Raw genomic sequence first — 55,747 nt, forward strand, 5'->3', positions numbered from 1 at the left:
CGTGGAGGCCGATCGCTGTTCCTGCCACGCAGTGCCCGCCTGAGATTCCCGCCCTGTGCCGTGCGGCCACGCACTCAGCGTCCGCACCTGCCGTTGCGCTGCCCGCACCTGCATTGTCCGCACCCTTCGGGGCAGTGACCGCACGGTCTCGCGTAGGTCAGCGGCGCGCGGCGAAGAGCACCCGGTAGTCCGACCCGGGACGGAACCAGGCCAACCCGGCCGCTCCGGCGGCGTACAGCGCGGTGGCGTAGGCGTCGGCAACCGCCAGGTCGGGCCCCACCACGGTCGCGGCGACCAGCTGTGCGGCCGGCTCGCCGGTGTGCGGGTCCACCACGTGTCCCTGCCGTCCGGTGACCCCGGAGGTGCCGACCGCGCCGGCCGTCATCTCCAGCAGCAACGGTGCCCGGCCCCGGTGGGTGGGGTGATGCACCGCGACCCGCCAGGGGCCACCATGCCCGGCGTGACCGCGTACCACGAGGTCGGCGCCGCTGAGCACGGCGTAGTCGTGGATACCGGCGTCGCGCAACCGGGCCGCTGCCCGCTCGACCGCCCACCCGCCGAGCAGACCGCCCGGGTCGAAGCCGCCGGGCACCGCCCAGGCGTCGAACCAACCGTCGGTGACCGCGCGCATCGCCGCGCACCGGTCCACCAGGTCGGCCAGCGGTGGGTACGACTCCGGGCTGATCTCACCCCGGCGCAGCCGGGACACCAGGCTCCCCGGGCGGTTGGGGCCGTACGTCAGGTCGATCGCCCGCAGCTCGGCCACCGCGTCCCGCAGCGCCTCGCCGGTGCCGCGCCGGCCCAGCCATTCGGGGGCGTTCAGTAGCAGGGTGTACTCCGCCGTCGAGGTGCGGACGGTGTGCCGGACGGCGATCCGGTCTCCGGCGACCAGGTCGGCCCGGTCCGGCCGTTGCTCACGGGCGCCCAGGCGCAGGTCGGGCCGGCGGAAGCGAAAGACCGCCGGGTCCACCCAGCGGGTTCGTGGTTGCTCGTCGGTCCACATCGCGTCCGCCCCCTCCTCGGCGCGTGCCGCCCCGTCGCGGCCGCGCGCCCGGGCCCACGGCCCGTCACGCTCAGGCTAGGCAGCGGAGATGACCGAGCCATGAATGTCGCCTGGGAAGCTGCTGTGCGTCCGTCATCCCGAAAAGTGGAACACTCGTACCGGGGGGCGGGACAGCGGCGTACCGTCGAGCCATTCGAGCGAAGGAGCTGACGTGGCACGGATCGCGGTGGTGGCCGGGGACGGGATCGGACCCGAGGTGGTCGCGGAGGCCCGCAAGGTCGTCGACGCGGTGCTGCCCGGTGTCGAGGCGACCGAGTACGACCTCGGTGCGGCACGTTACCACCGCACCGGCGAGGTCCTACCCGACTCCGTGCTCGCCGAGCTGGCCGGGCACGACGCGATCCTGCTCGGCGCGGTCGGTGACCCGACCGTGCCGCCGGGCGTGCTGGAGCGGGGCCTGCTGCTGAAGCTGCGGTTCGCCTTCGACCAGTACGTCAACCTGCGCCCGTCGCGGCTCTGGCCGGGAGTGGCCAGCCCGCTCGCGGCGGTCAAGCCGGGCGAGGTCGACCTGGTGGTCGTCCGGGAGGGCACCGAGGGCCTGTACGCCGGTGCCGGCGGCTCGCTGCACCGGGGCACCCCGGCCGAGATCGCCACCGAGGAGAGCCTGAACACCCGGCACGGGGTGGAGCGGGTGATCCGGGACGCCTTCGCCCGTGCTGCCCGGCGCGAGCGGCGCAAGGTGACTCTGGTGCACAAGACCAACGTCCTCACCCACGCCGGCTCGCTGTGGTCGCGCACGTTCGAGGCGGTCGCCGCCGAGCACCCCGACATCGCCACCGAGTACCAGCACGTCGACGCCGCGGCGATGTTCCTGGTCACCCAGCCGCAGCGGTACGACGTGGTGGTCACCGACAACCTCTTCGGTGACATCCTCACCGACATCGCCGCCGCCGTGACCGGCGGCATCGGGCTGGCCGCCAGCGGCTCCATCAACCCCGACGGGACCTATCCGTCGATGTTCGAGCCGGTGCACGGCTCCGCGCCGGACATCGCCGGTCGCGGGGTGGCCGACCCGGTAGCCGCCGTACTCTCGGCGGCTCTGCTGCTCGACCAGCTCGGGCACGCCGACGCCGCCGCCCGGATCACCGCCGCGGTAAGCGCGGAGCTGGCCGCGCGGAGCCCCGAGGTAGCCGTACGGACCGCCGAGGTGGGCGACCGGATCGCGGCCCAGGCCGCCGGCTGAACCGTACGCTCACTACCGGCCGGCCGCGTTCCACCGGCTCGGCCGGGCAGGAGCGGCGGCGGCCACTCACCGGTGGTGTGCCACCCGTGCACCGGTGGACCTATCCGCTGAACGACCGTTCGGGGTAGGTTTCTGGCACAAACATGTTTCCGGCGTGCGGTCGGCGCATGCCGTCGTCCCCAGGGAGGTCAGCGCGATGAGCGGTGGTGACAAGATCGACTTCGAGATCCGTCCGAACCCCGCACCGGTATCCGCCACCGACCGGGCTGCGCTGCTGGTAAACCCCGGGTTCGGCCGGGTGTTCACGGACCACATGGTCACCATCCGTTACGCCGACGGCAAGGGCTGGTACGACGCCCGGGTCGAGGCGCGCGCACCGATCCCGATGGATCCCGCGAGCGCGGTGCTGCACTACGCGCAGGAGATCTTCGAGGGCATGAAGGCGTACCGCGCGGCCGACGGTGGAGTGACGATGTTCCGCCCGTACGCCAACGCCGCCCGGTTCAACACCTCCGCCGCCCGGATGGCCATGCCGGCGCTACCGGAGCAGACCTTTGTGGACTCGCTGCACCGGCTGATCGAGATCGACCGGGAGTGGATTCCCGACGGCGACGACGGGGGCAGCCTCTACCTGCGGCCGTTCATGTTCGCCAGCGAGGTCTTCCTCGGCGTCCGCCCGGCCAACGAGTACCTCTACTCGGTGATCGCCTCGCCCGTCGGCGCGTACTTCTCCGGTGGGGTCAAGCCGGTGACGGTCTGGGTTTCACCCGACTACACCCGGGCGGCGCCGGGCGGTACCGGCGCGGCCAAGTGCGGCGGCAACTACGCCGCCTCGCTGGCCGCCCAGGCCGAGGCCCTTGAGCACGGCTGCGACCAGGTGGTCTTCCTCGACGCCGTGGAGCGCCGCTACGTCGACGAGCTGGGCGGCATGAACGTCTTCTTCGTCTACGACGACGGCTCGATCGTCACCCCGCCGCTGACCGGCACGATCCTGCCGGGCATCACCCGCGAGTCGGTGCTCACCCTGGCTTCGGCGGCCGGGCACCGGGTCGAGGAGCGGCCGGTGACCTTCGACGACTGGCGCACGGACGCCGCCAGCGGTCGGCTGCGCGAGGTCTTCGCCTGCGGGACCGCTGCGGTGATCACGCCGATCGGGCAGGTGCGTTTCCCGGACGGGGAGTTCGCCGTGGCCGGCGGGGAGCCGGGCGAGGTCACCATGGCGCTGCGCCAACAGCTTGTGGATCTCCAGCGGGGCAAGGCGGAGGACCCGCACAACTGGGTCCACCGCGTGTTCTGAGTCGTACGTCGGGGCCCCGTCGCCACGCCCGGCGTGGCGTCGGGGCCCCTGCACTGCCCACCGCGTGCCGATGGCTCGCTCAGGTGAGCAGGTGGTCACGCAGGGCGGCGAGCTGGTCGTCGGTGACTCCGGCGTGCCGCAGGTAGTCGTCGACCGACCCGTGCCCCTCCCGGATCTCTGCCAGGAAGAGCAGCATCGTCTCGGCCGGTGAGGACAGGTACGGCATGGGCAGCTCGGGCACCTCGGGATGGGCGGTGGCGACCCAGGCGGCGAAGCGCTGCGACGCCTCGGTGCTCAGCGCGTAGTCCGCCGCGATCTCGGTGTCCTCGACGCCGAGCACCGCGAGGGTCAGGCCGCAGACGATGCCGGTGCGGTCCTTGCCCGCGACGCAGTGCACCACCACCGGTGCGTTCGCGCTGTCGGCGATCAGGCCGATCGCCTCGGCGAGACCGGCGGTGCCGGTGCGGGCCAGGTCGGCGTACCGGTCGGCGAGGTAACGGGCCAGGTCGGTGCCGGGCTGGTACGGCTGCTCCTCCCAGTGCGCGTGCTCGGGGTGGATGTGCCGGTAGGTGAGGCCGTCGAAGTCGGGAACCCGGCCGTAGCGCTCGACCTCCTGCTGGCGGCGCAGGTCGACCACGGTCCGGACACCGAGCGCGGCGAACGCTTCCCGGTCGGCCTCATCCATCCCGTGCAGCGAGTCGGAGCGGTAGAGCCGTCCGGTGCGGACGGTACGTCCGTCCAGGCCGCGGTAGCCGCCCACGTCCCGGAAGTTGAACATCCTGGTGAAGGGGATCCGGCGAGTCTGCTCAGTGGCGTCCATCCGGACACGGTAACGGCCGGTGGAACAACGTCCCACCGGCCGTCACGGTTGTCAGGTGCCTTACCGCAGCCCGCCACCGGGCGGGGTGGCGGAGTACGTGTCGTTGTAGTAGCCGCCGAGCTTGTCCCGGTAGGCCGGGTCGGTGGCCGTCTCGTCGTACTCCGGTGCCGCCTTGATCTGGTCCTTGGTGCGGTCGACGAAGACCTTCTGCTCCTCGTGGTCGACGTGGTTCACCGTGCCGGCCGGAAGCATGACCTTCTTACCGAAGATCCACGGTCCGGTGTCCACCACCAGGTAGCTGGCGTTGACCTCGGTGCTGTCACTGTCGATCTTGCCGATCGAGCCGTCGCTGGCCTCCACCTTGTAGCCGACCAGGTTGGCGCCGGCCACTCCGGCGTCGTCCCGGTAGCTCCAGGGATCGAAGGCACCGGCGGGGGTGCCGCCGGCGACGACGCTCTGGTCGACGGCGCGCAGCTCCGGGTCCGGCGTGGTGTTCGTGGTGTTCGGGTCGAGCCTGTCCATGGGATGTCTCCTGCCCCGGCCGTGATCAGCCGTCTCGGAGGAACGTGTTTCGTTGTCCCGAAAACTCCTACCCCTGGACAGGCGCTCTACACCCGCCTCAGAAAAACCATCCGACACGCAGGCCCCGCACCGTCCCGGGATGTGGATTGTGCCTCCCACAAACGGTCCGGAGGTGGCAGAGTACCGATCGTGACCAGCACCGCCCGCATTATTGGCAACTAGCGCGCCGGCCTTCCCTCGCCGAGCGCGCAGACCTCCCGCAGCCGCGGGGGGTCTTTTTGTTGCGCTGGCCGGTGCCTGACGAAGGGATCCCCATGACGTTCCAGGTCTACGACACCACGCTGCGCGACGGCGCCCAGCGCGAGGGGCTCAGCTACTCGGTGGTCGACAAGCTCGCGGTGGCCCGGCTGCTCGACGAGTTCGGTGTCGGATTCATCGAGGGCGGCTGGCCGGGCGCGGTGCCCAAGGACACCGAGTTCTTCCGCCGGGCACGTACCGAACTCGATCTCAGGCACGCGGTGCTTGTCGCCTTCGGCGCCACCCGCCGGCCCGGCGCGGTGGCCGCCGACGATCAGCAGGTGCGTGGCCTGCTGGACGCGCAGACCCCGGCGATCGCCCTGGTGGCCAAGGCCGACCTGCGCCACGTCGAGCGGGCGCTGCGCACCACCGCCAAGGAGAACCTGGCGATGATCCACGACACGGTGACCCACCTGGTCGCCGAGGGACGTCGGGTCTTCGTCGACGGCGAGCACACCTTCGACGGGTACCGCCACGACGCGGCGTACACCGCCTCGGTGGTGGAGACCGCTCTCGCGGCGGGGGCCGAGCGGTTCGTGCTCTGCGACACCAACGGGGGAATGCTGCCGTCCCAGGTGACCGCCGCCATCGCCGACCTCACCGACCGGATCGGCGTCGCGCCGGAGCTGCTCGGCATGCACGCCCAGAACGACACCGCCTGCGCGGTGGCCAACACCATCGCCGCCGTCGAGGCCGGCGTACGCCACGTGCAGGGCACCGCCAACGGGTACGGCGAGCGGCCCGGCAACGCCGACATCTTCGCCGTCGTCGCGAACCTCCAACTCAAGCTCGGGCTGCCGGTCCTACCGGAGGGCTGCCTGGAGCAGATGGTGCGGGTCTCCCACGCCATCGCCGAGATCGCCAACATCGCCCCCGACACCCACCAGGCGTACGCCGGGGCGGCTGCCTTCGCCCACAAGGCGGGCATCCACGCGAGTGCGATCAAGGTGGATCCGCTGCTCTACAACCACGTGGAGCCCGAGGTGGTCGGCAACGACATGCGGATCCTGGTCACCGAGATGGCCGGCCGGGCCAGCATCGAGCTGAAGAGTCGCGAGCTGGGGCTGGATCTGGCCGGCCATCCGGAGACGCTGTCCCGGGTCACCAACCGGGTCAAGGAGCTGGAGGCCGGTGGCTGGTCGTTCGAGGCCGCCGACGCCTCGTTCGAGCTGCTGGTCCGCTCCGAGCTACCGGATGCCGCGCCGGTGCGGCCGTTCGCGCTGGAGTCGTACCGGGTGCTTGTCGAGCACCGGGAGGACGGCGCGGTCGTCTCCGAGGCGACCGTCAAGATCCGGGTACGCGGGGAACGGGTGATCGCAACGGCCGAGGGCAACGGACCGGTGAACGCTCTCGACGAGGCGCTGCGGGTCGGTCTCGGCCGGCACTACCCGGAGCTGCGGGACTTCGAGCTGGCCGACTACAAGGTGCGGATCCTGGAGGGCAGCCACGGCACCGGCGCGGTGACCCGGGTACTCGTCGAGACCGCTGACGGCCGGGGCGATGGCTGGACCACCGTCGGCGTGCACCCCAACGTGGTCGAGGCCAGCTGGCACGCGCTTGTCGACGCGCTCACCTACGGCCTCAACCGCGCTCGGGTCTGAGCGGGCGCTGTCGTAGGGTGCCAAGCTGCCCGGCGGTCACGATCGTGCCCGCCGGGCAGCTGTTCGGCTGCGGTCAGGTCCCAGCCGCGGAACAGCTCAGCTCTCCATGCCGGTAGGTCTCACCACCATCTGGTGCACCTGTACCCGGGGGACGTTGCACCCGGCGAGAAGCAGGCCCGGGCCTCCAGGTCGGCGTCGTTGACCATGGCGGTCCAGAGGCTGTCTGCGGAGTATTCGATCATCGTGGTGCGGTGGTTCCCGTTGAGGTGCCGGCTGTCCACCTTGATCGTGAGGGTGCGGCGGCTGGGGGTTCGCGCCCAGGCCGTGCGGCATCGTGGGCTGTAGCGTAGCTCGACCTCGCCCGTTGCGTCGGATTTGTAGTACGTGTAGCTGCCGGACTTCGGCGTGATGGCGTCCTCACTGCAGGTGTAGTAGTTGCCGTAGCTGGTGTAGATCTTGAAGGTTTGCGGGTTCTTGCCGTCACAGACGGAACCGCAGCCGGACGCGGCGAGCGTCACCTCGTCGATCATGGCGGCCTCGCTGGCAGCGATCTCCGCTTCGACCTCGACGGCCGTCTCGGCGGCGGCGCGGTCGGGTGAGGCCTGGGCTGAGGCGGGGGCCACGAGCAGGCTCAGAGCGAGGGCGGAGGCGAGCCCGGACATCCGTAACAGTCGCTTCATCGTTGCTCCTGTGAATAGGGGACGACCGCAGGATGGCGAGAGCTCTCATCACCCTCTCATCAGGTGACCATCGCTTTGAGTGAGCATTCGGCCTGCCGTTCGCCAGGCCGTGGGCGACCACCTGGCGAATCGGTCAGCGCTGCGCCGGCAGGCGTAGTTCGGCGAGGACCATGCGGTGGTCGCTGCCGGGTAGCGGGTGCACGGCGACGTCGCGTACCGCGATGCGGCGGTCGACCAGCACGTGATCGATCACCACCGGCGGGATCGGATCGCCGTCGTATGGCCCCCAGGTGCCGGTGAGCCCGGCACCGACCGAGGCGGCGGCGTCGACGTAGCCGGTGGCGAGCAGGGCGCGCAGCGGGCCGTGGTCGAGGGTGGCGTTGAAGTCCCCGGCGAGGATGCTCAACGGCCCGTCCGGGGTGGCTGTCGGCTGGGCGGCCAGGTCGGTGCGCCACGAGCCCACCTGGTCGATCGCGTACGGCGCCGCCGGGTGCGCCGACTCGACGCGTACCGGGGGTGCGCCGGGCACCGCGACTGTCGCGTACGCCTGCGTGAAGCCCCAGCCGCCGCGCAGCTGCCGGATGCCGCCGTCGCTGATCGGGTGGCGGGCGTAGAGCCCGGAGCCGGGAGTGCCGACGACCGGATTGAGCTGCCGGTGTGGCAGCAACCGGTCGAGGCCGAGCCGGTCCAGCTCGGCCTCGGCGGCCGGGGTGAGCTCCTGCACGAGCAGCAGGTCGACCTGCCGGGTGCGGACCAGCTCGACCACAGTCGTCGGATCGGCCGCACCGGCGAGCAGGTTGGCGGTGAGCACCCGTACCGTCGGCCCGCTGGCGCTCGGCTGCGGTGCCGGCAGTGCGCGGGGCACCACCAGCGCGACCAGGGCCAGGGTGGTCAGCGCCGCGACGAACGCCGGAACCCGGCGCCGCAGGGCGAGCGCGAGCACCAGTGGGGCCACGCTCCCGAGCGTCATGTACGGCGTGAAGGCCAACGCCTGCACCAGCGGTCCCCGGTCCAGACCGACCGACCGCACCAGCACCCACCCGGCACCCGGCACGACGGCCAGCCAGCAGAGCAGGGTGATGCCGGACGGATGCCAGGTCCGGCGACCGATGGTGATCTCCACGGCACGCAGGCTACTGAATCCGCGGGCGAGGTGAGCCGGGTGGCGTCGGGGAGCCCTGCCCGAGGGCGATCCGGCGAGCCGGCGGGTAGCTGGGAAATGGCCGTCATTCTGGTTCTCGAATCGATTTCGTGAATTGTTCACGGCTTCACTTTTCATGATTGTTGGCGTTGATCCGACAACTCGCCGACGACATATGCACTATTGACCCCTGGCATTTTTCGGTGCTACGTTTCAGCTGCTCGGGAGGCTGCGTCCTAGCAAGGATCCCCAGCTCAGGACGCATGAAGTCGACGAGCGGGATACGTCTGCGGGTGTGCTCCCGGACGGGTGTGCAGGCGGTGAGCGCTCATTGTCGCCCGACTCGAGAAAGGCAAAAACCGCCCCGTGTGCCACGGGTCGGCCGTATCTCCACGCCTGGACAAGGGAGACCCGTCATGACCAGATTATTCCGACGTAAGACGGCTGCGGTGGCGATCGCGGCGCTGGCGCTGGCACTTGCCGGCGGCGGAATCGCCGCGGCGAAGCCGACCGCCGAGTCCGCCCAGCCCACGGCCCGTAGCGCCCAGCAGCCGGCCGTCACCACGGCCTCGCTGAACAGCGCGAAGGCCGCCCTCGCCAAGGGCGACGGGATGAGCACCCAGGCCGTCGCCGGCTTCTACGCCACGGCCGTCAACGCCAACGGCACCAAGGCCCGCGGCGTCGGCATCGTCATCAAGTACGGCCCCGGCGAGTACGAGGTGCAGTTCGGCACCAACGTCACGAACGGCGTCTACGTGGCGACGATCGGCCGGCCGGACTCGTGCTGCATCCCGCCGGCCGGTGAGATCTCGGTCGCGCGACGACTGCTGACCCCGAACGCGGTGTTCATCCAGACCCGCGACTCCGCCGGCGTCCCCACCGATCTGCCGTTCTACCTCCTCGTGCACCGCTGAACCGTCCACTGTCACCGGCCTCCGTCGCACGACGGAGGCCGGTGTCGTGTCGGTGCGGGGGCCGGCGTTCGGCCCGCGTCCCGAACGGAGTGTGCGGGCGCTGTCCGGTAACGGCGCCGATCGCGTGGTCTGGGCAGGCTAGGGCCGGAAATTCCGACGTTTGTCCGCCGGTCGCCTCGGGAAGCAAGCACCGTGACGGACATCTCGGACACCATGGCCAGCCTGCCCAGCCCGGCCGATCCGGACGCGACCGCAGCTGAGTTGGACCAGACCCTCTTCGAGGTCAAACGCGTGATCGTCGGGCAGGATCGGCTCGTCGAACGCCTCCTGGTCGCGCTGCTCGCCGACGGGCACTGTCTGCTGGAGGGCGTACCCGGGGTGGCCAAGACCCTCGCCGCGCAGACCCTCGCGACGGTGGTCGGTGGCAGCTTCTCCCGCATCCAGTTCACCCCCGACCTCGTTCCCTCCGACATCGTCGGCACCCGGATCTACCGCGCCTCGAAGGAGAGCTTCGACGTCGAGCTGGGCCCGGTGATGGCGAACCTGGTGCTGGCGGACGAGATCAACCGGGCACCGGCGAAGGTGCAGTCAGCGTTGCTGGAGGCGATGGCCGAGCGCCAGGTGTCGATCGGTGGGCGCAGCCACCCGGTGCCGGAGCCGTTCCTGGTGCTGGCCACCCAGAACCCCATCGAGTCGGAAGGGGTCTACCAGCTACCGGAGGCGCAGCGGGACCGCTTCCTCATGAAGGTCGTCGTCGACTACCCGGACGGTGCCGATGAGTTGGCCATCCTCTACCGGATGAGCGCCGACCGTCCCCGGGCACACCGGGTGCTCGACCCGGAGCGGCTGCGCGAGTTCCAGCGTCAGGCCAGGCAGGTCTTCGTCCATCACGCCATCGCCGAGTACGTGGTCCGGCTCATCCTCGCCACCCGTGATCCGGGCCGGTTCGGGCTGCCGGAGATGGCCGGCCTGCTCGCCTACGGTGCCAGTCCGCGCGCCACGCTCGGCCTGGTCTCGGCCGCCCGCGCCCAGGCCCTGCTCCGGGGACGGGGTTACGTCCTGCCCGACGACGTCCGGGAACTAGCCGTGGACGTACTGGCCCACCGGCTGGTGCTCTCCTTTGACGCGGTCGCCGACGGGGTGAGCGCCGAGTGGGTCGTCCATCGGCTGGTCGAGGCGGTCCCGCCGCCCCGGGTGGCCGCCACCAGGCCGGAGTACGTGACCGACCTGGCAGCCGCCTGATGGGCCGCCGGAGCCCCACGCCGCCGGTGGCGGCGGACCCGGTACTCGCCGACCTCACCCCGGACCAGCGGCTGCGGCGGCTGGAACTCACAGTGACCCGGCGCCTCGACGGCCTGCTGCACGGTGAGCGGCACGGACTGCTGCCCGGGCCCGGCAGCGAACCGGCGGGCAGCCGCGAGTACCGGCCCGGGGAGGACGAGGTACGCCGGATGGACTGGTCGGTCACGGCGCGCACCGCGGTGCCGCACGTGCGGGAGGTGGACGCCGACCGGGAACTGACCACCTGGCTGCTTGTCGACGCCAGCCCCAGCATGGAGTACGGCACCGCGGAGTTGGACAAGCGGGAACTGGCGGTGGCAGCGGTCGCCACAATCGGTTTCCTCACCGCCGGGCCGGGCAACCGGCTCGGCGCTCAGGTGCTCACGCCGTACGGGCTGCGTCGGGTGCCGGCCCGGGGCGGGCGTACCCACCTGTTCGGGCTGCTCCGCGCCTTGCTGGCCGCGCCACGGGCCGGTGACCACCCGGATGTCGCGCCCGCGGCCGTGCCCGCCGCCGGGCTGGCCGACGCGTTGGCCGAGGTGCGCCGGGTCGCCCACCGGCGCGGTCTGGTGGTGGTGGTCTCCGACTTCCTCGACGGCCTGCCCGACGATCCACGGCTGCCGGCCCACTGGGAGCGTCCGCTGCGTCAGCTCTCGGTGCGCCACCAGGTGCTCGCGGTCGAGGTCACCGACCCCCGTGAGCTGGAGCTGCCGGACGTCGGCCTGATCACTCTGGTCGACCCGGAAAGCGGCGAGACCCGCGAGGTGTGGACCGGTGACCGGCGCCTGCGCGAGCGCTACGCGGCCGCGGCGGCCGCCCAGCGCGACCAGGTCCGGCACGCTCTGCGCCGGGCCGGCGCGACCCATCTGGCCCTGCGCACCGACCAGGACTGGACCGTCGACATCGTGCGGCACGTGCACGCCCAGCGTCGGTTGGCCGCCGCTGCGGCCCCGTCGCATCGGGGAGGTGCGGCGTGATCTGGCAGTCACCCGTCCGGCTCTGGCTGCTGCTCGGTGTGGTCGCGCTGGCCGTGGCGTACCTGGTGGCGCAGCGGCGCCGCAGCCGGTACGCGGTCCGCTTCACCAATCTGCGCCTGCTCGACCGGGTGGCACCCCGGCGCCCGACCTGGCGCCGGCACCTGCCCGCCGGTCTCTTTCTGGCGATGCTGGCCCTGCTGGTGGTCGGGTTCGCCCGTCCCACCGCCGAGGTCCGGGTGCCCCGGGAACGCGCCACCGTGATGGTGGCGGTGGACGTCTCCACCTCGATGCTCGCCGGTGACGTCGAACCGGACCGGCTCAGCGCGGCCAAGAGCGCCGCCCGGCGGTTCGCCGACGGCCTGCCCGACGAGTTCAACGTGGGACTTGTCGCGTTCGCCGGCAGCGCGGCGGTGCTGGTGCCACCGGGCACCGACCGGGAGGCGTTGCACGACGGGATCGAGCGGCTGGCCGAGGGGGCGACCGGGGTGCAGGGCACCGCGATCGGCGAGGCGATCAGCACCTCGTTGGGCGCCGTGAAGGCGCTCGACGACAAGGCCGCCACCGAGCCGCCGCCGGCCCGGATCATCCTGCTCTCCGACGGGGCGAACACCTCGGGCATGGATCCGATGGACGCCGCCGCCGAGGCGGTGGCCCTCGACGTGCCGGTGCACAGCATCTCGTTCGGTACGCCGACCGGCTTCGTCGACCGGGGTGGCCGGCCGATTCAGGTGCCGGTGGACGGCGAGACGCTGCGGGCCGTGGCCGAGGAGACCGGAGGCGGCTTCCATGAGGCCGGTACGAGCGCCGAGCTACGGGCCGTCTACGACGACATCGGCAGCTCGGTGGGTTGGCGCAAGGTGCGGCAGGACGTCTCGGCCCGGTTCATCGGGCTCGGGTTGGTGTTCGCGATGGGCGCGGCGGTCGGCTCGATGCGCTGGTTCTCCCGCCTGCCCTGATTCCCACGGCCCGATCCGCGACAGCGGCCGCAGCCGGCCGCGCACGTGAGGAGCGTACGTATGGCAGTGCAGACCGGACTGGGCGAGCCGCGCGGACCGTGGTTCGTCTCGCCCGATCTCGACCCGGACGGGCGGGGCGGATCGGACGCGGCGTCGCAGGCGCGGGAGAACTTGCTGGGCGGCTGGCGCCGCCGGCTGCTGGCCGGGCTGGCGATGGTGGCGATATCCGCCGGATCGGGGGCGCTGGCCGGTGGTTGGGCGGCCGGGCGGGACGGTGTCCCGGGCCCGGCCGCCGCGTCCGCGGCCCCGGTGCCGGCGGAGCTGGTGACAGCCGCCGAGAAGACCGTGCCGGGAGTGGTGTCGGTGCTGGTGGGCGGCGGCGCGGGTGGCTCGGCGAGCGGCTCCGGCTTCGCGGTCGACTCGGAGCAGCACATCATCACCAACGACCACATCATCGCCAAGGGCCGTGGTGGCCCGGTGACCGTCGAACTGCCGGACGGCCGGCGGTTCGCGGCGGAGGTGGTGGGCCGGGAGCCGGACAGCGATCTCGCGGTGCTCAAGGTGCCGTCGTCGGCCGGCCTGACCTCGCTGCCGCTGGCCAAGCCGGGTTCGACCCGGGTCGGCGAACCGGTGCTGGCGGTCGGATCGCCGCTGGGCCTGCCCGGCACGGTGACCGCCGGCATCGTCAGCGCGCTGGACCGCCAGGTGCGCCTCGGTGACAACCGGCACCGGGCGGTGCAGACCGATGCCTCGATCAACCCCGGCAACTCGGGCGGACCGCTCGTCAACGCCCGGGGTGAGGTGGTCGGGGTGAACACCGCTATCGCGACGATCGACGGCAACGGCTCGATCGGCATCGGCTTCGCGATCCCGATCGAGCAGGTGCAGCAGACCGCCGACACGATCATCGGCAAGGGCGGCTGATTACTCAGAGCCACTGTCCGATTACGGGGAGATCGGGGCAACTGTCGGATTCCGGCGCTCGATGATCGGAGAATGGAAATATGACGCTCGGTATGGATACTGGCGTGGGTGGAGCGTCCTCTCATCGCGGTCCTCCTGCTGGTGGGCCTCATCATCGGAAGTGGCGTCGGGTCGTCGTACGCGCGCGCCCGGCGGGGCTGGAACGACTACCAGGCGGCGAAGAAGACCGTTCCCGGAGCGCGTCGCGCCGCCTGGATGCTGATCAAAGTGGTCACCACGAAGGTCGGCGTCATCGCCCTGCTCCTGATCGGAGCGGTGGCGTACGCCGCCGCAGGTGGCAGTGACGAGCCGGCTCCGGCGGCGCCGACGCCGAGCAGCAGCGCGGACGAGCGACCCACCCGCTGACACGGGCACCGGGCTGGCTGCGCGCTCCCGGCGTTGGCGCGAACGGGTTCCGGACCCCGCGCTAGCCTCAGGGCGTGGACGACGGACTGCGGGTGACCGACCGGTGGGTGGTTCCCGCCGCTGAACTGCGGGAGCGGTTCTCCCGGTCGTCCGGACCGGGCGGGCAGGGGGTCAACACCGCCGACTCGCGGGTCGAGCTGAGCTTCGACCTGGCCGGCTCACCGAGCATCTCCGAATCGCTGCGCGCCCGGGCCCTGGACCGGCTCGCCGGGCGGCTGGTCGACGGCGTACTGACGATCGCCGCCAGTGAGCACCGGGCGCAACTGGCCAACCGTGAGGCGGCCCGGGAACGCCTGGTGTCATTGCTGCGCGAGGCGGTCGCACCGCCACCGCCTCCGCGCCGTCCGACCCGCCCGTCTCGGGCGGCCAAGGAGCGGCGACTGGCCGAGAAGAAGCGTCGCGGGCAGCGCAAGCGCGACCGTCGGGTGGACGGCGAGTAGTCGGTCGTAGCTGGCATGGCCGGGTCCACGCCACGGTCACACCACCGGTCAGGCCCGGTCCGGCGCTGCCGCTCCGGCCCGGTCCAGTATCGCGGAGCAGACCTCGATCAGTCGGGCCCGCAACCGGCCGGCCCGCTGGGCGAACTCGCGTTGCCGTGCCACGTACTCGGCCTTGCCCTCCGGCGTCTCGATGGCCACCGCCGCCTCGCCGTACGAGGAGAAGTCGTACGGCGACGCGCGCATGTCGAGCAGTCGGATGTCGCCGGCCAGTTCGAAGCAGTCGAGCGCCAGGTCACCGGGGACCGCGGGGCCGAGCTTGGTGGCCCACTTGTGGCAGTCCATGGAGGCGTGCAGACAGCCCGGCTGGTCGAGGTCCACCTGACTGGCCCGGGTCGGTCGGAGCTGGTTGCGGCCGACCGCGTCGGGGGTGAAGAACCGGTACGCGTCGAAGTGTGTGCACCGGATCTGGTGCGACTCGACCACCGCGTCGGTGCCCCGCTGGCCGAGCCGGAGGGGAAGCGGATGACGGTGCTCACGCTGGCGGTACACCATCGCCCACTCGTGCAGGCCGAAGCAGCCGGTGAAGGCTGGGCGGGAGGCGATCGCGGTCAGCAGTCGGTGGATGAACCGCACCGAGTCCTCCCGATCGGTGCGGAACGCTTCGACGTCGAGGCGTACCGCCCCGTCCGCGTCCGTCGTGTACCAACGCCACAGGTGGTGCGGCGCCGGACCGTCCGGGCCGGCCTCAAGGCGGACACCGACACCGGGGTGCCACCGTCGCAGCACCGAGGGTCGGGTGCCGTAGTAGTCGTACAGGAAGTCGTCGATGGCGTGGCGTTCCCCGGTGGCCCGGCGGGCCCGGTGCCCCGCGGTCAGCGAGTCGGCCCGCCGTTCGTGACCCGTCAGCAGGGGCCGCCAGGCGGCGGCGGGAAGGCTGGTCACCGCCGCCCGTCCGGGGCGCGGCTCACCCGCCCGCCGACGACGGCGGGCGTTGCGGGGGCGGGGACGGCGGTCACGGCCCCAAGGGTACGACCGTCGTCCCGGCCGCCCGGTCAGGGCACGTCGACCCGTACGCCAGCGGAGAAGACCCCGCTGCGCAGCTCCAGCCGCTGCGGTGCCTCCCGCCCGTTGATCGTGAAGACCAACGGCAGCACCACCCGGCTGCCGGCCAGCAACGGGTCGGCGAACACGTCGCGGCCCTGGTTCGCCTGTCGGGTGGCCGGCTCGTCGGTGGTTACCCAGTTGCCGTTGGCCAGGTACGCCCGTTGCAGCTTGCCGTGCCAGCTCTGGTGCTCAGGGGTGAGGTTGCGGACCCCGACGGTCGCCTGGCACTGCCGAGCGCCCCGGCCCGGTTCGCAGGTCATCCGGTAGACGGTGAACTCGAACGCGTCCTCGCGCAGCGGCATCCCCAGCACGCCGCTCGTCCCGGTGCCCTTCCAGGCGCCGCTTGTCGGCTGGCTGTCCGTGTCGATCGCGGTGACCTGCCGGGTGGCCGACCACGCTGCGGCGCCCACCGTGCCGGCCAGCACGGTCGCGGCCACCGGCACCACCACCCAGACCGGCGGCTTGCGGCACCGGGCCGGCGGGCGAGGAGCGGCCGGCCGCGGATAGATCGTGCCGGGCCCGTCCGAGGCCAGTGCTGCGGCCACCGGCCGTCGGCGCCGTCGCCAGGTGAGCAGTCCCACCACACCCAGCACCAGCAGCGCGGCCCCGCCGGCGATGAGCGCGGGTGCCTGGCGACGCCAGCCCGTGGGCTCCTGCGACTGCGTCGCCGCCATCCCCGGCGCCGTCCAGGTGGCGCTCGCGCAGTCGTACGGCTGCCGGCCGTCGCTGGCGAAGGCGCACGTCGGCGCGGTCACCGGCTGTCGGGAGGCGGCCGTGGTGAGCGTGGTGCCCAGCGTGGTGGTGCTGCCCGGCGGCAGCTTCAGCCGCCAGGTCACCTCGGTCGCCGCCGACCCGCCGGGGCGTACCACCTGGCCTCCGTCGCTGATCTTGGTCGGCGAGACGCCCTGGGGCAGCTCCTGACGGACGGTGGTGTCCACCGGCGCGCTGCCGGCGTTACGGACCTCGATCCGGTACCCGGGCGCGGCGCTCTGCTCCGGCGCGACCCGCACGCTCACCTTCGGCCTGGCGGCGGGCGAGGCCACCCGGGTCGGCGTCGGTACCGCCGGGGGTGCCGCCGGCATGCTGGGATCGGGTGTGGCCGCCGCCGGCTGGAGCCGTCCGGCCGGCGGAACGCCCGTGACGGTGGCCGTCGGAGCGCCCGTGACGGTGGCCGTCGGAGCGCCCGTGACGGTGGCCGTCGGAGCGTCCGGGACGGTTGCCGCCGGCAGCACCGGCAGGGCGGTCAGCAGGCCGACGCAGTGCACGATCGCCGCTAGGGCCTTGTGGTGTCGTGTCGATGCAGGCATACGAACGAACCTCCGCAGCCGACGCTAGGTGCGGGCGCGCGTCGGGCGGGTACGAAGCGGTGAATCCGGCCCCGGCGGTGGCCGGCGCGGGTAAGCTGCGGCGCTCGTCCGCTGGCCGCACTACATTGGCCTGGTGCGTATCGCTCGTTTCGCTCATGCCAAGGGAATGTCGTTCGGCGTCGTCGAGGGGGAGCCGGAGGCGGGCCCGCAGGGGCTCACCATCGCCGAGATCTCCGGCCACCCGTTCGGCCAGATCACGTTCAGCGGGGTCCGCTGGGCGTTGTCCGACGTCCGGCTGCTCTCGCCGATCCTGCCCAGCAAGGTGGTCTGCGTCGGCCGCAACTACGCCGAGCACGCCGCCGAACACGGTGCGGAGGTGCCGAAGGAGCCGCTGCTGTTCCTGAAGCCCTCGACCTCGGTCATCGGCCCCCGGGACGCGATCCGGTTGCCGGAATTCAGCAAGCAGGTCGAACACGAGGCCGAGCTGGCGGTGGTGATCGGTGCGCCCGGTGCCCGCCGGGCGGACCGGGCCGCCGCGGAGCGGGCCATCTTCGGCTACACCTGTGCCAACGACGTCACCGCCCGGGACCTTCAGCGTTCCGACAGCCAGTGGACCCGGGCCAAGGGCTTCGACTCGTTCTGCCCGATCGGGCCGTGGATCACCACCGGGCTGGACGTCACCGACCTGGAGATCCGCTGCGAGGTCGGTCGCGACCCGGAGGAGATGGAGGTACGGCAACTGGGCCGCACCGGGGACATGGTCTTCGACGCTCCGGCCCTGGTGTCGTACGTCTCACACGTGATGACGCTACTGCCCGGTGACGTCGTGTTGACCGGTACGCCGGCGGGGGTTAGCCCGCTCGCGGACGGGGATACGGTGAGCGTCCGGATCGAGGGGATCGGTGAGCTGACGAACCCGGTCGTGTCGGCGGCCTGACCGCCGGCCTGATCGCCGTTTTGGCAGCTCAGGTGCGGTTTGGGGAAGTCGATTTGGCCTGTCGGTGCCGGGAGGGTAGAGTTTGTTCCCGGCGCCGCAAGGGGCCAATGGGGTATGGGGTAATTGGCAGCCCGACTGATTCTGGTTCAGTTAGTCTAGGTTCGAGTCCTGGTACCCCAGCGCAGCCGAGATTCGTCACGAATCGAGGTCGCTGGATTCTGGTGGAGTTCAGCACCGATGCACCGCGAGGGGATCGGTCGCGAGGTCTGGTAGAGTTCGGCGGCACCGCCTCCAGAGGTGGTGCCGCAATGTGTTCTGGCCCCGTCGTCTAGCGGCCCAGGACGCCGCCCTCTCAAGGCGGTAGCGCCGGTTCGAATCCGGTCGGGGCTACAGGTGTTCACGGCTCGTTCCGCTGAAGCGGAGCGGGCCGTTTCGCTTTCTCGCGGCTGCCACCCCGGTCGGCCTGCCCCGCCACCCCTGTGCAACGCCGTGCGGGGGCGCCGCTAGACTACTGCCGCACCGCCCACAAGGGCTGGTGAATCTGGAAAGAGCCTGGCCCCGTCGTCTAGCGGCCCAGGACGCCGCCCTCTCAAGGCGGTAGCGCCGGTTCGAATCCGGTCGGGGCTACAGATCGAAAGGCGCGTCCCGCCCCGGGACGGGCCTTTCCGCACCCACCACCCCACCCCGCTCACCCTGTTGATCATGAGGTCAGCGGCAGTTAGAAGATCAACAACTGCAGCTGACCTCATGATCAACAGGGTGAAGGGGTTAGAGGCCGGAGAGGCGTTGGCCGGCTCGGACCACGGCCATGGCGTGGCGTTCGCCGGGACGGCGGCCCAGGCGCTCGATGGGGCCGGAGATGCTGATGGCGGCGATTACGCGGCCGGTGCGGTCGCGGATCGGAGCTGAGACGCTCGCCACGCCGGCCTCGCGTTCGGCGACGCTCTGTGCCCAGCCCCGGCGGCGGACCTCGGCGAGGGTGCGGCCGGTGAACTTCGACCGGGGCAGCAGCGGCATCACCGCCTCGGGCGGCTCCCAGGCGAGCAGGATCTGCGCCGCGGAGCCGGCGATCATCGGCAGCACCGAGCCGACCGGCACCGTGTCGCGCAGCCCGCTGGCCCGCTCGGCGGCGGCCACACAGATCCGCTCGTCCGCCCGGCGCAGGTAGAGCTGGGCGCTCTCGCCGGTGGCGTCGCGTAGTGCGGCCAGCAGCGGCTCGGCCGCCGTCAGCAGCACATCCGGCGCCGCGTTGGCCAGCTCACCCAGGCGCGGGCCGGGACGCCAGCGACCCTGGGTGTCCCGGACCAGCATCCGGTGGATCTCCAGCGCCTGCGCCAACCGGTGCGCGGTGGCCCGGGGCAGCTTGGTGCGTTCAACGAGTTCGGCCAGGCTGGCGCCGTCGACGCAGGCGGCCAGGATGACCACCGCCTTGTCGAGAACGCCGACACCGCTCATACTGTGTCCCACAAGCCGAAATTTACCTCCCAGAATTTAGGATGTCCAGATGGTGGGAGTCACTCCTGAGCCGAGGACCCTGGCCGAGAAGGTCTGGGACGCACACGTCGTCCGGTCCACCGATGGTGAGCCCGATCTGCTCTTCATCGACCTGCACCTGCTGCACGAGGTGACCAGCCCGCAGGCCTTCGACGGTCTGCGCGTGGCCGGCCGCCGGGTGCGGCGTACCGACCTCACGCTGGCGACCGAGGATCACAACACCCCGACCGGGTACGCCGATCCCTCGTTCCAGCAGCGCCGTGGCGACCTGCTCACCATCGCCGACCCCACCTCCCGCACCCAGATCGAGACGCTGCGGCGCAACTGCGCCGAGTTCGGTGTGAAGCTGCACCCGCTGGGCGACGAGAACCAGGGGATCGTGCACGTCATCGGCCCGCAGCTCGGCCTCACCCAGCCCGGCATGACGATCGTCTGCGGCGACTCGCACACGGCCACGCACGGCGCGTTCGGCGCGCTGGCCTTCGGTATCGGTACCAGTGAGGTCGAACACGTACTGGCCACCCAGACGCTGCCGCAGGCCCGACCGAAGACGATGGCGGTCACCGTCAACGGCCGGCTCGGCCCCGGCGTCACCGCCAAGGACCTGGTGCTTGCCCTGATCGCCAAGGTCGGCACCGGCGGCGGGCGCGGGCACATCGTCGAGTACCGGGGCGAGGCGATCCGGGCGCTGTCCATGGAAGGCCGGATGACGATCGCCAACATGTCCATCGAATGGGGTGCCAAGGCCGGCATGATCGCGCCGGACGAGACCACCTTCGCGTACCTGAAGGGGCGTCCCAACGCTCCCAGCGGCGCCGACTGGGACGCGGCGCTGGAGTACTGGCGGACGCTGCCCACCGACGAGGGTGCGACCTTCGACTCCGAGGTGACGCTGGACGCCGCCGAGATCACCCCGTTCGTCACCTGGGGCACCAACCCCGGGCAGGGCGCACCGCTGGCCGCGACCGTGCCGGATCCGGAGGAGTTCGTCACCGAGCCGGAGCGGGCCGCCGCCCGCCGGGCCCTGGCCTACATGGACCTGAGCCCCGGCACCGCGCTTCGTGACCTCTCCGTCGACGTGGTCTTCGTCGGTTCGTGCACCAACGGGCGCCTGGAGGATCTCCGCGCCGCCGCCGACGTGCTGCGCGGCCACCGGGTGGCCGACGGGGTGCGCATGCTCGTGGTTCCCGGGTCGGCCGCGGTACGGGAGGCTGCCGAGGCGGAGGGGCTGGACAAGGTCTTCACCGACGCCGGAGCCGAATGGCGCTTCGCCGGCTGCTCCATGTGCCTGGGCATGAACCCGGACACGCTCTCCCCGGGGCAGCGCGCCGCCTCGACCTCCAACCGGAACTTCGAGGGCCGCCAGGGCCGGGGCGGGCGTACCCACCTGGTCAGCCCGCCGGTGGCCGCCGCCACCGCCGTCGTCGGCCGGCTGGCCGCTCCCGCCGACCTGTAGAAGGGCTGCGACAGATGGACAAGTTCACCGTGCACACCGGCACCGCCCTGCCGCTGCGTCGGTCCGACGTGGACACCGACCAGATCATCCCCGCCGTGTACCTCAAGCGGGTGACCCGTACCGGATTCGCCGACGGACTGTTCAGCGCGTGGCGTGAGGATCCGGGATTCGTGCTCAACGATCAAGCTTATTCGGGAGCGTCGATTCTGGTGGCCGGCCCCGAGTTCGGCACCGGGTCATCGCGGGAGCACGCCGTGTGGGCGTTGCGCGACTACGGCTTCCGAGTGGTGATCTCGCCACGCTTCGGTGACATCTTCCGCGGGAACGCCCTCAAGGAAGGGCTGCTTCCGGTAGAGCTGGAATTGAAAGCCGTCGAAGAAATCTGGAGCATGGTCGAGGAGGACCCGACCACTCCGATCGTCGTCGACCTGACCGCGCGCGAGGTGCGGGCCGGCACCGCCACCTGGTCGTTCCCGCTCGACGACTTCAGCCGGTGGCGGCTGATGGAGGGCTTGGACGACATTGGACTCACCCTCCGGCACGAGGACCTGATCAGTGCCTTCGAGGCGGGTCGACCGGCCTTCCTGCCCCGGGTCGCGTAGCCCGATCGCCCCGATCCCCAGCCGATTTCGCCCCCACCGGTGCCACCGGTGGGGGCGAATCCGTTACGACACAAGGGCTTTTTTCCGCCGAATGTTTGTGTCCCGCCAGCACAGGGCATACCGTGCGCGCAGAATGGCTCGCGTCGAGTCAGTTGCACAATCAGGAGGAAGTCGTGAACAAGGCCGAGCTCATCGAGGCGCTCGCCGTTCGCCTGGGGGACCGGAAAACGGCGACGGCCGCGCTCGACGCGGTCCTCGCTGAGGTCCAGGCGGCGGTCACCAAGGGCGAGAAAGTGGCGATCACCGGTTTCGGAGCGTTCGAGAAGCGTGTACGGGGCGCGCGAACAGCCCGCAACCCGCGTACGGGGGAGGCGGTGAAGGTCAAGAAGACCTCGGTGCCGACGTTCCGCCCCGGCGCCGGGTTCAAGGAGATGGTGGCCAGCGGCAAGGTGCCGAAGGCCACGGCTGCGGCGAAGAAGACCGCCGGGGCCACCGCCAAGACCACAGGTGCCAAGGCGACCGCGGCGAAGAAGACGACCGCGGCGAAGAGCACCGCAGCCAAGAAGACCACGGCGAGCAAGACCGCGGCGGCCAAGAAGACCACCGCGACCAAGACGACCGCCAAGGCCGCTCCGGCGAAGAAGGCCGCCACGAAGAAGACCGCCCCGGCGAAGAAGACCGCCGCGGCGACCAAGGCGACGGCGGCCCGGAAGACCGCGACGGCCAAGAAGGCTCCGGCGAAGAAGGCGCCGGCCAGGAAGGCTGCGACCCGGCGCTGAGCCGGTCGTACGACGAGGGCGTCCGCCGACCCGGCGGGCGCCCTCGCCATGTCCACCCCCCGCCGCACCCCTCGACGGGCAACCGTTGACCGGCGCGGGACCCGGCCAGCAGAATCGCCGCACCACCCCTCGCCGGAAAGAGAACCGTGTTGAGTCAGCGTCGTCTCGGCACCGCCACCCTGGCCCTGGGACTCGTCGTCCTCACCGACGTGCTGCGGGTCTTCCTGCCGTCGGTCATCACCATCTTCGGGCAGGCCGCGTCGACCCCGGCCGAGCTGCTCGGCGCGTTCGCGCTCGGCTGGTTCGTGCTGGCGCTCGCCGCGCCGATCCTCGTCGCGCGGCTCGGCGCCGACCTGGTAGGTGTCGCGGCGGTGCTGGTGCTCGGCGCCGTCCGGCTCACCCTCACCGCCGCGCCGGGTGGCCGGGCCCAACTGTGGCTGGCCAGCGCGGGTCTGCTCGCGGGTCTGGTCTGGCTGACCGCCACCGCCGCCCGGGTCGCGCACCCGGTGCCCGGGCTGGTGCTGGGGCTGACCGCTAGCGCGCTGGGCCACGCCCTGCTCGGCACGTACGACCTGGTGTGGTGGCAGCGGTGGCCGGCGTGGGCGGCCAGCGTGGCGGTGGTGGCGGCGCTGCTGGCCGCCCAGCTGGCGTTCGGTCGCGGCCACGACACCGCCCAGCCGGCCGACGATGCGCCGCCGGCCCGCCGGGCCTGGCTGCTCGTCGGGCCGGCGCTGCTGCTCGGCGGCATGCTTGCGCTGTCACCCGCCGTCGCGAGTACCGCGATGTCCTACTGGTACGGCGAGGCGGGCACCGGCGTTTCGCCGCCGTTCGCGCTGGCCCCACTGGGTGTCGCGGCGCCCCTGTTCCTGCTCGGCGCGCTGATCCCGCTCCGCCAGCGGTGGCGGGTGCTGCCGCCGGTGCTGCTGCTGGCCGGAGCCCTGCTGTTCGGGTACGGCCCGCCGACGCTGCTCACCGTCGCCATTCTGTCCAGCGCGGCGGGACTGGGCGGCTGCCTCGGCCTGACCGGTGTCGAACCCGCGCGGCAGGCTTCCCGAACCGGCACCGGTCCGGCGTACGCGGCGGTGGGCGGCATGCTCGTCTTCGCCGTCGCCGCGATGGTCTACTACGCCGCCTATGACCTCGGCTACCCGAACCAGTGGCTTCCTGCCGTGGTGGCCGCACTCACCGGGCTGGTCGCGATACGCGGCGCGGCTCCGACCGACGGACACCGGGTACCGCAGGCGGAAGCCGCACCGGACCTGCCCCGGTGGCGGATCGCGGTGCTGGCCGCCGTCGTCGCCCTCGCGGCCGCCTGGCTGCACGGGCCGTGGCTGGTGTCGAGCAACCGGGAAGGGCCGCCGGAGCGGGTGCGGCTGGTGGCGTACAACATCCGGATGGGCTTCGGCCTCGACGGTCGCTTCGACCTCACCGCCCTGGACCGGGCGGTCGGCCGGGCCGACGTGGTGGTGCTCAGCGAGGTCGACCGGGGCTGGCTGCTCAACGGCGGCCACGACACGCTGGGCCTGCTCGCCGCCCGGCTGGGGATGCCCTACGTCTTCGCGCCGGCCGCCGACCCGCTGTGGGGGGACGCGGTGCTCAGCCGCTGGCCGATGCAGCGGGCGCGGACCCGCCCGCTGCCCGCGGTGGGCGCGCCCACCGGGGCGCAGGCGCTCGGCGTCACCGTCGACTTCGGTGCCGGGGTACGCCTGGCCGTGGTGAGCACCCACCTGCAACCGCCGCCGGGTGCGGACCCGGTGGTCCAGGCCCGCGCCGTCGCGGACTTCGCCACCGGGTATGCCGACGGCACGCCGCTGGTGGTCGCCGGTGACTTCAACACCGAGCCCGGCGATCCGGCCTTCACCGCGTTCACCAGCGCCGGTCTGGTCGACGCGCTCGCCCCCGCCCGCCCGCTGCCGACCAGCCCGGCGGACGATCCGCGCGAGCAGATCGACCACGTCTTCGTCTCACCCGACCTGGTCGCCACCGATCCGGTAGCGGTGCCCGGCACCGCCAGCGACCACCTGCCGGTCGCCGTCACCCTCGCCCTGTCGGGTCTCTGAGGCGGTCGCCGGCTTGATCCGGCGAGCGGCCAGGTTCGGTGGTGACGAGCAGCGGTCGAGGGGTGCTCCTGCGCGCCCTGTCGGGCTGAACCGGCTGTGCTGTCGCCGCCGCGCGAGCTGGCCGGCAGCCGGTCAGAGGCGATCGGCGGCGACGAGGCGGTCACCGGTGAAGGCGAGCAGCCAGCCGCCGCCCTTGCCGGTCGTGTAGTCACCACACCGCCCCGCCAACCGCTCCAGGGCGCCGGGAATCACCTTGCCCTGACTGCACAACGCCGCCGGTTCGCCGGCGGCGGCCAGCGCGGCCAGGCGTGCGGCAGCGGCCAGCACGCACTCGTCGGGCTGCTGGCCGGCGCTCGGCTCGTCCAGATCGCCGCAGACCTCGATCGGCAGGTCCAACGACGCGGCGGCCGGATCGAGGGTCTGCACACACCGGCGCGGCGACGCGGAGAGCAGCCGGGCCGGGCGGATCAGCCCGATCAGCGGTGCCAGCGCGTGGGCCTCGGACCAGCCACGGGCGTCAAGCGGTCGTCCGGTGTCCGGGCCGGGCCAGGCCAGCCGCTTGCCGGCGTGACCGTGCCGGACCAGCACCAGGGCCGCGGTGACCGGCGGCAGCGCCGCGAACGCGGCGAGCACCTCCACGTCGTGCGGGTAGCTGACCAGGGCCATCGCCTCGTCGACGGCCAGCCAACGAACGTCGTCGACCTCCGTGTCCGGCTGGAATCCGCCGGTGCCCACCGCCCGCATCGACCAGTAGTCGACCACCTTGAGCCGACCTTCGCTGCGGTACCGCACCGACGGCAGCCGCAGCTGCGGCGCGGCCTGCGCGTCGGCCTCCTCGGCAACCTCCCGGGCGGCGGCGAGCAGCGGGTGCTCGCCCGGCTCCAGCTTGCCCTTCGGCAGCGTCCAGTCCCCGTACCGGGGCCGGTGCACCAGGCACACCTCGACGTCGTCGGCGCCCGCCGGCCGCCACACCACGCCGCCGGCCGCCCGGATCTCGGTCATGCCAGCCACCGGGTCCGACGCCGCCGGCTGGCTCGCCGCCAGGCGTACGGGAAGTCCGCCCGGGCCCGTCGCACGGCCGCCCGCTCGCGCTCCAGCAGCCGGCCCGCGGCCAGCGCCAACTGGTGGTCGTCGGGCCGCGCCTCGGCCACCGCCCGCCAGGTCTCGGCGGCCACCGCCGCGTCCTGGTGCTCGCCGAGCAGGTTCTGCACCTTCGCCAGCGCCCGGGCCAGCTTCGCCGCGTCCCCGCCGAGCACCGGGGCGACCGCCGTCACCGCGGAGCGGGCCTGCTTGCCCTGCTTGCGTACGGTGTGCCACTGCTCGTCGGGACCAGCCGGATGCAGGGCCGCGACGCCGCCCGGCTTCTTCGCCGTGCCAGCCAGCCGTCGCCACGGCCGGGCCACGAGTCGCGGCAGCACCCGTCGGGCCGGCGCGTCCGCCCCGGGCGTGAGCCGTGGCGCCCGGGCCGCCAACACCAGCGCGTCGACAAGGGCGAGGTACCGAGGTGAGCGCAGCGCCTCGTCGACCCCGGTCAGCGCCTCCTCCTGCCGACCGGCGAGTACGGCGTCCAGCCGGTCGACAGCCGCCGGATCCACCGGGCTGACCGGGTCGGCGGCGGCGGTGCGTCGCAACCGTTCCCGCAGCACCTCCGCGTCCCGAGCCGCCCCCAGGGCGTCCGCGAGCCACTTCAACTCGGTACGCAACGGCCGGGCCCAGGCCGGGCGAACCAGCGGGCCGAAGGTCTTCAGGTCGCTGCGCAACCGCCGGCAGGCCACCCGCATCTGGTGCACCGCGGTGTCGTCGTCGCCGACCTGTGCGCGCAGCCGGACCAGCGGATCGTGCGCCAACAGCCGAGCCGTCTCGCGGCGTACCGCCTCGGTGACCACCGCCGCGGCACTCGGATCGGCCGGCAGGTCGTCCGGCGCGACCAGGTCCGGTTCGCCGGTGGCCGCCCGGCCGAGCGCGCGTACGTGCTTCGGGGTGAAGTCGCCGCCCCGGGCACCGGCGTCGCGCAGCAACTCGGTGAGCCGGTCGAGCAGGGCGGCCGCACCGGCCTTGCGTTCCACCTCCACCTCGCGGAAGGCGCTGGTGGCGGTGCCCTCGGCGTCGAGCACGGTGACCTGGTCGTCGACCACCTCGGCCAGCACCCGGCCGGCGTCGTCGACGATCTCCTGGGCGTGCCGGACGGTACGCACCACCGCCGCCGGAGCCAGCGCGGCACCACGGTGGAAGACGGTGACCAGCTCGACAAGTTCCGCCGGCATCGCCTCGGGGGTGCCGGCGCGGGAGATCTCGTTGCGGACGCCGGGGCTGCCGGTCGGCAACTTCACCGTCCACGGCACCTCGTGACCCTCGCGGTACCGCAGCGAGACGCCCGCCCGGGCCAGCCGCAGGTCCACGGTGTCGTGGTAGGTGGCGACGAGGGTCACCGGCGCCAGCACCCGGACGCTCCCCGAGGCCGGCACGGCGGGGGAGAGGTCGGGCAGCAGCCACCCGGCCTCCACCGTGAACTTCCGTTCCTCCTCGATCATCTGCTCAGCCTATTCCCGCCCGCTCAACCGGCCGTGCCGCCGACGCGACGCAGCAGCAGGTGCTGAAGATGGCTCAGCGGTGCCTCCGGCCGGCCGGTACGGCGGGTCCAGGTGCCGTCACCGGCCAGCTCGAACGCGTCCACGTCCGGGCTCATCGCGGCACCGAGCACGTGGTCGAGCTCGGCCCGGGCCACCGGATCGGTCACCTGGACCAGTGCCTCCACCCGGCGGTCCAGGTTGCGGTGCATCAGGTCGGCGGAGCCGATCCAGAACTCCGCGTCGCCGTTGTTGCCGAAGCGGAAGACCCGGGAGTGTTCCAGGAAACGGCCGAGGATCGAGTGCACCCGGATGTTCTCCGAGAGTCCGGGTACCCCCGGGCGCAGCGTGCACATCCCCCGGATGATCAGGTCGACGTGCACGCCGGCCTGGGAGGCCCGGTACAGCGCGTCGGTGATCTCCTCGTCGACGAGCGAGTTCACCTTGAACTGGACGAGCCCCGGCATGCCCAGCCGGACGTGGTTGATCTCCCGTTCGATCCGCTCGATCAGGCCGCTGCGGATGCCCTGCGGGGCCACCAGCAGCCGCCGGTACGCGGTCTGCCGGCTGTAACCGGTGAGCACGTTGAACAGGTCGGTCAGGTCGGCGCCGATCTCCGGGTCGGCGGTGAGCATGCCGAAGTCCTCGTAGAGCCGGGCGGTCTTCGGGTGGTAGTTGCCGGTGCCGATGTGGCAGTAGCGGCGGATCTGGTTCCCCTCCTGCCGTACCACCAGGGCGGTCTTGCAGTGGGTCTTGAGACCGACCAGGCCGTAGACCACGTGGCAGCCGGCCCGCTCCAGGGTGCGGGCCCAGCCGATGTTCGCCACCTCGTCGAACCGGGCCTTCAACTCGACGAGCACCACCACCTGCTTGCCGGCGGCGGCGGCGTCGACAAGCGCGTCCACGATCGGTGAGTCACCGCTGGTGCGGTAGAGGGTCTGCTTGATGGCCAGCACGTTCGGGTCGGCGGCGGCCTGCTCGATGAACCGCTGCACGCTCGTGGCGAAGGAGTGGTACGGGTGGTGCACCAGCACGTCGCCGTCGCGCAGGGTGGCGAAGACGCTGCGCGGCACCTCGCCCTCGGCGAGCCGGGGGTGGGTGGCCGGGACGAACGGCGGGTCCTTCAGGTCGGGTCGGTCGGCCTCGCCGTACAGCTGCCACAGCGCGGAGAGGTCCAGCAGGCCGCGGACCCGCAGCACGTCCTGGGTGTCCATGTCCAGTTCCCGGACCAGCAGCTCCAGCATGTGGTCGGAGATCGAGGCGGCCACCTCCAGCCGTACCGGCGGGCCGAAGCGGCGGCGGGCCAGTTCCCGTTCCAGCGCCTGGAGCAGGTCCTCGTCCCGGTCCTCGTCGACCTCCACCTCGGCGTTGCGGGTGACCCGGAACAGGTGACACTCGACCACCTGCATGCCGGAGAAGAGCTGCCCGAGGTGCACCGAGATGAGATCTTCCACCGGCAGCATGCGGACCCCGGGCCGGTCCCGGTCGACCCGGACGAAGCGGGGCACGTTGTTCGGCACCTTCACCCGGGCGAACAGCTCCGGCCCGCCGTCCGGGTCGCGTACCGCGACGGCCAGGTTCAGCGATCGGCCCGAGATGTACGGGAAGGGGTGGGCCGGGTCGACCGCCAACGGGGTGAGCACCGGGAAGATCTTCTCCCGGAAGTAGGTGCGCAGCCGCTCCCGTTCGGCGTCGCCGAGGTCGGACCAGCGCAGCACCCGGATGTCCTCGGCGGCGAGTTTCGGCAGCAGGTCGTCGACGTAGCAGGCGGCCTGCCGGGCCACCAGGGCGGCGGCCTTCTCCGCGATCAGCGTCAGCTGGGTACGCAGCGGCAGCCCGTCGCCGCCCCGCACGGGTAGCCCGGCGGAGAGCCGGCGCTTCAGCCCGGCCACCCGCACCATGTAGAACTCGTCGAGGTTGCTGGCGAAGATGGCCAGGAACTTGGCCCGTTCCAGCAGCGGGGTGCGTTGGTCCTCGGCCAGGGCGAGCACCCGGGCGTTGAAGTCGAGCCAGGACAGCTCCCGGTTGAGGAACCGGTCCTCCGGCAGGACGTGGACGGGCGCCGGTTCCTCGGTGGGCTGCGGCAGACCCGGTGCCGACACCGGGTCCAGCACCTCCTCCAGGCCGGCGGAGGCGGCTGCCGGGTCAGTGTCCGGGACGTTGTCGGTGGTCGAGCGGTCGCTGCGGAACCGCCCGTCGGTCCCCCGGGGGCGACCTCCGTTGCGGCTGGTGGTGTCGTCGGTGGCGGCGGGGCTGGCGGGACGTTCGCGAGGGGTGCTCACCCGCCCATAATCACCCGAACTCGGTTAACGCAAAATGAACTTGCGGCGGGTTGTCAGGACATCGTCGGCAGTGTCACGCGTACGACGTCGCCGGAGGCGTCGGTCTCCACGCGTACCCGCTGACCGAGGCGGAGCAGGCGCAGCCCGGAGGCGTCGAACGCCCGGGCCGGGAAGGACAGCTCGGTGCCGTCGTCCAGCAGCAGCAGTCCGCTGCGGGTAGCCGCGTCGAAGGTCGCCACCGTGCCCTGCATGCCAGCACCGTACCGCGCCCGGGGGCCGGTGTCGGTGAACCCTCGGGCGCGGTGCGCGAGGGCCCGCGCCGTCAGGTCGAGAGGGACTCGGTGAGGCAGCCGGTCAGCGCCGCGGTGCGCGGGCCCAGCCCGAGCCGCGCCGCGACGGCCAGGTCGTCGGGGGTGTCCACGTCGCGCCGCAGGCTCGGCCAGTCGCCGGTGAGCCGGTGGGCGCCGCTGGCCGCGTGCGCGGCGGCCGAACCGGGTCCGAAGCGCGGGTCCAGGGGTACGCCCGGCGGGGCCGCCAGCAGCACGGTGCCGGTGCCCGGGGCGTCGGCCACGAACCGGCGTACCCCCGGCGGCCCGGTCAGCGCCGTGTGCAGCGCCGCCGCCAGCTCAGCCGGACGCAGGGCGGGCAGGTCGGCGGTGAGCCCGGCCGCCCAGCCGGTGACGCCGGCCGCACCGTGCCGGAACGCGGCGTTGAGTCCGCCGCCGGCGACGTCCGGCAGTACCCGGGCACCGGCGGACCGGGCCGTGCCGGCGACCCGGGCGTCGTCGGTGACCACCAGCACCTCGGCCACCCCCGGACAGGCCCGCACCGCCGCCAGGGTGTCGGCGGCCAGCGCCAGGGCCAGGTCCTGATGGGGTACGCCCGGTAGCCCGCCACGCAGCCGGGTCTTCGCGGCTGCCAGGCGTTTGACCGGCACCACCACCGTCCAGGGCTGCGTCACACCTGCCATCCTGCCAGTCGGCCGGCGGTACCCTCACTGGCCGTACCCGGGGCGAGCAGGCATGATTTCGGCTGCGGACCTCACCGGGCTTCTCCGGTGGGCGGGTCGGGGCGGGCACGAGGAGGCACGGTGGGTCGGCGGAGGCTGGGATTCTGGCAATGGTTCGCCGTGGTGCTGGTGAAGCCGGTGATGACCGTCTGGACCCGGCGTACCTGGCGGGGCATGGAACACCTGGACCAGGACGGCCCGGTGATCATCGTGCCGAACCACATCTCGCACGCCGATCCGCTGGTCTCCGCCCATTTCGTCTACGACGCCGGGCGGTGGCCGCAGTTCCTCGGCAAGGCGAGCGTGTTCAAGGTGCCGGTGATCGGCTGGATCCTGCACCGGTGCCGGCAGATTCCGGTCGAGCGGGGCTCGGTCGACGCGGTGAAGTCGCTTGACGCCCTGGTCCGGGCGCTCGACGAGGGCGGCGCGGTGATCATCTACCCGGAGGGGACCACCAGTCGGGAGCCGGACCTGTGGCCGATGAAGGGCAAGACCGGCGCGGCCCGGCTGGCGCTGGCCACCGGCGCCCCGGTGGTACCGCTGGCGATGTGGGGACCGCAGCGGATCTTCGATCCGCGTCGGGCCCGGGTCAACCTGCGGCCCAGGATCCCGGTGACGGTGGTGGCCGGCCCGCCTATCGACCTGAGCCGCTGGGCCGGCGCCACCCCGAGTCGGCAGGTGCTGGAGGAGATGACCGAGGTGATCATGCTGCGGTTGCGGGACATGCTCGCCGACATCCGGGGCGGGACACCACCGCCACTGTGGCAGCGCACCACCCGCCCGCAGACCGACCGCCAGCGCCCGGAGGCGGCAGCATGAGCGAGCGTCAGCGAGCGAATCATCGGTGCAGCGTGGTGGTGCCTCACGGCGGCGCCGACCGTAGGGAGGCGGCGGCGTGACCGGACAGGTGGCGGTGCTGGGGGCGGGATCGTGGGGTACCGCGTTCGCGAAGATCCTGGCCGACGCGGGCCGGGAGGTGACGCTCTGGGCGCGGCGGCAGCCGATCGCCGACGTGATCCGTGCCGAGCGGCGTAATCCGGAGTACCTGCCCGGCGTGGTGCTGCCGGAGCGGGTCACCGGAACCGGCGACCCCGTGGAGGCGATCAAGGGTGCCGAGATGGTGGTGCTGGCGGTGCCGTCGCAGACCCTGCGCGGCAACCTCGCCGAGTGGGTGGAGCACCTGCATCCCGAGGCCACCCTGGTGTCGCTGATGAAGGGCATCGAACTCGGCACCACCAAGCGGATGAGCGAGGTGATCGTCGAGACCGCCAAGGTCGCGGCGGACCGGGTGGTGGTGGTCTCCGGCCCCAACCTGGCGCCGGAGATCGCCGCGGAGCAACCCGCGGCCACCGTGGTCGCCTGCACCGACTCCGACCGCGCCACCCTGGTGCAGCGGTCGATCACCACGCCCTACTTCCGCCCGTACACGAACGACGACGTGATCGGCTGCGAGCTGGGCGGGGCGGTCAAGAACGTGATCGCGCTGGCGTACGGCATCGCCACCGCGATGGGCTTCGGCCACAACACCCGGGCGATGCTCGTCACCCGGGGGTTGGCCGAGACCGCCCGGCTCGGGGTCGCCCTCGGCGCGGATCCGCTCACCTTCGCGGGTCTCGCCGGGATGGGTGATCTGGTGGCCTCCTGCTCGTCGCCGTCGGCCCGCAACCGTACCTTCGGCGAGCACCTCGGTCGGGGTGCCACCCTGGAGGAGGCGCGGGTCGCCACCCGGCAGACCGCCGAGGGGGTGAAGAGCGCGCTGGCGATCCGGGACCTGGCCCGCGCGCACGGGGTGGAGATGCCGATCACCGAGCAGGTCGAGCTGGTCTGCCACGAGGGGGTGGACCCGCGCCTGGCGGTCCAGGCCCTGATGAGCCGCACCACGAAGCCGGAGTGAGTAGCACCATGAGCGAGCGTGAGTTCAGCTCCCCGGAGCCGCACGGCCACCCGGCGCAGGGGGACGGCACCCGGTGTGTGCACGCCGGCCTGCCCGAACCCACCCCCGGCGCGCCGTTCCTGCCCGGGCCGGTGTTCGCCGCGCCGTACCACCTCGACCCGTGGCAGGGGCCGGCGGCGGCGCCGAACGGGTACGGGCGTCCGGACAACCCGACCCGCCGGCTGCTGGAGGCCGCGGTCGGTGAGCTGGAGGGCGGCGACTGCCGGGTCTTCGCCAGCGGTCAGGCGGCGATAACCGGGCTGCTGCAGGCGGTGCTGCGGCCAGGTGACGTGGTGGTCCTGCCCGCCGACGGGTACTTCCCGGTGCGCGCGTTCGCCACCGACACCCTCGCCGGCAACGGTGTACGGGTGGTGTTCGCGCCGACCGTCGGGCCGTATCCGGAGTTCGACGGGGTTCGGCTGGTGTTGGTGGAGACGCCGGCGAACCCGGGGCTCGACGTGGTCGACCTGCCGGCGCTGGCCGAGCGGGCGCACGCCGCCGGCGCCCTGCTGGCCGTGGACAACACCACCGCCACCCCGCTCGGGCAGCGTCCGCTGGACCTGGGCGCGGACGTGGTGGTGGCCTCCGGCACCAAGGCGCTCACCGGGCACTCCGACCTGCTGCTCGGCTACGTCGCCACCCGGTCGCCGGAGCTGCTGTCGACGGTCACCGCCTGGCGTACCGCGACGGGTGCCGTGCCGGGCGCGTTCGACGCCTGGCTGGCCCATCGGTCGCTGGCCACCCTCGACCTGCGCCTGGCCCGGCAGACGGCGAACGCGGAGGCGCTGGCCCGGCTGCTGGCCGGGCGCGCCGACGTCGCCGGGCTGCGCTGGCCGGGGCTGCCGGACGATCCGGCGTATCCGGTGGCGGTGCGACAACTGCGGCGGATCCCGGGCGTGCTCTGCTTCGATCTCGGCAGTGCCGAACGGGTCGCCCGCTTCCTCGACGCGGCCCGGCTGGTGGTCGCGGCGACCTCCTTCGGTGGCCTGCACACCACCGCGGACCGGCGGGCGCAGTGGGGCGACGACACGACGCCCGGTTTCGTCCGGCTCTCCTGCGGAGTGGAGGACCCGGTCGACCTGGTCGCCGATGTCATCGCCGCGCTGGACGCCGCCGCCTGATGGCAGCGCCGGTCTCCCCGGTCGGGTACGACGCCCTGGTCGCCCGGTTGCGGCGGGCCGGCTGCGTGTGGGCCGAGGAGGAGGCCCGGCTGCTCGTGGCGGCGGGCGGTGGCCCGGAGACGCTCGCGGAGATGGCCGACCGGCGGGTCGCCGGTGAGCCGCTGGAGTACCTGCTGGGCTGGGCGGAGTTCTGCGGTGAGCGGATCGACGTCGACCCGGGCGTCTTCGTGCCCCGGGCCCGTACCGCCCTGTTGGTCTCGGCGGCGGCTCGGGTGACCGGGCCGGCGGCGGCCGTGGTGGAGCTGTGCTGTGGTTCGGGCGCGATCAGCCGGGTGCTGGCGCGTCGGCTCACCGCGCCCCGGCTGCTGGCCGCGGTCGACCTGGATCCGGCGGCGGTGGCCTGTGCGCGGCGGAATCTGGCCGCCGTGGGTGTGCCGGTCCTCGCCGGGGACCTCTTCGATCCGCTGCCGACCGCCTGGCGTGGCCGGCTCGATCTGGTGGTGGCGAACGCCCCGTACGTGCCGACGGCGGCGATGGTCCTGCTACCGCCGGAGGCGCGCCGGTACGAGTCGGCCGCGGCGCTCGACGGCGGGCCGGACGGGTTGGCGGTGCTGCGCCGGCTGGCCGCTGCCGCGCCGGGCTGGCTCGCGCCGGGCGGGCATCTGGTGGTGGAGGTCGGCCAGGCACAGGTCGAGCAGTTCCGGGCGGTGCTGACCGAGGCCGGCCTGGTGCCGTCGGTGGTGCGCGACGACGCCTCCGACGGGACCGCGATGATGGGCCGGTGCCCGGTCGACGTGGCGGGCCGGCGGTACGAGAACTAGCCTCACGTCAGGTTGTGACGGCGGGAGGCGGAACTCGGGTGGACAGCGCAACGGTGGTCGTCGGGATCGACAACGGTGGCACGACCAACAACGCCACCGTGCTCACGCTCGACGGGCGGTTCCTGGTCGACAGCTTGGTGGAGACGCCGAGCCGGGTGCAGGACGGCCCGGAGGCGGCGGTGGCGGCGATGGCGGACGCCTTCGACGGCGTGCTGGCCCTCACCGGGGTGCCGCGCGACCGGGTCGCTGCGGTCGGCCTGGACACCCCCGGTCCGGCCAGCGCGAGCGGTGTCATCTCGTCGAAGGGCTCCACGAACTTCTCGCAGCCGGCGTGGCGCGGCTACGACGTGCGGGGTGCCCTCGAACGTCGGTTGGGGCTGCCGGTGGTCTACCACAACGACGGGAACGCGGCAGCGCTCTACGCCCACCACGTCCACTTCGGAGCCGAGGCGATGCGGCGCTCGTCGGTGTCGGCGATCGTCGGCACCGGACTGGGTGGTGGCCTGGTCGAGAACGGCCGGGTGATCTCGGGTGCGGCGGGCATGGCCGGCGAGCTGGGGCATGTGCAGATCCCGTTGACCACCGTGCTGGCCCCGGGGCAGCCGGTGCCGGTCTGTGCCTGTGGTTTCGCCGGAGACGTCGAGAGCGTCGTGTCGCTCACCGCGATCGAGCACAACCTGTTGCCGTACTGGCTGACCCGATTTCCGGAGCATCCGCTGGTCGGTGAGGCGCCGGAGCGGGCGGCGAAGCTGGTGCGCGGCTACGGCGAGCGGGGCGACGAACTCGCCCGCGAGATCTTCGCCCAGCAGGCGAGGGCGCTCGGCGCCCTGTTCACCATCGCGGCGAACTTCACCGATCCGCACGCCTACTTCGTGGGCGGTGGGGTGGTGGAGACGGACGCGGAGTTCCGCGACTGGTTCCTGGCCGCGGTGCGGGAACACACGCTGCTCCGCGTGGAGCAGGCCGCCCTGGCCACCTTCGCGCTGGTGCCGGACCGGGACATGGCCGGCGCGCGGGGCGTGGCGCTGGCCGCGCTGGAGGCGGTCCGCGCGCTGCCCTCGCCGCCGCCGCTGGTCGGCGACTGAGCCGAGGGCAGCGGAGGGGCTGACCGGGCCGGCGGTGCCCTTACCGGCCCGGTCAGCGGCTCTGGGGTGCGATTCCTCCGTGGCTCAGCGGGTCGGCGGAGCCTGGGCGAAGACGGTCCACGCCGACGGCGGGAAGATCAGCAACGGGCCGTACGGGTCCTTGGAGTCGCGTACGGCGACCGTGCCGGGGACGACCGCCACCTCGACGCAGGCTCCCTCGTCACCGCTGTGGCTGCTCTTGCGCCACCCGGTCACGGCCACCACCGCGTTTGTCGTCGGTGTCATCGCATTACCGTCCCTTCAGGAGTGTGAAGATTGCCTCGCGGCTGGCCGTCGGGCTGAGTGCGACGGTGCGCAGGTGCTCCATGATCTTGGTGCAGGTGCGCAGGTCACCCGGACGGTCGAGGATCATCTGCCCGGCGACCGTCTCCACGGAGGCGATGATCGGGTCCTCCGGGTCGGCGAACTCGAGGATGTGCAGTGACCCCCGGGTGCCCCGGTGGTAGCCGGCGGCCAACGGGATCACCTGGACCGTGATGTTCGGCAGCTCGCTCATCTTGAGCAGGTGGCTCAGCTGACCCTGCTGCGCGGAGTGGTCGCCCACCGGGCGGAGCAGCGCGGCCTCGTCGAGGATGGCATCGAAGATCGGAGGGTCCTCCTCGAAGACCCGCTGCTGCCGGTCCAAGCGCATGCGTACCCGCTCCTCGACGTCGTTGTCGCTGAGGGTGTGCGGCCCGCCCCGCATCACGCCGCGGATGTAGTCGGCGGTCTGCAAAAGCCCCGGCACCACCGACGGCTCGAAGTTCGCGATGGCGATGGCCTCGGCCTCCAGCGCGATGAAGTCGATGGTGCGCCGGTCGAGCAGGTACGAGTAGGACACCCACCAGCCCGGCTTACGCGCGTCCTTGGCGAGCTGGACGGCGGCCGCGACCTCGTCCGCACCGACCCCGTAGAGGGTGAGCAGGGCGCGCACGGTGGCCGGGCTGACCAGGGTCTGCGCGTTCTCGTACCGGGAGAGCGTGCTGCGAGTGCTGTTGATCTCGTCGGCTGCGGTCTCCAGGGTGAGGCCGGCGGCCTCCCGGTGGTGGCGCAGCGCGATGCCCAACCGACGGGCGCGTGCGGTCTTCGGAGCCATGTATAGATGGTCGCACGTATTTGGGAACCTGTACATGAGAGAACGCCGGTGAGAGTTGCATTCATGCCCATGAAGCTGTCAATCTGTTAGCGCGTCCTCACCGCCGGTTGTCGTGGCGACGGTGGTGGTGAGCGACCGGAGGGGATGGGGCGCGCGGCGGTCGGGTTTTCCCCCGTACCCGACCGCCGCGTGCCACGCCAGTTGGTCGGCCACCGGAAGGGAATCGACGTGCGAACTGGTCAGCGGATTTTCGGCGAGTGCCGGGGCGGCCGGCGATGACACGATTCCTGGTGGTGCTCACCGACGTCCGCCCGTACGAGGTGGACGGTCGCAATGAGCGGCTGGCCCCGGAGCGCCGCCGCCAGGTGGTCGGCGCGAGCAGTCGCGAGGCGGCCGAGCGGATCGCCGGCGCCTTCATGGCGCTGGGCATGGTGCGGGCCGGCCGGCAACGGGTCAAGGTGCTCGCCATCGGTCGCCGGCACGCGTACGGCGAACGGGAACTGGCGGGCTGACTCTCGGCGCTGTCCGATTACGCTCCGTATACTACTTGTTGACCGTTTGCGGCGGCCACGCGTTGCCGCAGGGTATCGGCTACCCGTACCCGCCACGCACAGTAAGGTCATCCGGGAGAGCGCCAGCAGTGCGTCCCGGAAAGGTGACCACAGTGACCACCCCAGGCAAGACCCGCGTGGCGATCGTCTTCGGCGGCCGCAGCCCGGAACACGGCATCTCGTGCGTCAGCGCCGGTAGTGTCCTCGGCGCGCTGGACCCGGACGAGTTCGAGGTGGTGCCGGTGGGTATCACCCGGGCCGGCCAGTGGGTGCTCACCAGCGGCGACCCGGGCCAGTTGGCGATCACCGCCCGCCGGCTGCCGGAGATCACCGCTGAGTCCGGCACGGACATCGTGCTGCGGGCCGACCCCACCGGCGGCGGGTTGCTCGTGCTCGACCCGACCGAGGGGCCCCGGGCACTCGCCGACGTGGACGTGGTCTTCCCGGTGCTGCACGGTACCTACGGTGAGGACGGCACCATCCAGGGCATGCTGGAGATGGCCGGCATCCCGTACGTCGGGGCGAAGGTGTTCGCCTCGGCCGCCGCGATGGACAAGGAGTTCACCAAGAAGCTCTGCGCCGCCGAGGGCATCCCGGTCGGTCCGTACGCGGTGCTGCGCAGCGGAACGACGCTGAGCGAGGCGGACAAGCAGCGGCTGGGCCTACCGGTCTTCGTCAAGCCCTCCCGGGCCGGCTCCTCCTTCGGCATCACCAAGGTCAACGACTGGGCGGACCTCGACGCGGCCCTCGCCACCGCCCGGGAGATCGACAGCAAGGTGCTCGTCGAGGGTGCCATCGTCGGTCGGGAGATCGAGTGCGGCGTGCTGGAGGGCGAGGCCGGCGGCGCGCCGGAGGCCTCCGTGCTCGCGGAGGTCCGGGTGGTCGGCGACTACGACTTCTACGACTTCGAGGCCAAGTACATCGACGCCGAGTCGGCCTGCGAGTACGACATCCCGGCCGACCTGCCGGAGCGGGTCACCCGGCAGGTACGCGACTACGCCGTGCGCGCCTTCACCGCGCTGGACTGCGCCGGCCTGGCCCGCGTCGACTTCTTCGTCACGCCCGAACTCGACGTGTACCTCAACGAGATCAACACGATGCCCGGCTTCACGCCGACATCGATGTTCCCCCGGATGTGGGCGGCGGCCGGCCTGGAGTACCCGAAGCTTGTCGACCGGCTCATCCGCACCGCCCTGACCCGGGGGCCCGGGCAGTTCTGAGCCCCGCTCGGCTGCGGGCGCGACCGGCCTCGACCGGGTGCGTCAGGAGGTGCAGCCGGACGGTGCCGCGCCGGACGACCGGATCGACTCGACGATGGTGGCGGAGACCGGGGAGGCCCACTGCAACGCCTCGCCGTAGAAGTGCGGCACCCGCAGGGTCACCGCGGTCTCCCGGTCGACAGTGGTCAGCTCCGTCGCGTCAGGCCCTTCCACGGCGTACCAGCAGACCGAGTTGACCAGGTAGAGGTGGTCGTCGGGCTTGATCTCCGGCTCGTCGCCACCGCAGGCCACCGTCAGAGCAGGGTCGCCGTACGCGGCGTTCTGCTCCGGCCCGGCGCTCACCGGTCGTTGCGGCAGGTCCCGGTATGAGTCGGGCAGCTGGGACAACAGGGCGCGGCAGACGACGGTCGGGCGCTCGCCAAGCTGGGGGGCGGCCATCTCGACCGGCGCGGTGGAGACCGGACCGGGCGTGGTCGCCGACGGCTGCGGCGCGGCGGCCGGCTCGTCCGGCGAGAGGTTGCTCAGCGCGAACGCACCCACCAGCAGGGCCACCGGTACCGCCACGGCCGTGGCGATCAGCGCCGCACTGCGGTTGGTACGGTCGGGTGCCTTCGCGTCCGGGCGGTCGGCCCGGGCGACGGGGGATTCAGCCTTCTCGTCCACTTACAGGCGCACCACCGAACACGTGAGGGTGCGGGTGATGCCGGGCACCATCTGCACCTTGCTGACGATCAGTTTGCCGAGCTCGTCGACGGTGTTCGCCTCGGTGAGCACGACCACGTCGTACGGCCCGGTGACCGCGTCGACGCGGACCACGCCGGCGAGATCCGCGATGAGACCGGCCACGTCACGTGCCCGGCCGACCTCTGTCTGGATGAGGATGTACGCCTGTACCACGAGTCGACCTCCCTCCGTCGCCGCCCGCCAGGCGGCCCGAAGGGAGAAAGTACCTTACGGACCAGGGCTGATCCCTATCGGTGGCCAAGGAGAAGCAGTGAGCGAGCGAAGCGGGGTGCCGGCGTGAGTGTCGCGGGTGTCGGTGAGTTCGGGCTGATCGACCGGGTGACCGCCCGGCTGTCGTACGGCTCGACCGTGCTGCTGGGCCCCGGTGACGACGCCGCGGTGGTCGCCGCGCCGGACGCCCGGGTGGTCGCCACCACCGACGTGCTGGTCGAGGGGCGGCACTTCCGCCGGGACTGGTCCGCAGCACATGACATCGGCCGGCGGGCGGCGGCGGCGAACCTGGCCGACGTGGCGGCCATGGGGGCCGAGCCGACGGCCCTGCTGGTGGCGCTCTGTGTACCGACCGACGTCGACACCGGCTGGATGGAGGAACTCGCCGACGGGCTCGGTGCCGAGGCTGCCGCTGTCGGGGCCAGCGTGGTCGGCGGGGACATGTCGGCCAGCCCCACGCTGACCATCGCGGTCACCGCACTCGGCGACCTGGGTGGTCGATCACCGGTGACCCGGGCCGGTGCCCGACCCGGTGACCTGCTCGCCCTGGCCGGCCGGACCGGCTACGCCGCGGCCGGGTTCACCGTGCTCTCCCGTGGCTTCCGGACACCCAGACTGCTGGTCGAGGCGTACCGGCGACCGGAGGTGCCCTACCCGGCCGGACCGCAGGCCGCCCGGCTCGGTGCCACCGCCATGATCGACGTCTCGGACGGGCTGCTCGCCGACCTCGGGCACGTGGCGAAGGCCAGCGGGGTGGCCGTCGACGTCAGCCGGGACGCCTTCGAGGTGCCGCCACAGATGCGGGACGCCGCGCAGGCGCTCGGCGTCGACCCGTACTCCTGGCTGTTGGCCGGTGGCGACGACCACGCGCTGGCCGCGACCTTCCCCCCGGCTACGGCCCTGCCGCCGGGCTGGCGGGCGATCGGCCGGGTCGCCGAGGGTTCCGGTGTGACGGTGGACGGCCGACCGTTCGACGGCCCGCCCGGATGGGACCATTTTCGCTGAACAGTGGCCACCCGGCGGGGCACCGACGAGCGGGTCGTACCCTGCACGGGTGCACGAAATCGAGATCCACACGGTGCCGTTCGACTCTCCGGTGGCCCAGCGGTTGATCACCGCGACCCTGGCCGACCTCGGTGCCCGGTACGGCGGCAGCGGCGACGAGACCCCTGTCGACGCGAGCGAGTTCGTACCGCCGGCCGGGGCGTTCCTGGTCGCCCGGATCGACGGGCGGCCGGTGGGGTGCGGCGGCTGGCGCAGCCACGGCGACGAGATCGCCGAGTTGAAGCGGATGTACACCGCGCCGGAGGCCCGGGGGCGGGGCGTGGCCCGCACGGTGCTGGCGGCCATCGAACGCTCGGCCCGGGAGCACGGCCGTCGGCGGATCATCCTGGAATGTGGCGACCGGCAGCCCGAGGCGATCGCGTTGTACAAGACGGCCGGCTACGAGCGGATCCCCAACTTCGGCTTCTACGCCGACGAGCCCGGCTGCCTGTCCTTCGGCCGTACCCTCTGAGCAGCCGGCCAACTGCGGACACGACGATACCGGCGGACCCGCAGGGCCCGCCGGTATCGGCTGTCGTTGTGTCCCGGTGCTGCCGCGTCAGGCGCGGGCGACCTTGCCCGCCTTGATGCAGGACGTGCAGACCTTCAGCTTCTTGGTCGTGCCGCCACCGGCCGGGGTGCGCACCGACTGGATGTTCGGGTTCCAGCGGCGGTTGGTCCGCCGGTGCGAGTGGGACACGTTGTGGCCGAAGCCCGGCCCCTTGCCACAGACGTCACACACGCTAGCCACGGGATACTCCTGGGATTGAAACGTTCATGAAGTCGCCGCCAGGCGCAGCCCGGGCAACCTGGCCAGGGTACCCGATGGGGGAACCGCCTGCCCAACCGGGCTCGGGCGCCGCCACGGCTGTCGGCGGGGCCCATCACGGGCGGGCCGAGGGGTACGCGCGCGGAAACCCGGACGAAGCGGGACCGCCCGGTGCCGGGCGAGTGTCAGCGTACGCCAGTAGGCTGCCACCGTGCTGGACACCCTCGACGCCGCCGCCGTGCGCCGCTGGTGCGCCAGCGGCCTGGCCTCGCTCAAGCGGCACCAGGGTGAGATCGACGAGCTGAACGTCTACCCGGTGCCCGACGGCGACACCGGCACCAACCTGGTGCTCACCCTCACCTCCGCGCAGCAGGCGCTGGCGATGGACCTCGACACCCACGCCGACGGCATCTCGACCGCGCACGGGCACGCGCTGCGTCTGATGGCCCGGGGCGCCCTGCTCGGCGCGCGGGGCAACTCCGGGGTGATCCTGTCGCAGATCCTGCGGGGCCTCGCCGATGCGCTGGCCGCCGCCCCGCAGGTGCGGGGCCGGGAGTTGGCCGCGGCCCTGCGCGAGGCGACCGATGCGGCCTACACGGCTGTCGCCCGTCCGGTGGAGGGCACCCTGCTCTCCGTGGTTTCGGCCGCGGCCGAGGCGGCAGGACAGGCCGGCAGCGACGAGCTGCGCGTGGTGGCCCGGGCGGCGGCGAACGCCGCTGCCGACGCGCTGGCCCGCACACCCGAGCAGTTGCCGGCGCTGGCCCGGGCGGGGGTGGTCGACGCCGGTGGGCAGGGGCTGTGCCTGCTGCTGGACGCGCTGGTCGAGGTGGTCACGGGGGAGAGCCCGGAACGGCCGGCGCCCAGCCTGCCACCGGTGCGGCCGCCGGTCACCGTCGCTCGGGAGACCGGCTCGGCGGAGTACGCCTACGAGGTGCAGTTCCTGCTCGACGCCGAGCCCGCAGCGGTGGAGCGGATGCGGGAGGTGCTGGCCACTATCGGCGACTCCCTGGTGGTCGTCGGCGACGCGGGCACCTGGCAGGTCCACGTGCACGTCAACGACGTCGGCGCGGCGATCGAGGCGGGCGTGGTGGCCGGCCGCCCGCACCAGATCGCGGTGACCCGCTTCGCCGACCAGCCGGAGCCCGTATCGTCCCGGTTGTCCGACGGGCGGGCCGCCGTGGTGGTGGCCGCCGGCGCCGGGATCGCCGAGCTGCTCGCCGCCGAGGGGGCGGTGGTGGTGCCCGGCAATCCCTCGGTCGGTGAGCTGCTGGACGCGGTACGGGCCACCGGGGCGGCTCGCGTGGTGGTGCTGCCGAACGACCCGGACGCGCAGGCGGTGGCGAACCAGGTCGCCGAGGAGGCGCACCGGCTGGGGGTGGAGGTCGCCGTGGTACCGACCCGTTCACCGGTGCAGGCGCTGGCGGCGCTGGCCGTACGCGATCCGCGGCGCCGCTTCGCCGACGACGTGATCGCGATGGCCGAGGCGGCCGGTGCCTGCCGGTACGCCGAGGTGTGCCGGGCCGGCCGCGAGGCGCTCACGGTCGCCGGTCCGTGCCGCGCCGGTGACGTGCTCGCCCTGGTCGAGGGGGAGGTGAACCTGATCGGCGCCGACCTGGTGGACACCTGCGTCGCACTTGTCGACCGGATGCTGGGCGGTGGCGGCGAACTGGTCACCCTGCTCGTCGGTGCCGACGCGCCCGACGGGTTGGTCGACGCGGTGCGGGCGCACATCACGGCACGCTGGCCCTTCGTCGAGGTGCAGGCGTACCCGGGCGGGCAACCGCACCATCCCCTGCTGGTCGGTGTCGAATGACCGCCGAGGCGTCCGACCTGGACACCCCGCTGAAGAAGCTGGTCGGTGAGAAGACCGCCAAGGCGTTGGCCGGCCACCTCGACCTGCACACCGCTGGTGACCTCATCTACCACTTCCCGCGCCGCTACGACGAGCGCGGCGAGCACACCGACATCCGCGCGTTGGACGTCGGCGAACAGGTCACCGTGCTGGCCCAGGTGCAGCGCACCGCCGTACGCCCGATGCGGCAGCGGCGGGGCAACCTGCTGGAGGTGACGGTCGGTGACGGCTCCGGGGGCAGCCTCACCCTCACCTTCTTCGGTAACCAGGCGTGGCGGGAGCGGGAGCTACGGCCCGGCCGGTGGGGGCTGTTCGCCGGGAAGGTCACCGAGTTCCGGGGCCGGCGGCAGCTCAACGGGCCGGAGTACGTCCTGCTGGGGGAGCAGACCGACACCGAGGCCGCGGCCAGCGAGCAGATCGAGGAGTTCGCCGGGGCGCTCATCCCGGTCTACCCGGCCGCCGCGGCGGTGCCCACCTGGGTGATCGCCCGCTGCGTACGGGTGGTGCTGGACACTGTCGCGCCGCCGGAGGACCCGTTGCCGGCGACGGTGCGGGCCAGCCGGAACCTGGTCGGCCTGGGCAGCGCCCTACGGGAGATCCACCGTCCGTCCAGCCGGGAGGAGCTGTACCGGGCCCGTCGGCGGCTGAAGTGGGACGAGGCGTTCGCCGTGCAGGTGACCCTGGTCCGCCGCAAGCGCGACGCCGCCGCGTCGCCCGCGCGTCCCCGCCCCGGACGCCCGGGTGGTCTGCTCGACGCGTTCGACGCCCGGCTGCCGTACGAGCTGACCGCCGGCCAGCGCGACGTCGGCGTGGAGATCGCCGCCGATCTCGCCACCGGTCATCCGATGCACCGCCTGTTGCAGGGCGAGGTCGGCTCGGGCAAGACCGTGGTGGCGCTGCGGGCGATGCTCCAGGTGGTCGACGCGGGTGGACAGGCCGCGCTGCTGGCCCCGACCGAGGTGCTCGCGGCTCAGCATCACCGGGGCATGCTCGATCTGCTCGGCCCGCTCGCCCAGGCCGGTGAGCTGGGCGCCGCCGAGCACGCGACCCGGGTGGAGCTGGTCACCGGCTCGCTTGGCGCGGCGGCTCGGCGCCGGGCGTTGGCCGAGGTCGCCAGCGGTGCGGCCGGCATCGTGCTCGGCACCCACGCCCTGCTCTACGAGGGGGTCGACTTCGCCGACCTGGGCCTGGTCGTGGTCGACGAGCAGCACCGGTTCGGGGTCGAGCAGCGGGACGCGTTGCGGGCCAAGGCGGAGCAGCCGCCGCACGTGCTGGTGATGACCGCCACCCCGATCCCGCGCACGGTGGCCATGACCGTCTACGGCGACCTGGAGATCTCCACCCTGTCCCAGCTGCCGCGCGGTCGTTCACCGATCGCCTCGCACGTGGTGCCGGCCGCCGAGAAACCGGCTTTCCTGGATCGCGCCTGGCGCCGGTTGCGCGAGGAGGTCAACGCCGGCCACCAGGCGTACGTGGTCTGCCCGCGGATCGGGGACGACACGTCCGGGACCGACGAGGAGCCGCCAGCGGTCGACGACAACGGCCGTCGGCCGCCGCTGGCGGTGACCGAGGTGGCTCCGCTGCTGGCCGACGGGCCGCTGCACGGTCTGCGGATCGGTGTCCTGCACGGCCGGTTGCCGGCCGACGAGAAGGACGCGGTGATGCGGTCCTTCGCCGCCGGAGAGCTGGACGTGCTGGTGGCCACCACGGTGGTCGAGGTGGGCGTGGACGTACCAAACGCGACGATGATGGTGGTGCTGGACGCCGAACGCTTCGGCGTCTCGCAGCTGCACCAGTTGCGGGGCCGGGTGGGTCGGGGCAGCGCACCCGGGCTCTGCCTGCTGGTGACCGAGGCGGCCGAGGGCACCGGGGCGCGGGAGCGGCTGGACGCGGTGGCCTCCACCACGGACGGCTTCAAGCTCGCCGAGCTGGACCTGGAGCAGCGGCGGGAGGGGGACGTGCTGGGTGCCACCCAGTCCGGCCGTCGTTCGCACCTACGCCTGCTGTCGTTGCTGCGCGACGCGGACCTGATCCGGGACGCGCGGGCGGAGGCGACCGCCCTGGTCGAGGAGGATCCGGAACTGACCCGGCATCCGGCGCTGGCCGCCTCGGTCGCCGCGCTCGTCGACGCCGATCGCGCCGAGTACCTCGAAAAGGGCTGACGGCACCGACCGCAGGTCCACCCGGTCGCCGGACCGGCCCGCCGGAGGTGGTTGCGGCGGTCGTGCCGGCGGCGGCTCGCGCCGCACCGGCCCTGTGGCCCACCGCCGTCCCGGAGCGGACAAGCGAACCGCCCCGGTCACCCGTGGAACGGGGTGACCGGGGCGGACACGCTCAGCTCGGCTCAGGCGGTGAAGTGGATCCGCCGCCGCCGCGCCATCACGAACAGCACCGCGCCCAGCGCCAGCAGGGCGATCGCGCCAGCGGCGATGCCGCCGGCCGCGGCACCGGTCACCGGCAGGCCCGGGGGCTCCTCGCCGCCGCCACCGCCGCCGCAGCCCTCGGGCGCGTAGACGACCTCAAGCTCCAGACCCAGCTCCGGTAGAACGACGAGCGCGGTCTCCTCGTCACCAGCCGGGAAGGTGACCTTCTCCGACGAACCAGGCGCGACGGTACGCGTCTCGGTCTTGTCGCCGTAGGTGAACTCCACCTTGACCGGCATGCCACCCTCGGGGTTGGACGCGGTCAGCCCGAAGGTCTCGCAGTCCGCGTCGGTGGTCACCGTCGGCAGCGGGCAGTCCTCGGGACGCTCCCAGGAGTACGTGCCGTTCTCGATGACCTTGCCGTCGACCAACACCTCGATCTTGCCGGCGTTCTCGGCGGGCACCACGGTCTCGTTGTCGGCCTTGCCCGGCTCGACCGTGACGGTCTTGGACCAGCCGTTCTCGCCCCGGACCTCGAACTCGACCGGGTACTTCGAGATCGAACCGTCGTTGCTCAGCGAGACGGTGACGGTGCCGTCGCAGGAGGAGGCGAAGGTGGACGCCGGGGTGGTGCAGTTCTTGTCACCGCCGTTGTACCAGCCCTGCGGACCCGACGAGCGGTTGCCGGGAGCACCCTTGTCGCCCAGCTTCTTGGAGCCGTAACGCGGGCCGTTCTCGACAAGCGGGTCGATGACCTCGTCGACGCCGCCCCAGATCAGGTCGACCTGGGTGTGGCAGTCCGGGACACCGACGTTCAGCTCGATCTCGGTCTGGCCGGCGCCGAGGAAGTCGCTGTCCGGCTCACCGTAGACGTACTGCGGGGTGGCGAACTGCGGGCGCGGCGCGAAGTACGACACCAGGGTGAAGTACTGCTTCTCGTCGCCACACAGCGGCAGGTCACCCTCCAGCTTGACCGTCGCCGTGCCCTTCGGGCCGTCGAAGGTGTGGCTGTACTTCGCCTCGCTGGCGTCGACGCACTTCGGTGCCGGGTTGCACGCGGCGTCGGCGGCGAGGTTGATGGTGCCCTCGTTGGTCCTCTCCCGGTTGTTGTCCCAGCGGGCCTCGACGATGAGCTTGGCACTCGCGGTGTCGCCCGGCACCCGCTGGACGGCCTCGACGAACCCGCCCCGGGCGATCGCGACGCCCTGGAGGTCGACGGCCTCGGCACCCGGCACGAGCACCTGGACCTGGGTCGACGGCTCGGCGGTCACCTTCTTGACGGTGGCGGCCTTGTTGCGCTCGCTGTTGACCACCTTCCACGTGATCACCCGCTCACCACTGAGCTGGTCACAGACGGCGGTGGCGGTGATGGTGGTGTGGTGGGCGGCGGCCGGGGTTGCCGCCACCGCTGCTCCGGTCATGCCGATGAGGGCGGCTGCCAGGACAGCCAGCGGTCGCCGCAGCGACAGCTTGGGTCGGATCACGCGTACTCCCGGGGTGAAGAAGAGCGTCAGGGTCGGCGCGGGCGGGACGGACGGCGCTGGCGGCACATGCCGCGCCTGAGAGGGTGCCTCCCGTGCCGATGACCGGCGGCGATGACGCCGGCACCGGGCAGACCCTAGCGAGATCGTGAGAATGGAAACAGCCCTCAGGCTGGCTTAATCATGATGTTATGAATGCGAGATCATTGATATACGGGGTGTGATTGTCTGGCGGCTTTCAGCGCCGGTGTCCGCTTTGGACGTGACCGGGCTGGTGCGCTGACGGGAGCCGGCCCAAGCGGTGGGGACCAGTGGTACGGCGGACGGGTGAACGCCCGAGGGCGCGTCGACCTGGTGGTCGGCGCGCCCTCGGTTCAGGTTCGGGTCAGCAGGGATCAGGCGGTGAAGCGCAGCCGGCGGCGGCGGGTCACCACGAACAGGGCCGCGCCAGCGGCCAGCAGCACACCGGCACCGGCGATGATGCCGCCGGTGGCGGCACCGGTGACCGGCAGACCGCCGCCACCGCCACCGTTACCGCAGTCCTCGGGCTGCTCCCAGGCCACCGGCTCGCCCTCGACGGTCTCGTCCTCGACCGTGAAGATCGGCGTGACGACCAGGCCGGGGTACGCGTCGAAGGTGACCGAGGTGGTCTCGCCCGGAACCGCCTCAAGCGTCTGGGTCGTGCCCTTCTCGGAGGTCAGGGTGATCGAGAACGGGATGCCGTCGGCCGGGTTGTTGATCAGGAAGGTCAGCTCGTCGCAGGTCTCGGTGAGCTCGAAGGTCGGCTCACCGGGCTCCGGCACCACCGGCTCGTCGGTCGGGGTCGGGGTCGGCGTCGGCTCGGTGGGCTCATCGGTCGGCGTCGGGGTCGGCGTCGGCTCGGTGGGCTCATCGGTCGGCGTCGGCGTCGGCGTCGGCTCGGTCGGCTCGTCCGTCGGCGTCGGCGTCGGGGTCGGCTCGGTCGGCTCGGTCGGCTCGTCCGTCGGGGTGGGGGTCGGGGTCGGCTCGGGCTCCGCGCACTTGCCGATGTACCGGGCCTTGCCGGTCTGGGTGTTGGTGACGGTGTGCCGGTCCTTCTTCCAGACCGCCTTGACGGTCAGGTGGGCGGCCTTGCCGCGCGGCACGATCTGCTCGCCGACCAGCGAGCCCTCACCCGCCTTCGGCAGCACGGCGCCGACGACGATGTTGGTGACCGGGGTGCGGGACGGCGTGTAGACGGCGTCCACCTCGGCGACCCAACGGGACTCGCTGTTCGAGACGGTCCACTCGACCTTCACGTCACCGTTGGCGAGCTTGCAGCCGACGCCTTGGATGATGGGGTGGTGAGCGCTGGCCGGGGCGGCGACGACGGCGACGCCGGCGAGGCCGATCAGCGCACCGGCGGCGGCTGCCGCGACGCGCCGGAAGTTCAGACGGTTCACGTCTACTCCTGAGTGGGGGAACCGGAAGCTTCGTCGGCGACGGACAGGCCCACCCGCCCCGACACCCGGCAGACCTTAGCGATCAGGCCCAACGCGCCATAGCCTTCAGGGAAACCTAAGAATGATGTTGTGAACTCGTGATCTTCCATATACGGAAGGTTCTCGGGTGAGTGCGGAGTGATCACGTGTGGGGTGCCGACCGCAGGGTTGACGTCGCGTAGCGTCGAGGACATGAGCAGGAGCGAACGATGACCCGCATCGTCGCCGGCAGCCTCGGTGGCCGGCGGATCGCCGCGCCATCCGGTGCCGGCACCCGGCCCACCTCCGATCGGGTACGCGAGGCGTTGTTCAGTGCCGTCGAGGCCGAGGTCGACCTCGACGGCGCCCGCTTCGCCGACCTCTACGCGGGCTCGGGCGCCGTCGGGCTGGAGGCGCTGTCGCGGGGAGCCGCGCACGCGCTGCTTGTCGAGTCCGACCCGCGTGCCGCCCGGGTGATCCGGGAGAACCTGTCCGCGCTTCGGGTGGGCACCTCGGCCCGGCTGGTCACCGGCAAGGTCGCCACCGTCCTGGCCGCCGGTGCCGAGGGCGATCCGTACGACGTCGTCTTCGCCGATCCGCCGTACGCGCTGCCGGACGACGGCATCCACACGATGCTCGCCGCTCTGGTGGGCGGGGGATGGCTGGCGCCGGAGGCGTTGGTGGTGGTGGAGCGGGCCAGCCGTAGCGGACCGGTTGAGTGGGTGGAAGGCGTCACTGGCCAGCGCAGTCGCCGGTACGGCGAGACCACCCTTTGGTACGGTCGCCGATCATGAGACGTGCGGTGTGTCCCGGCTCGTTCGACCCGGTCACCAACGGTCACCTCGACATCGTCGGCCGGGCCAGCCGGCTGTTCGACGAGGTGATCGTCGGCGTACTGGTCAACCAGTCGAAGAGTGGCCTGTTCACCGTCGAGGAGCGCATCGACATGCTCCGCGAGGTGACCGCTTCCTACGGCAACGTGCGGGTGGAGTCCTTCCGGGGCCTGCTTGTGGACTTCTGCCGGGCGCAGCGGGCGACCGTACTCATCAAGGGCCTGCGGGCGGTCAGCGACTTCGACTACGAGTTGCAGATGGCCCAGATGAACATCGGCCTCGCCGGGGTCGAGACGTTGTTCATGCCGACCAACCCGCTCTACTCCTTCCTCTCGTCCAGCCTGGTCAAGGACGTGGCCAAGTGGGGCGGCGACGTCACCCCCCACGTACCCGACGTGGTCAGCGAAGCCCTCAAGGCCCGCCTCACCCTCCCGCGCCCCTGACTCCCACGCTGCTTCCAACTCGCGATCTTGCAGTTCTGGTCGCCCTTCTGTCGCTTTCGACCTGGTTCGCGGGGACAGAAAGTGCAAGATCGCGCGTTGGGGTGGGGCGACACGCCCGGGGAGGGGTCGGTGCGGGGTTGGCGGTGGACGACATCATTGGGTGAAGCGGGAAACCGGCCGAAGCCCGCATGATGTAGGTCGGCCGACGAATGACAGGAGTGAGGTACCGGTGGACCCGCTCGACCGCATCGACGAACTGATCACCATCGTGGAGCAGGCGCGCTCCGTGCCGATGTCGCGCAACAACTGCATGGTCGACCGGGGTGAGATGATCGCGGCTCTCGACGAACTGCGCGCCGAGCTCCCCGCCGACCTGCGCCGCGCCGCCGCCCTGCTGGAGGAGCGGGACAAGATCATGGAGGCCGGCAAGCGGGAGGCCGACCGCATCATCAGCGAGGGTGAGGCGGAACACGCCCGCCTGGTCTCGGTGAACGAGATCACCGTCTCCGCCGAGCACGAGGGCGCGCGGATCATCGCCGAGGCGCGGGCCGAGGCGCAGCGGCTGCGCGAGGAGGTCGACGACTACGTCGACACCGCGCTTGCCAACTTCGAGCAGTTCCTCACCCGGGCGCTGGCCTCGATAGAGCGCGGCCGGGACAAGATGCACGCGTTGCGGGAGATCGGCACCTTCGCCGGTGACGAGGCGGAGCGGCCGCTGCCCTTCTGACCCGCTGAAGCCGTCGTACGGAACGTCCGCTGCCGGCCGGACTGTCCGCCACCGTCGGGATCGTCCGATGCTCCCACCGTCGGGATCGTCCGATGCTTCCGGCGTCGGGACGGCTGGTCACCCCCGGTTCGACGCTGGGGCGTCCGTCCAGGTAACCTCGTTTGTCGGCCTCTCACCGGCCGGAGTCTGACTATGCCCAAGAACTCACCCACTTCACTCGACCCCAGGTCGCCGCTGGTCCTCGACACGAGGGAGCTGCCGCGCCGACCTGGTGCTCTGCGTACCGTCGAACGGGTGGTCCCGGCACCGTCTGACCTCGGTGTGGAGTTGATCGGCGTGCCGGAGGGCGCGGGCCTCGACCTCGATCTGCGGATGGAGTCGGTGTCCGAGGGCGTGCTCGTCTCGGGGACCGTCAGCGGTCCGATCCGGGGCGAGTGCGGTCGCTGTCTGCGCGAGATCAACGACTCGGTGACGGTGACGATCCAGGAGCTGTACGCGTACGAGAACAGCACCACGGACATCACCACCGAGGAGGACGAGGTAGGTCGAATGCAGGGAGACCTGATCGACCTGGAACCGGCGTTGCGGGACGCGGTGGTGCTCGCGCTGCCGAACAACCCGCTCTGCCGCCAGGACTGCCCAGGTCTGTGCCCCGAATGCGGGGTGCACCGGGACGATCTGCCGGCCGATCACAGCCACCAGCAGATCGACCCGCGTTGGGCGGGCCTGTCGCAACTGACCCGTACAGAGGAGTAAGAACCGTGGCCGTCCCCAAGCGCAAGATGTCGCGCAGCAACACCCGGTCCCGCCGGGCGAACTGGAAGGCCGCGGCGGTCGCGACCGTCGCCTGCCCGCAGTGCAAGTCCGCGAAGCTGCCGCACGCCGCCTGCTCGGTCTGCGGCACCTACAACGGCCGCCAGGTCCTTGAGGTCTGACCCGGACGGCGCGTGACGTCTCCGACCACAGGTCGGGTGACGCACACACCCCGGCGGTCGCCCGCAACTCCGGCCGACGCCGGCCGGCCCAGGCCGGTCGGCGTCGAGGCGGAGTCGGGCGTCGCACGGATCGCCGTTGACCTCCTCGGCGGGGACGACGCTCCCGCCGTCGTGGTGGACGGCGCTCTGCGGGCGGTGCGCGACGACCCGGACCTGCACCTGCTTCTCGTCGGGCCGACCAGGGCCGCCGGCGCGTTGATCGACGCCTTGGACCCGGTACAACGGGACCGGATCACGGTCCGGCCGACGCACTCCGTCGTCGACATGGCCGACGACCCCAGCGCGGCGCGCGCCGAGACCACAGTCCGGGCGGCCGTGACGGCCGTCCGTGCCGGGTACGCTGACGCGCTGGTCTCCGCCGGCTCCACCGGCGCGACAGTCACCGCCGCCGCCCTCGGTCTCGGACGCTGGCCCGATGTGCGGCGCCCGGCCCTCGCCGCCGCGCTGCCCGCCGTCTCCGGCACCGTCGTCCTGCTCGACGTCGGTGGCTCACTGGAGCCGAGTCCGGCGACGCTCGCCCGGCACGCCGCCCTCGGTGCCGCCTACGCCGCTGTCGCCCACGGCGTCGCCGTGCCCCGGGTGGGGCTGCTCTCCGTGGGCACCGAGCCCGGTAAGGGCGACCGGGCCCGCCGGCTCGCCGACCCCATGCTCAGCGCGGCGGCGCTGCCCGGCGACGCCCGCTACGTCGGGCTCGTCGAGGGGTACGACGTCTGCCTCGGCACGCGCGCCGATGTGGTGGTCACCGACGGGTTCACCGGTAACGTGCTGCTCAAAGCCGTCGAAGGCGCGTACGCCATGGCCGGCGGGAACCCGCCCGGTGGTGGCGCGCCCCGGGCGGCCGCGCTGCTCGGAGTGGCCGGCACCGTCGTCGTCTGCCACGGCGCCGCCCGCGCCGATGACATCGCCTCCGGCATCGCCCTGGCCGCCCGTCTCTGGCGGCGCGACGCCACCGAGCGGGTCGCCGCGCTGCTTGCCGGGGACCGCACCGATCGCACGACCGACACCGAGGTACGCACATCATGAGCAACGACAAGCGCCGGCGGCCCGCAATCGGCCACCTGGAGGCCGCCTTCGGCGTCTCACTGGACCCGGAGCTGCTGGAACGCGCGCTCACCCACCGTTCGTACGCGTACGAGAACGGCGGCCTGCCCACCAACGAGCGGCTGGAGTTCCTCGGCGACTCGGTGCTGGGTGTGGTGATCACGACGGCGCTCTTCCAGAACCATCCCGACCTGCCGGAAGGTCAGCTGGCGAAGCTGCGGGCCAGTGTGGTCAACATGCGTGCGCTCGCCGACGTGGCACGCGGTCTGGGCCCCGACGGGCTCGGCCCCTACCTGCTGCTCGGCAAGGGCGAGGAGACCACGGGTGGTCGGGACAAGGCCAGCATCCTCGCCGACACCCTGGAAGCGCTGCTCGGCGCGATCTACCTGCAGTACGGGCTGGACACCGCCGCCATCGTCATCCACCGGCTGTTCGACCCGCTGATGGCCGAGTCCGCCGGCCGGGGCGCCGCGCTGGACTGGAAGACCAGCCTTCAGGAACTCACCGCCGCGCTCGGTCTCGGCGTGCCGGAGTACCGGATCGAGGGCGCCGGGCCGGACCACCTGAAGACGTTCACCGCGTGGGTGGTGGTCGCCGGCAACCGGTACGGCGGTGCCGACGGGCGGAGCAAGAAGGAGGCCGAGCAGCGGGCCGCGGAGTCGGCCTGGCGGACCCTCACCGAGCAGGCTGAGATGACCGCCGACGGCGCGGCGGACGAGCAGGTGACCGCGGCGGCGACCGGTGACGAGCGGAACCTGGTGGGCGAGGTCGAAGCCCAGGCGCACCATGCCTGAGCTGCCGGAGGTGGAGACCGTCCGGCAGGGGCTGTCCCGCTGGATCACCGGCCGCCGAATCTCCTCGGTTGAGGTGCGCCACCCCCGGGCGGTCCGTCGGCACGTGCCCGGCGGGGCGCACTTCGCCGACGTACTGGCCGGCCGGAAGGTGCTCGACGTCCGGCGGCGCGGAAAATACCTCTGGCTGCCACTGGACAGCGGTGACGCGGTCATCGGGCATCTCGGGATGTCCGGGCAACTGCTGCTGCAACCGGCGGACGCGCCCGACGAGATCCACCTACGGGTCCGGTTCCGTTTCGACGACGGCGGGCCTGAGCTGCGCTTCGTCGACCAGCGCACGTTCGGCGGGCTGTCGGTGAGCGAGGGCGGCGGCACGCTGCCGGCCGAGATCGCCCACATCGCCCGTGATCCGCTGGACCCGGAGTTCTCCGACGCGGAGTTCGTGGCCGCGCTGCGTCGGCGGCGTACCGAGGTCAAGCGGGCGCTGCTCGACCAGAGCCTGATCTCCGGCGTGGGCAACATCTACGCCGACGAGGCGCTGTGGCGGGCGGGGCTGCACGGCACCCGGTCCACCGACGCGCTGACCGGCCCGGCCGCGCAGCGGCTGCTCGCGCACGTGCGGGACGTCCTCGGTGAGGCGATCACCGCGGGTGGCACGAGCTTCGACGCCCTCTACGTCAACGTCAACGGCGAGAGCGGCTACTTCGACAGGTCGTTGAACGCGTACGGACGCGAGGGGCAGCCCTGCCGCCGCTGCGGCGCCCCGATCCGCCGCGAGCCCTTCATGAACCGCTCGTCCTACAGCTGCCCCCGCTGCCAACCCCGCCCCCGTCCCCGCCCCTGACCTTTCCTCGGCGATCTTGCACTTTTGGTCCCCGCGAAGGCCGCAAAGGGGGCGTCTCGGCGACCAGAAGTGCAAGCTCGCGGCGGAAGGGGTGGGGTCAGGGGGAGGGGCAGGGGAGGCGCCAGGCGTCGAGGGTGCGGTTCTTGCGGATGGAGGCGAAGCCGTAGCCGACGCTTGTCACGCAGAAGTCGGTGGTGGTGCCGGTGTACTCGACGTGGAACACCGGTTTGCCGGCGTCGGCGAAGGGCAGCAACTTGTCGCACTGGCGCAGCCGTACACACTCCTCGTTCACGGCGAAGTCGAAGTCCGGTGCCAGCGCGGCGACCTGCGGCAGGTCGCCCAGCAGGCCGGGGGAGAGGTCGAGCGAGCGGGCCAGCGTGGCGACCCGACGGTTGAACGTCAACTGGTGGTCGAACTCCAGGGCGAAGCCGGAACGCCTGTCGTAGCCGTCGGCGTCGGCGAACACCACAGCGCCGAAGCCCTTCCCCCGGCAGAGCCGGAACCGGTCGGCGAGCACCGGCCGCAGGGCCTCCCACCGGCGTACGTCCAACCAGACGCGCCCGGTCCGGGCCACCGTGGCACCGCGTACCTGTGCCGGATAGCGGCTGGCGTCGGGGTCGGCCGGATGCACCGATCCGATGTGCACCTGGCAGACCAGCCGGCGGCTGCGGGAACGCAGCTCCGCGGTCTGTGCGGCGGTGGTGTCGACCGGGTCGAGGACGAAGACGTCCGCCTCGACCTCCGGATCGAGCACCCCGTCCAGCTGCCACTGCCACTGCCAGTGCCGCGCCGAGGTGGCCGGCCAGCTGGTCGGTGCCCCGGGCGGCGTCAGCTCCGGCCGACAGGCGGCCACCGTGATCAGCAGAGTGAACGTCAGACCGGCGGGCAGCGCCCGGTGGTGCAGCCACCACGCCGGCCGCCCGCCCAGGCCGATCCGCATCGCCAGCTCCGCAGGTCGCGGGGCGGCATCGGGCCGCCCGAGCCGGTACGCCGGGTCTCGGCGTACCCCACCCGGTCAAACGAGCACAGACCCGACAAGGACTCGCGCTCAGCGTGGCGCGGCGAAGACCTGCGTCCAGTACGGTCCGTTGCTGCTGGCCACGCCGACGCCGATCTCGGTGAAGGAGCAGTTGAGGATGTTCTCCCGGTGCCCGGTGCTGTTCATCCAGGCGTCCATGACGGCCGCCGGCGTCCGCTGGTTCCAGGCGACGTTCTCGCCGTAGGTGCGCCAGGAGTAGTTGACCCGGTCGATCCGGTCGCCGGGGTCGCTGCCGTCGCTGCCGGTGTGCGACATGTTCTGGTGGTCGGCCTGGTCCTGGCTGTGCCGCTGGGCGGCGGTCATCAGCTTGTCGTCGATGCTCAACGCACCGCAGCCGGCCTTCGCCCGTTCGGCGTTGACAAGCGCGACCACCTCGGCCGCTTCGGCGGCGACGCCGCCGGAGGACGACGGGCTGGCCGCGGCGCCGCGGCTCGGGCTGCCCTGGCGGTCGGTGCTGAGCCGGGAGGGGGCCGTGGTGCGCGAGGGCGCGGGTTTGGGTCGGGCGGCCCGGCTCGCTGACGGCGACGCGGTGGCGGTGCTGGGGGAGACGCTGGGGGTGGGGCTCGGGCTCAGGCTCTCCGGCAGGTCGAGCGGAAGCTCCTGGTCCTCCTCCGGCGCGGCCGGCGCGCTGGCGACAGGTGCCTCGCCGGCCGTGGTGTTGGTGGGGGTGTCGTCGCCGGGCAGCGCGAGGGCCGCGACACCGATGCTCACCACGAGGGTGGCCGCCGCGGCGGCACCACCCATCACCAGGGGGCGCGGCAACCGCCGGGTCCGGCGGGCCCGGCCGGTGGGCTCGAGCCCCGGCTCGTCGACTGCGGCCAGGTCGCGGTGCCCGGTCTGCGGCGGGCCGTGGTGGGAACGGACGACCGGTTCGGCGTACGCATCGGTCTGGTCGGCGTAGCCGCCGGGTTGATCGGCGTACCGGTCGGACCGATCATCGTAGGCGTACGGGCCGTCCTGCGGTGACGCGTGGTGCGGCCAGTCGGCGCCGTGCACGGCGGTGAGGTCGTCGTCGCGGTGGTGCCGTCCGGTCTCCCGCGGGAACGAGCCGGTCTCCTGCGGGAACGAGGCGGAGGCGTCGTACCAGCCCTGTCCGGCCGTCGGA

56 protein-coding genes and 3 tRNA genes (1 of these 59 running past the window's edge) are annotated in these 55,747 nt (G+C 72.3%); 37 read left to right on the forward strand and 22 right to left on the reverse strand.

Translation table 11 applies throughout. The annotated features are described in order from the left end of the window. Window positions 1-157 precede the first annotated feature (157 nt). Window positions 158-1,003, reverse strand: a complete 846-nt coding sequence (locus tag AB0I71_RS17670; RefSeq protein WP_357585804.1) for an FAD:protein FMN transferase — start codon at window positions 1,001-1,003, stop codon at window positions 158-160. Between the two features lie 211 nt (window positions 1,004-1,214). Here AB0I71_RS17670 and AB0I71_RS17675 point away from each other — a divergent pair, with 211 nt between their 5' ends. Both AB0I71_RS17675 and AB0I71_RS17680 read left to right on the forward strand, forming a co-directional pair. Continuing rightward, complete coding sequence (locus tag AB0I71_RS17675) at window positions 1,215-2,246, forward strand: 3-isopropylmalate dehydrogenase (protein ID WP_357585806.1); 1,032 nt, start codon at window positions 1,215-1,217, stop codon at window positions 2,244-2,246. A gap of 196 nt (window positions 2,247-2,442) precedes the next feature. Beyond that, window positions 2,443-3,543 carry a branched-chain amino acid aminotransferase gene (locus AB0I71_RS17680; protein WP_357585808.1) on the forward strand — a complete coding sequence of 367 codons (1,101 nt, stop codon included), beginning with the start codon at window positions 2,443-2,445 and terminating at the stop codon, window positions 3,541-3,543. A gap of 79 nt (window positions 3,544-3,622) precedes the next feature. On the opposite strand, the gene AB0I71_RS17685 is transcribed toward AB0I71_RS17680, so the two are convergent. Next, the gene (locus AB0I71_RS17685) at window positions 3,623-4,363 is read right to left on the reverse strand and encodes a tyrosine-protein phosphatase (protein ID WP_357585810.1); all 741 of its coding nucleotides are present in this window, start codon (window positions 4,361-4,363) and stop codon (window positions 3,623-3,625) included. 60 nt (window positions 4,364-4,423) lie between these two features. After that, window positions 4,424-4,885 carry a PRC-barrel domain-containing protein gene (locus AB0I71_RS17690; protein ID WP_357585812.1) on the reverse strand — a complete coding sequence of 154 codons (462 nt, stop codon included), beginning with the start codon at window positions 4,883-4,885 and terminating at the stop codon, window positions 4,424-4,426. A 314-nt stretch (window positions 4,886-5,199) separates the two neighbouring features. On the opposite strand from AB0I71_RS17690, the gene cimA reads away from it, so the two are divergent. After that, a complete protein-coding gene (gene cimA, locus AB0I71_RS17695) occupies window positions 5,200-6,783 on the forward strand; it encodes a citramalate synthase (RefSeq protein ID WP_357585814.1) in 1,584 nt (527 codons plus the stop codon). Window positions 6,784-6,902: 119 nt separating this feature from the next. On the opposite strand, the gene AB0I71_RS17700 is transcribed toward cimA, so the two are convergent. Further along, a complete protein-coding gene (locus AB0I71_RS17700; protein WP_357585816.1) occupies window positions 6,903-7,463 on the reverse strand; it encodes a DUF2690 domain-containing protein in 561 nt (186 codons plus the stop codon). 133 nt (window positions 7,464-7,596) lie between these two features. Then, window positions 7,597-8,538 carry an endonuclease/exonuclease/phosphatase family protein gene (locus AB0I71_RS17705; protein ID WP_357585931.1) on the reverse strand — a complete coding sequence of 314 codons (942 nt, stop codon included), beginning with the start codon at window positions 8,536-8,538 and terminating at the stop codon, window positions 7,597-7,599. Between the two features lie 482 nt (window positions 8,539-9,020). Between AB0I71_RS17705 and AB0I71_RS17710 the strand changes: the two genes are divergently transcribed. From AB0I71_RS17710 to arfB, 7 genes are all read left to right on the forward strand, one after another. Next, complete coding sequence (locus tag AB0I71_RS17710) at window positions 9,021-9,518, forward strand: hypothetical protein (RefSeq protein ID WP_357585818.1); 498 nt, start codon at window positions 9,021-9,023, stop codon at window positions 9,516-9,518. A gap of 192 nt (window positions 9,519-9,710) precedes the next feature. Then, window positions 9,711-10,760 (forward strand): MoxR family ATPase, encoded by a 1,050-nt coding sequence (locus AB0I71_RS17715; RefSeq protein WP_357585820.1) that lies wholly within the window; start codon window positions 9,711-9,713, stop codon window positions 10,758-10,760. Beyond that, window positions 10,760-11,776, forward strand: coding sequence for a DUF58 domain-containing protein (locus tag AB0I71_RS17720; protein ID WP_357585822.1), 1,017 nt, complete (start codon window positions 10,760-10,762; stop codon window positions 11,774-11,776). The genes AB0I71_RS17715 and AB0I71_RS17720 overlap by 1 nt, the downstream gene beginning before the upstream one ends. Then, entirely contained in the window at window positions 11,773-12,732 is a 960-nt protein-coding gene (locus AB0I71_RS17725; protein WP_357585824.1) for a VWA domain-containing protein, read from the forward strand. The genes AB0I71_RS17720 and AB0I71_RS17725 overlap by 4 nt, the downstream gene beginning before the upstream one ends. Before the next feature lie 60 nt (window positions 12,733-12,792). After that, window positions 12,793-13,656 carry a trypsin-like peptidase domain-containing protein gene (locus AB0I71_RS17730; protein ID WP_357585826.1) on the forward strand — a complete coding sequence of 288 codons (864 nt, stop codon included), beginning with the start codon at window positions 12,793-12,795 and terminating at the stop codon, window positions 13,654-13,656. A 108-nt stretch (window positions 13,657-13,764) separates the two neighbouring features. Beyond that, entirely contained in the window at window positions 13,765-14,061 is a 297-nt protein-coding gene (locus AB0I71_RS17735) for a hypothetical protein (protein WP_357585828.1), read from the forward strand. 74 nt (window positions 14,062-14,135) lie between these two features. Beyond that, window positions 14,136-14,561, forward strand: a complete 426-nt coding sequence (gene arfB, locus AB0I71_RS17740) for an alternative ribosome rescue aminoacyl-tRNA hydrolase ArfB (protein ID WP_357585830.1) — start codon at window positions 14,136-14,138, stop codon at window positions 14,559-14,561. A 48-nt stretch (window positions 14,562-14,609) separates the two neighbouring features. Here arfB and AB0I71_RS17745 read toward each other — a convergent pair whose 3' ends face one another. Continuing rightward, window positions 14,610-15,503: a 3-methyladenine DNA glycosylase gene (locus AB0I71_RS17745; protein WP_357585832.1), complete on the reverse strand. Its 894-nt coding sequence runs from the start codon at window positions 15,501-15,503 to the stop codon at window positions 14,610-14,612. 110 nt (window positions 15,504-15,613) lie between these two features. Further along, a complete protein-coding gene (locus AB0I71_RS17750) occupies window positions 15,614-16,972 on the reverse strand; it encodes a hypothetical protein (protein WP_357585834.1) in 1,359 nt (452 codons plus the stop codon). A gap of 133 nt (window positions 16,973-17,105) precedes the next feature. On the opposite strand from AB0I71_RS17750, the gene AB0I71_RS17755 reads away from it, so the two are divergent. From AB0I71_RS17755 to AB0I71_RS17770, 4 genes are all read left to right on the forward strand, one after another. Continuing rightward, on the forward strand, window positions 17,106-17,909 hold the full coding sequence (locus AB0I71_RS17755; protein ID WP_203998263.1) for a fumarylacetoacetate hydrolase family protein: 804 nt from the start codon (window positions 17,106-17,108) through the stop codon (window positions 17,907-17,909). 108 nt (window positions 17,910-18,017) lie between these two features. Continuing rightward, window positions 18,018-18,089: transfer RNA gene (locus tag AB0I71_RS17760), tRNA-Gln, on the forward strand. A gap of 137 nt (window positions 18,090-18,226) precedes the next feature. Next, a tRNA-Glu gene (locus AB0I71_RS17765) sits at window positions 18,227-18,299 on the forward strand. Between the two features lie 164 nt (window positions 18,300-18,463). Then, window positions 18,464-18,536, forward strand: a tRNA-Glu gene (locus tag AB0I71_RS17770). Between the two features lie 141 nt (window positions 18,537-18,677). Here AB0I71_RS17770 and AB0I71_RS17775 read toward each other — a convergent pair. After that, entirely contained in the window at window positions 18,678-19,364 is a 687-nt protein-coding gene (locus AB0I71_RS17775) for an IclR family transcriptional regulator (RefSeq protein WP_092373513.1), read from the reverse strand. Window positions 19,365-19,413: 49 nt separating this feature from the next. On the opposite strand from AB0I71_RS17775, the gene leuC reads away from it, so the two are divergent. The 4 genes from leuC to AB0I71_RS17795 all read left to right on the forward strand — a co-directional run bounded on the left by leuC (window position 19,414) and on the right by AB0I71_RS17795 (window position 24,300). After that, a complete protein-coding gene (leuC, locus tag AB0I71_RS17780; RefSeq protein ID WP_357585837.1) occupies window positions 19,414-20,859 on the forward strand; it encodes a 3-isopropylmalate dehydratase large subunit in 1,446 nt (481 codons plus the stop codon). A gap of 14 nt (window positions 20,860-20,873) precedes the next feature. Further along, window positions 20,874-21,461: a 3-isopropylmalate dehydratase small subunit gene (leuD, locus tag AB0I71_RS17785; RefSeq protein ID WP_357585839.1), complete on the forward strand. Its 588-nt coding sequence runs from the start codon at window positions 20,874-20,876 to the stop codon at window positions 21,459-21,461. Between the two features lie 173 nt (window positions 21,462-21,634). After that, window positions 21,635-22,240: an HU family DNA-binding protein gene (locus AB0I71_RS17790; protein WP_357585841.1), complete on the forward strand. Its 606-nt coding sequence runs from the start codon at window positions 21,635-21,637 to the stop codon at window positions 22,238-22,240. 146 nt (window positions 22,241-22,386) lie between these two features. After that, a complete protein-coding gene (locus AB0I71_RS17795) occupies window positions 22,387-24,300 on the forward strand; it encodes an endonuclease/exonuclease/phosphatase family protein (protein ID WP_357585843.1) in 1,914 nt (637 codons plus the stop codon). 132 nt (window positions 24,301-24,432) lie between these two features. Here AB0I71_RS17795 and AB0I71_RS17800 read toward each other — a convergent pair whose 3' ends face one another. From AB0I71_RS17800 to cofC, 5 genes are all read right to left on the reverse strand, one after another. Next, window positions 24,433-25,302: an NUDIX hydrolase gene (locus AB0I71_RS17800; protein ID WP_357585845.1), complete on the reverse strand. Its 870-nt coding sequence runs from the start codon at window positions 25,300-25,302 to the stop codon at window positions 24,433-24,435. Then, window positions 25,299-26,831: a CYTH and CHAD domain-containing protein gene (locus tag AB0I71_RS17805; RefSeq protein ID WP_357585847.1), complete on the reverse strand. Its 1,533-nt coding sequence runs from the start codon at window positions 26,829-26,831 to the stop codon at window positions 25,299-25,301. The genes AB0I71_RS17800 and AB0I71_RS17805 overlap by 4 nt, the downstream gene beginning before the upstream one ends. A 23-nt stretch (window positions 26,832-26,854) precedes the next feature. Then, complete coding sequence (locus tag AB0I71_RS17810; protein ID WP_357585849.1) at window positions 26,855-29,149, reverse strand: RNA degradosome polyphosphate kinase; 2,295 nt, start codon at window positions 29,147-29,149, stop codon at window positions 26,855-26,857. Window positions 29,150-29,202: 53 nt separating this feature from the next. Further along, window positions 29,203-29,400, reverse strand: a complete 198-nt coding sequence (locus AB0I71_RS17815; protein ID WP_099847193.1) for a cold-shock protein — start codon at window positions 29,398-29,400, stop codon at window positions 29,203-29,205. Between the two features lie 71 nt (window positions 29,401-29,471). Continuing rightward, window positions 29,472-30,110 (reverse strand): 2-phospho-L-lactate guanylyltransferase, encoded by a 639-nt coding sequence (gene cofC / locus AB0I71_RS17820; protein ID WP_357585851.1) that lies wholly within the window; start codon window positions 30,108-30,110, stop codon window positions 29,472-29,474. 129 nt (window positions 30,111-30,239) lie between these two features. Between cofC and AB0I71_RS17825 the strand changes: the two genes are divergently transcribed. The 5 genes from AB0I71_RS17825 (at window position 30,240) to AB0I71_RS17845 (ending at window position 35,118) form a co-directional block, all read left to right on the forward strand. Next, entirely contained in the window at window positions 30,240-30,977 is a 738-nt protein-coding gene (locus tag AB0I71_RS17825) for a lysophospholipid acyltransferase family protein (protein WP_357585853.1), read from the forward strand. A gap of 76 nt (window positions 30,978-31,053) precedes the next feature. Continuing rightward, the gene (locus AB0I71_RS17830) at window positions 31,054-32,052 is read left to right on the forward strand and encodes an NAD(P)H-dependent glycerol-3-phosphate dehydrogenase (RefSeq protein ID WP_357585855.1); all 999 of its coding nucleotides are present in this window, start codon (window positions 31,054-31,056) and stop codon (window positions 32,050-32,052) included. A gap of 8 nt (window positions 32,053-32,060) precedes the next feature. Beyond that, a complete protein-coding gene (locus AB0I71_RS17835; RefSeq protein WP_357585857.1) occupies window positions 32,061-33,212 on the forward strand; it encodes a cystathionine gamma-lyase in 1,152 nt (383 codons plus the stop codon). Beyond that, window positions 33,212-34,033, forward strand: a complete 822-nt coding sequence (locus AB0I71_RS17840; RefSeq protein ID WP_357585859.1) for a putative protein N(5)-glutamine methyltransferase — start codon at window positions 33,212-33,214, stop codon at window positions 34,031-34,033. The genes AB0I71_RS17835 and AB0I71_RS17840 overlap by 1 nt, the downstream gene beginning before the upstream one ends. A gap of 38 nt (window positions 34,034-34,071) precedes the next feature. Then, a complete protein-coding gene (locus AB0I71_RS17845; RefSeq protein ID WP_357585861.1) occupies window positions 34,072-35,118 on the forward strand; it encodes an ROK family protein in 1,047 nt (348 codons plus the stop codon). 84 nt (window positions 35,119-35,202) lie between these two features. On the opposite strand, the gene AB0I71_RS17850 is transcribed toward AB0I71_RS17845, so the two are convergent. Next, window positions 35,203-35,403: a DUF397 domain-containing protein gene (locus AB0I71_RS17850; protein WP_357585863.1), complete on the reverse strand. Its 201-nt coding sequence runs from the start codon at window positions 35,401-35,403 to the stop codon at window positions 35,203-35,205. 4 nt (window positions 35,404-35,407) lie between these two features. Further along, window positions 35,408-36,253: a helix-turn-helix transcriptional regulator gene (locus AB0I71_RS17855; protein ID WP_357585865.1), complete on the reverse strand. Its 846-nt coding sequence runs from the start codon at window positions 36,251-36,253 to the stop codon at window positions 35,408-35,410. Between the two features lie 275 nt (window positions 36,254-36,528). Here AB0I71_RS17855 and AB0I71_RS17860 point away from each other — a divergent pair, with 275 nt between their 5' ends. Continuing rightward, entirely contained in the window at window positions 36,529-36,765 is a 237-nt protein-coding gene (locus tag AB0I71_RS17860) for a hypothetical protein (protein WP_099852073.1), read from the forward strand. 152 nt (window positions 36,766-36,917) lie between these two features. Beyond that, window positions 36,918-38,024 (forward strand): D-alanine--D-alanine ligase family protein, encoded by a 1,107-nt coding sequence (locus AB0I71_RS17865; protein ID WP_357585867.1) that lies wholly within the window; start codon window positions 36,918-36,920, stop codon window positions 38,022-38,024. Window positions 38,025-38,066: 42 nt separating this feature from the next. Here AB0I71_RS17865 and AB0I71_RS17870 read toward each other — a convergent pair whose 3' ends face one another. Beyond that, window positions 38,067-38,603, reverse strand: coding sequence for a DUF3515 family protein (locus AB0I71_RS17870; RefSeq protein ID WP_357585933.1), 537 nt, complete (start codon window positions 38,601-38,603; stop codon window positions 38,067-38,069). A gap of 84 nt (window positions 38,604-38,687) precedes the next feature. After that, entirely contained in the window at window positions 38,688-38,921 is a 234-nt protein-coding gene (locus tag AB0I71_RS17875; RefSeq protein ID WP_013284547.1) for an Lrp/AsnC ligand binding domain-containing protein, read from the reverse strand. Window positions 38,922-39,044: 123 nt separating this feature from the next. Between AB0I71_RS17875 and AB0I71_RS17880 the strand changes: the two genes are divergently transcribed. Together AB0I71_RS17880 and AB0I71_RS17885 are read left to right on the forward strand one after the other, a co-directional pair. Next, on the forward strand, window positions 39,045-39,983 hold the full coding sequence (locus AB0I71_RS17880) for a thiamine-phosphate kinase (RefSeq protein ID WP_357585869.1): 939 nt from the start codon (window positions 39,045-39,047) through the stop codon (window positions 39,981-39,983). A gap of 49 nt (window positions 39,984-40,032) precedes the next feature. Further along, entirely contained in the window at window positions 40,033-40,494 is a 462-nt protein-coding gene (locus AB0I71_RS17885) for a GNAT family N-acetyltransferase (RefSeq protein ID WP_357585871.1), read from the forward strand. 87 nt (window positions 40,495-40,581) lie between these two features. Here AB0I71_RS17885 and rpmB read toward each other — a convergent pair whose 3' ends face one another. Further along, window positions 40,582-40,773: a 50S ribosomal protein L28 gene (gene rpmB, locus AB0I71_RS17890; protein WP_093401721.1), complete on the reverse strand. Its 192-nt coding sequence runs from the start codon at window positions 40,771-40,773 to the stop codon at window positions 40,582-40,584. Between the two features lie 229 nt (window positions 40,774-41,002). On the opposite strand from rpmB, the gene AB0I71_RS17895 reads away from it, so the two are divergent. Together AB0I71_RS17895 and recG are read left to right on the forward strand one after the other, a co-directional pair. Then, window positions 41,003-42,604, forward strand: coding sequence for a DAK2 domain-containing protein (locus AB0I71_RS17895; protein ID WP_357585873.1), 1,602 nt, complete (start codon window positions 41,003-41,005; stop codon window positions 42,602-42,604). Beyond that, complete coding sequence (gene recG / locus AB0I71_RS17900) at window positions 42,601-44,805, forward strand: ATP-dependent DNA helicase RecG (protein WP_357585875.1); 2,205 nt, start codon at window positions 42,601-42,603, stop codon at window positions 44,803-44,805. Before AB0I71_RS17895 ends, recG begins: the two co-directional genes overlap by 4 nt. Before the next feature lie 182 nt (window positions 44,806-44,987). On the opposite strand, the gene AB0I71_RS17905 is transcribed toward recG, so the two are convergent. After that, a complete protein-coding gene (locus AB0I71_RS17905) occupies window positions 44,988-46,490 on the reverse strand; it encodes a cell wall anchor protein (RefSeq protein WP_357585877.1) in 1,503 nt (500 codons plus the stop codon). Window positions 46,491-46,882: 392 nt separating this feature from the next. Next, entirely contained in the window at window positions 46,883-47,908 is a 1,026-nt protein-coding gene (locus tag AB0I71_RS17910) for an LPXTG cell wall anchor domain-containing protein (protein ID WP_357585879.1), read from the reverse strand. Window positions 47,909-48,156: 248 nt separating this feature from the next. On the opposite strand from AB0I71_RS17910, the gene rsmD reads away from it, so the two are divergent. The 8 genes from rsmD (at window position 48,157) to mutM (ending at window position 53,603) form a co-directional block, all read left to right on the forward strand. Further along, complete coding sequence (gene rsmD / locus AB0I71_RS17915) at window positions 48,157-48,720, forward strand: 16S rRNA (guanine(966)-N(2))-methyltransferase RsmD (protein WP_357585881.1); 564 nt, start codon at window positions 48,157-48,159, stop codon at window positions 48,718-48,720. Next, the gene (gene coaD, locus AB0I71_RS17920) at window positions 48,717-49,202 is read left to right on the forward strand and encodes a pantetheine-phosphate adenylyltransferase (RefSeq protein WP_357585882.1); all 486 of its coding nucleotides are present in this window, start codon (window positions 48,717-48,719) and stop codon (window positions 49,200-49,202) included. Before rsmD ends, coaD begins: the two co-directional genes overlap by 4 nt. A 229-nt stretch (window positions 49,203-49,431) precedes the next feature. Beyond that, the gene (locus tag AB0I71_RS17925) at window positions 49,432-49,929 is read left to right on the forward strand and encodes a hypothetical protein (RefSeq protein ID WP_203998365.1); all 498 of its coding nucleotides are present in this window, start codon (window positions 49,432-49,434) and stop codon (window positions 49,927-49,929) included. 192 nt (window positions 49,930-50,121) lie between these two features. Further along, complete coding sequence (locus AB0I71_RS17930; protein WP_357585885.1) at window positions 50,122-50,685, forward strand: YceD family protein; 564 nt, start codon at window positions 50,122-50,124, stop codon at window positions 50,683-50,685. Between the two features lie 5 nt (window positions 50,686-50,690). Beyond that, window positions 50,691-50,864 carry a 50S ribosomal protein L32 gene (gene rpmF, locus AB0I71_RS17935; RefSeq protein WP_091435485.1) on the forward strand — a complete coding sequence of 58 codons (174 nt, stop codon included), beginning with the start codon at window positions 50,691-50,693 and terminating at the stop codon, window positions 50,862-50,864. A gap of 129 nt (window positions 50,865-50,993) precedes the next feature. Continuing rightward, a complete protein-coding gene (locus tag AB0I71_RS17940; RefSeq protein WP_357585935.1) occupies window positions 50,994-51,947 on the forward strand; it encodes a phosphate acyltransferase PlsX in 954 nt (317 codons plus the stop codon). Continuing rightward, complete coding sequence (gene rnc, locus AB0I71_RS17945) at window positions 51,944-52,759, forward strand: ribonuclease III (RefSeq protein ID WP_357585887.1); 816 nt, start codon at window positions 51,944-51,946, stop codon at window positions 52,757-52,759. The genes AB0I71_RS17940 and rnc overlap by 4 nt, the downstream gene beginning before the upstream one ends. Further along, window positions 52,752-53,603, forward strand: a complete 852-nt coding sequence (gene mutM, locus AB0I71_RS17950) for a bifunctional DNA-formamidopyrimidine glycosylase/DNA-(apurinic or apyrimidinic site) lyase (RefSeq protein ID WP_357585889.1) — start codon at window positions 52,752-52,754, stop codon at window positions 53,601-53,603. The genes rnc and mutM overlap by 8 nt, the downstream gene beginning before the upstream one ends. Window positions 53,604-53,700: 97 nt before the next feature. Here mutM and AB0I71_RS17955 read toward each other — a convergent pair whose 3' ends face one another. Both AB0I71_RS17955 and AB0I71_RS17960 read right to left on the reverse strand, forming a co-directional pair. Then, window positions 53,701-54,543, reverse strand: a complete 843-nt coding sequence (locus AB0I71_RS17955; protein ID WP_357585891.1) for an endo alpha-1,4 polygalactosaminidase — start codon at window positions 54,541-54,543, stop codon at window positions 53,701-53,703. 108 nt (window positions 54,544-54,651) lie between these two features. Continuing rightward, window positions 54,652-55,747, reverse strand: partial view of a CAP domain-containing protein gene (locus AB0I71_RS17960; protein ID WP_357585893.1) — the 3' portion only. Its footprint extends 239 nt past the window's final position; only the last 1,096 of its 1,335 coding nucleotides appear in the window; its start codon lies beyond the right edge, outside the window; it ends in the stop codon at window positions 54,652-54,654.

It is taken from the genome of Micromonospora sp. NPDC049891, from assembly GCF_040660295.1.
Taxonomy (GTDB): Bacteria; Actinomycetota; Actinomycetes; order Mycobacteriales; family Micromonosporaceae; genus Micromonospora.

Coding starts and splice junctions, on each gene's coding strand:
- AB0I71_RS17670 (WP_357585804.1), bottom strand. CDS start 1,003: ATGTGGACCGACGAGCAACCACGAACCCGCTGGGTGGACCCGGCGGTC.
- AB0I71_RS17680 (WP_357585808.1), top strand. CDS start 2,443: ATGAGCGGTGGTGACAAGATCGACTTCGAGATCCGTCCGAACCCCGCA.
- AB0I71_RS17685 (WP_357585810.1), bottom strand. CDS start 4,363: ATGGACGCCACTGAGCAGACTCGCCGGATCCCCTTCACCAGGATGTTC.
- AB0I71_RS17690 (WP_357585812.1), bottom strand. CDS start 4,885: ATGGACAGGCTCGACCCGAACACCACGAACACCACGCCGGACCCGGAG.
- cimA (WP_357585814.1), top strand. CDS start 5,200: ATGACGTTCCAGGTCTACGACACCACGCTGCGCGACGGCGCCCAGCGC.
- AB0I71_RS17700 (WP_357585816.1), bottom strand. CDS start 7,463: ATGAAGCGACTGTTACGGATGTCCGGGCTCGCCTCCGCCCTCGCTCTG.
- AB0I71_RS17710 (WP_357585818.1), top strand. CDS start 9,021: ATGACCAGATTATTCCGACGTAAGACGGCTGCGGTGGCGATCGCGGCG.
- AB0I71_RS17720 (WP_357585822.1), top strand. CDS start 10,760: ATGGGCCGCCGGAGCCCCACGCCGCCGGTGGCGGCGGACCCGGTACTC.
- AB0I71_RS17730 (WP_357585826.1), top strand. CDS start 12,793: ATGGCAGTGCAGACCGGACTGGGCGAGCCGCGCGGACCGTGGTTCGTC.
- AB0I71_RS17750 (WP_357585834.1), bottom strand. CDS start 16,972: ATGCCTGCATCGACACGACACCACAAGGCCCTAGCGGCGATCGTGCAC.
- AB0I71_RS17775 (WP_092373513.1), bottom strand. CDS start 19,364: ATGAGCGGTGTCGGCGTTCTCGACAAGGCGGTGGTCATCCTGGCCGCC.
- leuC (WP_357585837.1), top strand. CDS start 19,414: ATGGTGGGAGTCACTCCTGAGCCGAGGACCCTGGCCGAGAAGGTCTGG.
- leuD (WP_357585839.1), top strand. CDS start 20,874: ATGGACAAGTTCACCGTGCACACCGGCACCGCCCTGCCGCTGCGTCGG.
- AB0I71_RS17800 (WP_357585845.1), bottom strand. CDS start 25,302: ATGACCGAGATCCGGGCGGCCGGCGGCGTGGTGTGGCGGCCGGCGGGC.
- AB0I71_RS17805 (WP_357585847.1), bottom strand. CDS start 26,831: ATGATCGAGGAGGAACGGAAGTTCACGGTGGAGGCCGGGTGGCTGCTG.
- AB0I71_RS17815 (WP_099847193.1), bottom strand. CDS start 29,400: ATGCAGGGCACGGTGGCGACCTTCGACGCGGCTACCCGCAGCGGACTG.
- AB0I71_RS17835 (WP_357585857.1), top strand. CDS start 32,061: ATGAGCGAGCGTGAGTTCAGCTCCCCGGAGCCGCACGGCCACCCGGCG.
- AB0I71_RS17840 (WP_357585859.1), top strand. CDS start 33,212: ATGGCAGCGCCGGTCTCCCCGGTCGGGTACGACGCCCTGGTCGCCCGG.
- AB0I71_RS17850 (WP_357585863.1), bottom strand. CDS start 35,403: ATGACACCGACGACAAACGCGGTGGTGGCCGTGACCGGGTGGCGCAAG.
- AB0I71_RS17855 (WP_357585865.1), bottom strand. CDS start 36,253: ATGGCTCCGAAGACCGCACGCGCCCGTCGGTTGGGCATCGCGCTGCGC.
- AB0I71_RS17860 (WP_099852073.1), top strand. CDS start 36,529: ATGACACGATTCCTGGTGGTGCTCACCGACGTCCGCCCGTACGAGGTG.
- recG (WP_357585875.1), top strand. CDS start 42,601: ATGACCGCCGAGGCGTCCGACCTGGACACCCCGCTGAAGAAGCTGGTC.
- rsmD (WP_357585881.1), top strand. CDS start 48,157: ATGACCCGCATCGTCGCCGGCAGCCTCGGTGGCCGGCGGATCGCCGCG.
- coaD (WP_357585882.1), top strand. CDS start 48,717: ATGAGACGTGCGGTGTGTCCCGGCTCGTTCGACCCGGTCACCAACGGT.
- AB0I71_RS17930 (WP_357585885.1), top strand. CDS start 50,122: ATGCCCAAGAACTCACCCACTTCACTCGACCCCAGGTCGCCGCTGGTC.
- rnc (WP_357585887.1), top strand. CDS start 51,944: ATGAGCAACGACAAGCGCCGGCGGCCCGCAATCGGCCACCTGGAGGCC.
- mutM (WP_357585889.1), top strand. CDS start 52,752: ATGCCTGAGCTGCCGGAGGTGGAGACCGTCCGGCAGGGGCTGTCCCGC.
- AB0I71_RS17955 (WP_357585891.1), bottom strand. CDS start 54,543: ATGCGGATCGGCCTGGGCGGGCGGCCGGCGTGGTGGCTGCACCACCGG.